This window comes from Ruegeria sp. CDSC081, assembly GCF_059610485.1.
This window is the reverse complement of record NZ_JBXWNS010000012.1, coordinates 1-55,959: the sequence shown is the minus strand read 5'-3', so window position 1 is coordinate 55,959 and position 55,959 is coordinate 1. Positions and strand designations below refer to the sequence as shown.

Sequence of the window (55,959 nt, the reverse complement as noted above, 5' to 3'; positions counted from 1 at the left end):
GCAGCGATACGCTGTGCCTCAGAACGGGCATCGGCCAGCGCCTTGTTATAGGCCTCTTCAGCCTCGACCGCTTTGGCCTTTAGATCTTCGGCCGCAGCCAGGTCATTTGTAATGGTCCCCTGACGTTCCGCCAGGATTGCCGCGATGCGGGGCAAAGCCACGCGGGACAGGACCAGAAAGATGACGACCAGCGTGATGACCAGCCAGAAAATCTGGTTGGGGAACCAATCGAAGCAAAGCTGAGGCATACCAATCGCCGATCCATGAGAGTCAACGCAGGTGCCAGCCACCTCTTCGTATACGGGTTCTGTCGCCATGATGTCCTCCGTCGGAACGTTGTCTTTACAACAGGCGGGCCGCTATGGCTTGGGCCCACCTGCGCGTAAGGATCAGGTTCCGCAGATTAGACGGCGAACATCAGCAGCAGCGAAACTAGGAATGCAAAGATCCCCAGGGCTTCTGCAAATGCGATACCGATGAACAGGGTTGCGGTCTGCGAAGCAGCCGCCGAAGGGTTGCGCAGAGCGCCAGCCAGGAAGTTGCCTGCTACGTTGCCCACCCCGATTGCGGCTGCGCCGGAACCGATTGCTGCCAGGCCTGCGCCGATGTGTGCGAGATCGCCTTCCATGATGTTTCTCCTTACGAATTGGAAGTTTCGATGTTTGGGTATCGGACCTTAGTGCGACGGATGCAGTGCATCCTTCAGATATACACAGGTCAGAATGGTGAATACGTAGGCCTGGATAAAGGCCACCAGGACCTCAAGACCGTACATTGCGGTGATCGCCAGAACGGACACAGGCGAGATCACGGCAATCGCGGCGAAGCCTGCGAAAACCTTGATAACCGCGTGGCCTGCCATGACGTTACCGGCAAGACGAATAGAGTGGCTGACCGGGCGAACGAAATACGAGATCAGCTCGATAATCGCCAGGATCGGGCGCAGCGCCAGCGGCGCGCTTGAGACCCAGAACAGGCCCAGGAACCCGGCGCCGTTCTTGACAAAACCCAGAATAGTCACAGTCAGGAACACGGCCAGCGCCAGTGGGATGGTCACGGCGAAATGCGATGTGGTTGTGAACGAGGTCGGGATCAGACCCAGGAAGTTCGCGGACACGATGAACATGAACAGGGTCATGACATAGGGGAAGTATTTGACGCCATCCTTGCCGCAGATGTCTTCAAGCATCTTGTAGATAAAGCCATAGGCCAGTTCGGCCACCGACTGCATGCGCGTCGGGACAATGGCGCGCTTGGACGTGCTGAGCACCAGCAGGCCGATCACAGCGAGAATTGCGAAAAACAGCCACAGAGTGACGTTAGTGGGCGTGTACCAAGCAATCGCACCGTCGCCAAAAAGCGGTTTGACGATGAACTGATCCATCGGATGGAAAACCAGGCTGCTGCCTTCTGCTGCGGTGGTCTCGGTTGCCACGTTCAGTCCCTCTCGTCTTCGTCGGCCTTGTCGGCCATCTGTTTCTCTTGCGCCTGTTGTGCGCTGCGGAGCATAACCTTTACCCCGGCGACCAGACCCAGCAATGTGAACAGCACCAGGAAGATCGGGATTGTCCCGAACAGGCTGTCCAGCCCGTATCCGATGCCAAATCCGATCCCCAGACCGGATACCATTTCGATGACCATCCGCCAGGCAAGCTCGCCTCCCGAATAATCGGCGTCCGCACGGGCCTCAGGCTTTGACTTGGCCTTTTTCGCCGCCGTGATCTTAGCCTCAAGCTGCGCCATACGCTGCTTTTGGTCATCATCAGTCACGGGCGTTTCCCTCGTACAGTCTTGGGCACGGTGCTAAGGGGCGGAGAGCGCAGAGTCAACGGCGTTGGCAGCCCGAATTGCCGCACTTTACTCTATTGTTTTTAAAGGCATTTTTTCTGAGTCACCATAGGCGTGATCAGCCCGAACCACAGGAAGCGGGTACAAAGGCACGGAATCCGCATATTCAACCTTTTGGTTGATCTTTGCCCGAGACCCCCTGCCAGATACGTCTGATCACGCGCCCGTCGATCAGCAGCAGACCGGCGAAGATCGCTGCCATTCCCAGCAGATGCTCGGGCCGCAGGGTTTCCCCCAGCACCCATGTTCCAAGCACCAGCGCCGAAACAGGCGCAATCAATGTCACTGTCGAGATATTGGTCGGGCCAACCTTGGGCAGCAACCAGTAGAACGCGATAAAGGCGGCGGATGTCAGCACAAACCCGATCATCGCCAGCGAGGCCCAAGTCTCGGCCCGGGTTATATGGGGTAGTCCTTCTTGCCAAAGCGCCAAGGGCGTGATGGCCAGCGTAGCACCCGTCAATGCAAGGGCGGTCAGAACCACAGGTTGCATATCCCGGAAGGCCCGCGCGATGTTGACTGAGAACGCATAGCAGATCGGTGCGCAAAGTGTCAGAAGGATCGCCCAAAATTCGGACGACGCGCCACCGCCCAGTACAGGCAGAGACAGCACAACGATACCGGTGAAGCCGCAAACCACGCCCAGAGACTTTAACAGGGTGGCACGTTCACTTCCGGGCCAGAAATGCGAAACAATGACGGCAAAGGCCGGTGTCGTTGCATTGACGATCCCTGCCACACCCGAAGCGATATGCTGTTGCCCAAGCGCATAGAAGGCAAAGGGCGCGGCATAGCTGAGCGCACCAAATCCCAACAACCCAAACGCACGTGCCAGTGTCAGATTGACTGGCAATCGCGCCCCGATCACATAGACCCAGCACCCGAGCGCCCCAAATGCAACCCGTCCCATCGACACCGAAAGCGGCCCAAGTTCCCGCAGCAAAATGGCATTAAACATGAAGGACATGCCCCAACCGATGCCAAGAATACAAATCACCAGCCAGTATTTTAGTGACATCCCAACCCCCGATACACATGCCGGGGCACAGTGACCTCATACCGAAAATTGTCAAACCGGTTCTTGCGCTTTAGGAAAGGAGTATGTCCAACGATCTCGATACCGTTTTTGCGGCCCTTGCCGACCCCACACGCCGCGCCATCCTTGCGATGCTGCTGGAGGATGACATGGCGGTGACGGATGTCGCCGAACCGTTCGAGATGTCGCTTGCCGCGATTTCAAAACACCTGGTGATCCTGACCAGAGCCGGTTTGATCAGCCAGGAAAAGCGTGGACGGGTGAAGTGGTGCAAGCTGGAGCCTGACGCGCTGCGATCCGCATCCGTCTGGATGCAAGGGTTCGGGCAGTTCGAGCCGGTCAATCTGGACGCGTTCGAACGATTTCTTGAGGTTGAACTGCCCGCAGCCGAGGAATGATCCGCCTACCTGACTACAAAAACAGAGACACTGGCATGTTTCGCCAGATACCCCGCATGGCTCGAGAATATATAGTCGGTAATACGCGGCGCATGGGTGCCGACGACGATAAGGTCAGCTTCGATTTCTTCGGCAGTCCGTGTCAAGTCACCGTCAACTTCGGCAGCGACATCAACCGAATGGATATTACGATACGCCACTTCGGTCCCGCTGCTTTCAGCCAACTGTTTGGCAAAATCACGTAGGTTCTTGTCAACCGCAGCATCTGACTGAACAGGGTCACCCGGTTGGGTGCCGGTGACACTGACCAAAGTAATCTTGGCCCCCTGCCATTCGGCTATAGCTGCTGCAACTTTGGCGGCCTTGCGCACCTCGGGTGGCAGATGAAGATCAACCGGGATCATGATATGACTGTACATGGGACGTTCCTCCTTGGCCTGAAGCATAGAGAAACCAGAGGGTGCCAGGCCTTGATCTGCCTCAACACCCTCGCCCGCTTGGTCAAACTTTGAAACGGGCTAGCCTTCCTGACTGTATTCAACACCGGTCACGACCCCCGAAGGGTCCGCCCGACACAACCACGGGGCCTGGGCCCCGGCAACGGAAACCGTCGTGACCGACCCGCCCAGTTCGGTATCGGTGGACAATGCCCGAACATCTCCGGGCCGCGTTCCGGTTTCGGCTGCGACCAGCGCCTCGCAACTGGCTTGTAAATCCGTTTCAGATGACCCGGCACAGGCGCCGCAAACCACCAATATCATTATGGAAAGAACTGGTTTCATGTCGTCCCCTTGGACGTTTCATATTCTGGTCTAGGGCCAAGCCTGACACAATTTGGTCGTTTCACAAGTTCAATCGGCTTGCGGCAAAGGACGCGCGGGTTTGCCCCCCTCGGATTTCAGCAGCAAAACCAGGGCCAGGATCGTCAGACCGGCACCAAAATAGACGACAGGGCCAACCGCCTGCTGCCCCAGAGAGATTTCCCACAGAATGACCCAACTGGGAACCAGATAAGTATAAGCCATCACCTTTGCCGATGGCAGGCGCAGCGTTGAATATTGAACCAGCACGAAACTTGCCGCGGTTGCAAAGACCGAAACATAAATCAAACCCACCCAGACTATCGCTGGCAGGTTCGCCCAGTCGGTGGCACGGATCTCGGACCACCCGTAGATCGTCAGCATCAGGCATCCCGCCAGAAGCGTACCAAAAGTAAACACCACTGCAGGCTCTCCACGGTTCAGCTTGCGTACAAGGGGGGTATACAAAGCATGCGCGACACAGCCCCAGAAATAGATGATTTCCCCCTGCCCGATATCGAAGGCGCGCACGGCTTGCCAATCAGCGCGAAAGATCACCCACAGCGCCCCGACTGCCCCAAGGGTCAGTGCAAGCGCCATCCTTGGTGTGGTGATCTGGCGCAACAAGATCCAACCGGCGAATGCGGCCATAACCGGAGTCAGCGTAAAGACCGCTGCCGCGTTGACAGGCGGTGCGGTTTTCAACCCGTAGAACATCAACACGAAATAGGCCGCGAATACTCCGCCCAGAACCAAATAGCGCCACGGGGCTTGTGCCGCGCTGCGCGGCAGGCCGGTGGTCATAAGCGCGGCACCCCCAATCACCACGGATGCGATGCCGAACCGGGCCGCGGTAATGGCTTCGGGCGCGATCTGATTGGCGATCAGTGACCCCAGCGAGAAACTCCCTGCAACCAGGGCCGAAAAAATCAGCATGGCCAGATGGCCACGCGCCTGTTGACTCATTTTGCCCAGCTCTTGGATTGCTCTTTCAGATAGGTCAGAAAGGCCTGCACCTTGGTCGTGCGATGCAGATCCACATGGGTAACAAGCCACAGATCACCAAACCATTCCGGCATCGGGTCGATCACTTCGACCAGGTTCGGATCTCCTGCAGCTGACCAACGTGGCATGAAACCGATACCCGCGCCGGACAGGACCGCCTCGCGGATACAGAAGTTGTTGGTACAACGGAAGGTGATGCGCTCGGCTGGCACGGTCTGGCGCAACCAGCGGGAAAACGGCGCTCGGCTGTTTTCGTCATCGGTACTGATGAAAGAATGATCTGCAAAGTCATCGAGGCTGCCAGGCTTGCCGTGCAGCGCGACATAATCGGTGCTGGCGTATAACCCGACCTCTTGCTTCATAAAGGACTGAACCACGTTGTCGGGCTGATCAGGCGCTGACCCGGCACGGATCGCCACGTGCGCTTCGCCATATTCCAGACGAAACAGCCGATCACCGGTCAGATACCGGACGATCAGTTCCGGGTGCCGTCGCTGAAACTCGGCAAGAACCGGCACCACCAGAGATGCCAGAGAGGACAGCGACGTCACGACCAACTCGCCCGACACGTCATCACCCCGACCCTTCATACGGCCGATCAGTTGATTGAACTGATCCTCAGTCGCCTGTGCCACACGCAACAGGTCCTCTCCGGCTTCGGTCGGGGTATAGCCGCGCGCATGGCGCTGGAACAGCTTGACCGCCAGCCGGGCCTCAATCGCATCAATGTGGCGAATGACGGTGGCATGATGCACACCCAGCACCTCGGCCGCGCCACTGACCGTTCCCATACGCGCCACCTGATAGGCGGTTCTTACCTCGTCCCAGTTGTCCACTGCGGTTTTCCATTGTGCAAATTCTAACAGACCCTGTTGACTTACCAGAGTTTTGTTCGCTCGCGCAACGCTCATATCGGGCCAAGACACATCCTGCACACCAAAGGAAATTGAACCATGACCAAAACTATCCTGCATATCGACGCATCGGCCCGCCGCGAAGGTTCGACCACTCGTGACCTTTCGGCACGCATCGTCAATCACCTGGGCGCTGACCGCATAATTCGCCGTGACCTTGCCACACCTCTGCCGCTGCTGACCGAAGCCTGGGTCAGCGCAAATTTCACCCCTGCCGATCAGCGCAGTGCCATGCAACAGGACCAGTTATCCCTGTCTGACGAGCTGGTTACTGAACTGCAGCAGGCCGATACGCTTGTCATAGGCCTGCCGATCTACAATTTCTCGGTGCCCGCGGCGTACAAAGCCTGGATCGACCTGATTGCCCGCGTCGGAGTGACCTTTTCGTATTCCGAAAGCGGTCCAAAAGGCCTGTTAGATGGAAAGCGCGCGGTTTTGGCCGTTGCGTCGGGTGGCACAGCTGTCGGGTCTGATGTCGATTTTGCCACCACCTATGCCAAGCATGTACTTGGCTTTATCGGTATCCATGACGTCGAAATCGTCGCCGCCGACCAGTTGGCGCTGGATGCCGAAGGTTCTCTCAGCAATGCACGAAATGCGGTTTCGCAACTGGCAGCCTGATTGACCTTCACCTCAGAAAACGTCCAGTCTGTCCTGGATACCAAATGGGCAGACTGGACGCACGCAATGAAAAAGATCGGCATTCTGGGCGGCGTGGGCTGGGCCTCGACCGTTGATTATTACCGGGCGATTGCCGAAGGCGCGGGGCGGTTTTTCGCCCAGCGCGGACATGGATCCCCTCTGCCCATCCCACCCATGACCATCGAGTCCGTGACCCAGGCTAAAACCCGTGCCCTGCGTGGCGTCGCGGGCGATGAGGCCAGTTGGGCCGGATTTGATGCTGTATTTCGGGAAGCTTTGTTAACTCTTGAAGCCTCTGGCTGTGACTTTGGGATTATCGCCTCGAACACACCCCACGCGCGGCTGCATGCAATCCGACAGGGCGTTACGATGCCCATTCTCAGCATCTTCGATGCAACCGCCGAGGTTACGGCCTCGACAGACGCCACGCGCGCGCTGGTTCTGGGCACCACGGTAACGATGCAGGCGACGCACTATGCCAACAAGCTGGGCGAGATTGGCATCAGCGCAAACGCCCGCCTGCCCGAAAGCGAAATTGCAAAGATGCAAGCGATAATCGACGGTGATTTCTACGGCGGCGCGTCAGAAAGCGCCCGTGCGCGCCTGCTGGCCTTTTGTAACCGGCATGCCGAACCCGGAACCGCAATCCTTCTGGCCTGCACGGAACTGCCGCTGGCCTTTCCCGATCATCTGGACGACCCTGTGTTCGAGGCTGACGGGCATCTGTTCATCAACCCGTCCGCTGCACATGTGGCCGCGGCCCTGGACGAAGCGTTAGTGCCCTGATCAGGGCAGCCAGTTCACCGCGCATGTAATCCGATCGAAGAAGGCCATCAAATCAGCGCGCGATATGGCAACTGTGCGGTCGTTGACCAAGGGATGCATGTTGATCACATCGACCTGTTGTGCGGCAGCATCCATGTAAAAGCGTACATCATTCTGCACCCCGTTGATCATCGCCAACGGGCTGACAGCCCCAGGGCGGATGCCGAGGTTTTGCAACAGCCGATCCGCCGAGCCAAAGGACAGGCTGCCGACACCCAGCTCGGCGCCCAGCGCCTTGAGGTCGATGTCGCGGCTCTGTTCCAGCGTCACCAGATAGTTCCGCTTTTTCTTATCGCGCAGATACAGGTTCTTGAGGCGCAACGCATTCTCACCCGGCACCATGAATTGGTCTTCGACCCCTTTGGCATCCTCGACCGTGCGCAGCGGGATATGTGTGTGCAACCGATAGGACAGCCCCCAGACGTCCAGTTGCGCCAACAGCGCATCCGAGCTGAGCGGCAGTGTATCCTGAAAAGCTGATGATGCGTCCATGGGACCCTCCTAATTTGCTGCGCTCATCGCGCAACGCGCGGGCGAATTCAAGCCACGACAGGTGCTGCCTTCGGTGTTAGCGTGCCGCCATGAAAATTACACGCAACACTCCGAACCAACTGATCCTGTCCGATACGCCATGGTTCATCGGCATCATGCTGGTCTTCTTCATTCTGGCTTTTGTCGGCGCAGGCCTGTTTCTGGCCAGCGAAGGCGGTGAGGGCATCTTGTTCGGCATCTTCTTTGCACTGTTCGGCGGTGGAATGGGCTTTGGAGCATTCTGCGCCTTTGTCCGTCGTGTTCAGGTCATCCTGGACCGAAAGGAAGACCGCATAATGATCCGCAGGCAGTCGGTTTTTGGCTATGATACTGTCGAGCATGTGCTTTCAAACCTATCCCATGCAGAGATTGAAAGCACGACATCGAGAAGCGACAAGGGGTCATCCACCCTCTATCGCCCTGTGCTAATATTGGACAAGGGGATGAGCGCGGGACGTCATCCCATCGTCGAAGCGTTCTCGAACGGTCGTGGTGCGCATCGGCTGGTTGATGCGGTCAATAACTGGCTTCCCGCGCGCAAGGTTGACACCGCTAGCCGTTCAGCTTAAATCCCTGCCCAACATCCGGAAGCCTCAGATCTTCCGGTCCCTTGAGTCGTTCAGGGATCGCCCCCCACCAGCGTGTTACGCCCGTGGGGGCAATTGTGCATTTAACCGGTGTTTCTTATCTAAGAGGCGCCACCAGATAACCGGCATAGGAGGCCGCAGGCATGTTTGAAAATCTATCCGAACGCCTCTCTGGCGTCTTTGACCGGCTGACCAAACAGGGTGCGCTGTCTGAAGAGGACGTCAAGACCGCCCTGCGCGAAGTACGGGTTGCCTTGCTTGAGGCTGACGTCTCGCTGCCGGTCGCGCGGGAGTTCGTCAAGAAGGTACAGGATCAGGCCACCGGACAAGCGGTGACCAAGTCGATCACCCCCGGCCAGCAGGTCGTCAAGATCGTGCATGACACGCTCGTTGACGTGCTGCGCGGTGAGGATGATCCCGGTGCGTTGAAAATCGACAACCCGCCTGCCCCGATCTTGATGGTCGGTCTGCAAGGTTCGGGTAAGACTACGACAACCGGTAAGCTTGCCAAACGGTTGAAAGAGAAAGAGGGCAAGAAGGTCCTGATGGCCTCGCTGGATGTTTATCGCCCGGCGGCGATGGATCAGCTGGCCGTTCTGGGCACACAGGTCGGCGTCGATACGCTGCCGATTGTTCCCGGCCAGAAGCCCGTCGACATCGCCAAACGCGCCAAGCAGCAAGCGACGCTGGGTGGCTATGACGTCTATATGCTCGATACCGCGGGCCGTCTGCACATCGACGAAGTGCTGATGAACGAGGTCGAGCAGGTTCGCAACGCGGTCGACCCGCGCGAAACCCTGCTGGTCGTCGACGGTCTGACCGGTCAGGTCGCCGTTGAGGTCGCCGAGGAATTCGAAGCCAAGGTCGGTATCTCGGGCGTGGTTCTGACCCGGATGGATGGCGACGGGCGCGGTGGCGCGGCGTTGTCGATGCGCGCGGTCACCGGCAAACCGATCCGCTTTGTGGGCTTGGGCGAAAAGATGGACGCGCTTGAGACGTTCGAGCCGGACCGGATTGCAGGACGTATTCTGGGAATGGGCGACATCGTTGCCCTGGTCGAAAAGGCCCAGGAAACGATGGAGATCGAACAGACCGAGCGCATGATGAAGCGCATGGTCAAAGGTCAGTTCAACATGAACGACCTGAAGATGCAGCTGGAACAGATGATCCAGATGGGCGGCATGCAAGGCATGATGGGCATGATGCCCGGCATGGGCAAGATGGCCAAACAGGTCGAAGAATCGGGCATGGATGACAAGGTGCTCAAGCGCCAGATCGCCTTGATCCAATCCATGACCAAGCGTGAACGCGCCAACCCGCAACTGCTGCAAGCCAGCCGCAAGAAACGTATCGCGGCGGGTTCGGGTATGGAGGTCAGCGACCTCAACAAGCTGCTGAAAATGCACCGGCAGATGTCGGACATGATGAAGAAGATGGGCAAGATGGGCAAAGGCAAGATGCTGAAACAGGCCATGAAGGGCATGTTCGGCAAAGGCGGCCCCTCGCCCGAGGATATGGCCGGCGGTATGGACCCCAAGGCGCTGGAGGCTGCGGCCAAGGCAATGGGTGGTCGCGGTGGCCTGCCCGGCATGGGCGGCGGCATGGCCCTGCCCCCGGGCCTCAGCGGATTTGGCAAAAAGAAGTAAATGACCGCCGCTGCACCTCATATCCCTCGGCTTGAGACTGACCGCCTGATCCTGCGTGCCCCGTGCGAGGACGATTTCAGCGCGCTGGAAGCATTCTTTGCCAGCGACGCATCGAAATTCGTCGGCGGTCCCAAGCGTGCGGATGAGACATGGCGGACACTTGCCCTACTGCTGGGTCACTGGACCCTTCGCGGCTATGGGTATTGGGCGGTAGAGGAAAAAGGCGCCGGCAAATACATCGGTCATGTAGGGCTGTGGTTTCCGCATAGCTGGCCTGAGCCGGAAATCGGCTGGACACTGATGAGCAGCGCAACAGGCAAAGGATACGCGACCGAGGCGGCGCTCGCCGCACGGACATATGCCTATGACGTACTGGGCTGGGATACTGCTATTTCTCTGATCGACCCCGACAATCTGGTGAGCAGAGCCGTGGCCGATAGATTGGGTGCGCGGTTTGACAGCATCTATAAACACCCGGCCTATGGCGAGATGCAGGTTTGGCGGCACCCGGCTCCATCAGACCTTGAGAACGGTGGAGTGGAGGCATACGCATGACGACATTCTCCATCCCGATCATCGAAACTGAACGCCTTGTTCTGCGGGCCCCGCATGTGGATGACCTGCCTGAGTTGACTGCCTTCTATGCATCCGAGCGCAGCCATATGGTTGGCGGTCCGCGGGATCATGTGGGCAGCTGGAGCTCTCTGGCAACACGTCTGGGTCACTGGGCGCTGAAAGGCTACGGCCTTTGGCATCTGACCGAGAAATCCAGCGGTCGCTTTGTTGGCGGGGTTGGCATCATTGATGTACCTGGCTGGGACGAACCCGAACTCGGTTGGACCCTGATGGAACGGGCGGAAGGCAAAGGTCTGGCTTTCGAGGCAGCCCTTGCAGCTCGCGACTATGCTGCGCGCCAACAGGGTTTGAATAGCGTCATCAGCTATATCGCGCATGAAAACACGCGCTCTCGTGCCTTGGCCGAGCGTATGGGGGCTAGCTTCGAGCGCGAAGGCGAAGTGATGGGCAAGCCCTGCCAGGTCTGGCGCCATCCCACGCTCGATTTATCCGAACCTGCTTTGACCACCGAAAGGACCGGCCAATGACCAATCCCGTGACTCAGGCTGCCGCGTTGCTCAAGGACCACCGCGAAAGCATCGATCGCTTGGACGCGATTCTGGTTTACACACTGGGCGAGCGGTTCAAGCACACACAAGCCGTTGGCAAACTGAAAGCGGCACACGACCTTCCCCCGTCCGATCCCACGCGCGAAGCTGCGCAGATCGCACGGTTAGAAGACCTGGCGAAAGAGGCCGATCTTGACCCCGATTTCGCCAAGGCTTTTCTGAATTTCATCATTCAGGAAGTCATCCGACACCATAAGAAACACCAGAATTGACCGGGCCGTTCCCGGCACACGCCATCTAAAGGAGATACCACCATGGCAATGAAAATTCGTCTCGCCCGCGGCGGCTCGAAAAAGCGTCCCTTCTACCGCATCGTGGCTGCCGACAGCCGCATGCCGCGCGACGGCCGTTTCATCGAAAAGCTGGGCACCTACAACCCGCTGCTGCCGAAAGACAACGAAGAGCGCGTTAAAATGGACATGGAGCGCATCCAGTACTGGCTGGACCAGGGCGCCCAGCCCACCGACCGGATCGCCCGCATGCTGGAAGCAGCCGGCGCCAAGGAAAAAGCTGAGCGTAGCAACCCCAACAAGGGTACCCCGGGCAAGAAAGCTCAGGAGCGCGCGGAAGAAAAAGCTGCAAAGGCCGCTGAAGCTGCCGAAGCTGCTGCTGCGCCTGCTGAAGAAGCAGCAGCAGAAGAGTAAGCAGGGCGGCGCGTGCGGCATCAGACCTTTACCGACGATTTTCGCGCGCAGTTCGATCTGTTGTTGCGGCTCCGGCGCGACGTGCGCCGGTTTCGCGACGAAGCTGTGAACGAGGCAGTGCTGACGCGCTGCCTCGACGCGTTTCGACTGGCGCCTTCTGTGGGGCTCAGCGAGCCTTGGCGTGTGGTCCGAGTCGAAAGTACCGCCGCGCGTGAGGCTGCGCTTAAGAACTTTCAGGCGGCGAATGCCCAGGCCCTAAAGGGATACTCGGGCGACAATGCGCAGCTCTACAGTCAGCTGAAACTGACGGGAATGCAGGAAGCACCGGTGCAGCTGGCCGTGTTCTGCGACGATTCCACCGACAAGGGACGCGGTTTGGGTGCAGGTTCGATGCCCGAGATGCGGCGCTATTCCGTGGTCTCGGCTGTCACGTTGTTCTGGCTTGCGTTGCGGGCCGAAGGGATGGGTTTGGGATGGGTGTCTATTCTGGATCCCGAACAAATGGCGCGTGATCTGAATGTGTCGGATAGCTGGCGGTTGATCGGTTACTTCTGTGTCGGATGGCCCGAAGAGCACTCGGAAACCCCCGAGTTGCAGCAATCTGGCTGGGAAATCCGCGACGACAACCTGCTTGTGGAGGTACGATAGACGTATGTTCGGACTATTACGGCTTCCTATCCTGTTGATGATCGCCTTTATTGTGGGCGTGTTTTTCGAACGCTCGAACCAGCGCGAAGCGTGTGAGGCACGCGGGTTATGGCAAGACGGGCTATGTGTGACGGTGGATGGACCAAATGAATGACCTGATCTGCGTAGGAAGTGTTGCGGGCTCATACGGGGTGCGCGGCGAAGTGCGCCTGAAAAGCTATTGCGCGATCCCCGAGGATATCGAAGCCTATTCGCCGCTGACGGATGAACAGGGCGCGGAACGCTATCCGCTGGTCCTGACTCGTTCGATCAAGAATGGCTTTGCCGCCAGATTGGGCGGAGTTGAAACCAAGGAACAGGCAGATGACCTGAAGGGGCTGCGCCTGTTTGCGCGGCGCGATCAGTTGCCTTCGCTACCTGATGACGAGTTCTACCACACAGATCTGATCGGGCTTGCGGTCTATGACACAGGGGGCGCGTTGCTGGGTCAGGTTAAATCTGTCCAGAACCACGGTGCGGCGGACCTGTTGGAATTGCACGGGCCGGGCCTGAATTCCACTGTTTTGCTACCGTTCACACTCGAGTCGGTTCCTACAGTTGATCTGGAACAGGGCCGCATCGTCGCCGACCCGCCCGAAGGGCTGATCTGATGCGTCGGGTCCTGCTGCATCTGGGCCTGCACAAAACTGGCACAACAGCAGCGCAATCCTTCCTCTATGAAAATCGCGAGCTGATTTGGCCGCATTTTGCGCTGGTCCTACCGTATCGAACCCGCAATTCCGGCCTTTCCCGCGCGGCCACCAACCATTCCGTCTATGGAACAGTGGGAACCCTCTCCGAGTTTGGCAGTCAGCTGCGCGAATTTCTGGACAGCCTGGATTTCGGCGACAAGCGGGGACTGATCCTGAGCGAAGAAAACTTCGCCGGCCTCAGGCCCAGCCGCAATATCGACCAAGGCTATGCTGCGGCCCCCGATCTGGCTGCCTGTCTGGTGGATTCAATTCGCCAGCGATTTTCAGGGCAAGAGGTTGAGATCACGATATACCTGTCTCTGCGCCAGCGCGGAGGCTGGTTGCGCAGCCTGTGGGCACATGATCTGGAACGGATGCGACAGGTTTTTGACTTTGAAACCTTTCGCGACAACCTGGACCACCTGCCCCCGCTGCAAGACACCGTCAGCCGCATCAAGGAAAAGCTGCCTTCCGTCTCTGTTACGACTGAATGGCTGGAAGATTTGCAACTGCGACGGCTTGGACCTGGCGACCCCTTTGCCGAATTTATGGACCTGTCGCGTGACAAGGCCAACCTTCTGGTGCCTCCGACTCAGGTCAATACCCGGCTCCCCGCAGACGTCCTGTCCGAGTTGCTGGACCTGAACCGTTCGCGCCTGGACGAGGCGGCTCTGGTGGCGCAAAAGACTGCCGTGATTGAACGCGCGCAGACAGACCTGATTGGTACATCATGACTGATACGTCCCCGAAATCTCATGGTCGCAAGGCGATCCGTCCTACGCTGAAACCGCGCGAACTGCTTACGCCCACGCCCGATTTGCATGGGGTGTGGAAGGCCAAGATCATCACCTTGTTTCCGTCGGCCTTTCCCGGAGTTCTTGGCGAAAGCCTGACTGGAAAAGCCCTGCAAGAAGGGTTGTGGCAGCTGGAAACCGTTGACCTGCGTCAGTTCGGTGTCGGCAAGCATCGCAATGTGGACGACACCCCGGCCGGCGGCGGAGCGGGGATGGTGTTGCGCTCTGATGTATTGGGCGAAGCAATCGAGCACACGATGACCGAGGCGCAAGGAAACTGGCCTCTGATCTACCTTAGCCCGCGCGGTCGCCGCATGGACCAGCGCATGATGCAGAACCTCGCGCGCTGTGATGGCATGACCCTGCTATGTGGGCGGTTTGAAGGTGTTGATGAACGGGTGCTGGAGCATTACGGCGTCCAAGAGGTCTCGCTGGGGGATTTCGTGATGACCGGAGGCGAGATTGCCGCGCAAGCGCTGATCGACGCCACGGTGCGTCTGATCCCCGGCGTTCTGGGCAATCAGGCTTCTGCCGAAGAAGAGAGTTTTTCGTCGGGCCTGCTGGAGCACCCCCAGTACACCCGCCCGGCCGAATGGAAAGGCCGCCCAATCCCCGAGATTTTGATGTCAGGCCATCATGGTCGCATCGCCGAATGGCGTCACGATATGTCCGAACAGATCACCCGCGAACGGCGACCCGATCTGTGGGAGACCTATCTGGGTGAACGGGAAGAGACGTCTGACTGACATCCACCGTGTGACATGAGCCCCGCAGCTGAGCGGTCCCGGTTGCAGAATTATTCGGGGGGGAAAGCGCGAATGCACGCTTGGTCACTTCGTCGCGGGCGACACCTTCAAAACCTATGGGGTGCCCAAAGTCTAAGGGCTACCAGATTTCCAGCGCGCCCAGATTTCCGGTGGCCCGTTGAAGACATTGATATCAACCCTCCCCTGAACACCGGGCACCAGCCCGGTGCCGGTGTATTGCCAGAGCCGCCACACCGCTTTGGGATACACATTTCGCGGGTGACCGGCGACCGAACGTAACCAGAACTCGGTCTTGGGCAGCCGCCCGATATTCGTATCACCATAGAAATCCACCGTCGTATAGACGATCGGACGGCGCCCATAGTGGCGTTCGAGGATATCTAGGAACCGTTGAGCCTCGGCCCGAACCGTCGCACCATCGGGGCGCAGGGTGCAGGTCTTAGAATGCGGGGTCCACTCCATGTCCAGCACATGTGGCAGATCCGATCCCTTGGGTACGTTTTGGATGAACCAGCTGGCCTGTTCCCGCGCCGACCGGCAGAAATAGTAGTAATGATATGCCCCCCACGGCACACCCGCTGCCCGCGCACCTTGCCGATGAGCGGCAAACATGGGGTCGGCCACATCGCCCCCTTCGGTCGCTTTGATAAAGACGAAACTAACGCCGGACTGCTTGGCGGTGCGCCAGTCTATCGCTCCTTGCCAGCGCGATACGTCCAGCCCGTGCACCGGGTAATGCCCCGGATGTCGCCCTTCCCATTCGTGGGGGTCTGCATCTGCAAAGGCTGGGAAGATCACAGAGGGCGGCGTAGCATCTGGAAACGACTGGGCCTCGACCAGTTGCGGCGGCGGGCTGCTGCGACCGCAGGACAGGGTCGCAAAGGCCATGACGGCGAGCATCAATGCGGTGCGCATGATCTAATCCTGTATCAAATGACTGCTCTTATAATTACGTCCAGTTTGCCTGATCAGCCCCGCAAGGCAATGGTTCTGTTTGCGTGCGGCGGAAACCCACCGTTTTCCCCGCCTTGCATGGCGATTTAGGCTTGATCCCTGCCCCCGATGCCCGTAAATGACCGCAATCCGGTGCCGCAACTTCGCGACTCCGGTGTTTTGGTTTGCATCATGTCGTGACGCCCGGCTTTCTTCAGCCACGGCGCGGCGGGCAGGCCAGAGACCAAGTGAACATTCGATCTGACCTCTGGCGGGCTGTACGCAGGACCCGGTGAAGACCAAGAGCTCTCAGGCCGTGCCCAAACTTCGTGGACCAACCACGAGCAGATAGGAGAACCTGCGATGGACCTGATCGCACAGCTTGAGGCGGAACAGATTGCCGCCCTGGGGAAAGACATCCCTGATTTCAAAGCCGGTGACACCATTCGTGTCGGCTTTAAAGTGACCGAAGGGTCGCGCACCCGTGTTCAGAACTACGAAGGCGTCTGCATCGCCCGTAAAGGTGGCAACACCATCGCCGGTGCGTTCACCGTGCGTAAGATTTCCTTTGGTGAAGGCGTGGAGCGTGTGTTCCCGCTGTATTCAACCAATATCGACAGCATCACCGTTGTCCGCCGTGGCCGCGTTCGTCGCGCCAAACTGTATTATCTGCGCACTCGTCGCGGTAAATCCGCACGTATCGCAGAGGTCACCAACTACAAGCCCAAAGCTGGCGCCGAAGCGTAAGGAACGGAAAGATGAAAAAAGACATCCATCCCGATTATCACGTCATCGACGTCAAAATGACCGATGGCACCATAGTTCAGATGAAATCCACCTGGGGCTCCGAAGGCGATCAGCTGGCTCTGGAAATCGACCCCTCCGTGCACCCCGCATGGACCGGTGGCGGCGCGCGTCTGATGGACGCCGGTGGCCGTGTGTCGAAGTTCAAAAAGAAATACGAAGGTCTGGGCTTCTAAGCCTGACCCGTTTCGAATGCGAAAGGCCGCCCCTCTGGGCGGCCTTTTTCGTATTACCCGAAACCTCTGACACCGCCCTGACAAGAAACGCGTCAGGATCAATCCCTCAGGGTTTCGTCGCGCGTGTCAGATCCGCCGCGCTGTGCACCGGGGGCACAGGGCCGCGCAGCAACATCAACCCCAGCGTCACGCCGATCAGCGCCGCAATCGCCGTCACCATCATGGCGCTGTCAAAAGCGTTGTCTTGCAGGTCGCGCAGAGCCCTTGCCAGAGCACTTCCCGAAGTCGGATCCATGCCGGCAATCAGTTGCTGGATTTGACTGGGCGTTCCGTGGGTCAGCGCATGAGCCAGATCATCACGGGGGGCCGAGCCGGCCGGTAACGCGTCGATCACTTCGGCAAGACCCCGACGAGAGGTGATGGCTTCGGCAAGCCCGCAGACCACAGCCCCCAACGTAGCCCCGAAATAGAGGCAGGCATTGATTACACCTGAGCCTTGCCCCACATGCTCATCAGGCAAAAGCCGCAACCCAAGACGCGGTAGCAGCGAGAAACAGATACCAAGACCAATGCCGACGATCATCAACTTCCACCAGATCTGCGCATATTGAGTGGGAACTGTAATCGTGGTCAGCAACAAAAACCCAGCGGCCATTGCACCCAGCCCGATCACAACAGGCCATTGAAAGCTGTAGGGCGCAAGAAATCGGGGCGCAATGACCGAGATCGCGAACATGCTAAGGCTGAGTGGCATAATCGCAAGTCCAGCCCCGATAGGCGTGTATCCGAATGTATCAGGCGATTGGACGAATGTGTTAAAGTAGACGAAAAAGCCAAACAGCGTAAAGCCGGTAAGGAACATCCCCGCTGCCGCCATGAAATAGCGCGGATGAAGGAAATAGCGCAGCTCGACCAACGGATCTTCACTGCGGCGCGAAGCCAGCACAAGGCCGACCATGGCCAGCATGGCCACACCCAACGGCACCAGCGTCAACGGTGCCCGCCATCCACCACTTTCCCCATTGCTCAGGGCAAATGACAACGGCCCCAGAAACAGCACAAGAGCCACAGCGCCGAGATAATCGAACCGGGCACCGGCCAGTCGCGTGTTCGGTACATAGTTCCGTTTTCTCACGGTCAAGCCAATGATAAACGCGGTGGTCAGCAAGATCAGATCGGTGGCGAAAACGGCTCTCCAACTGATGTAATGGGCGAATGCACCGCCCAGGATTGGGCCGATCCCGATCGCCAGTCCGACAATGGCGCCCCATGCTCCGGTAACGCTGGCGCGTTTTTCCTCCGGGGTCGCTGCAGTCAACAAGGGCAACGACGTGCCAAACAGCGCTGCGGCCCCTGCCCCCTGCGCCCCACGGCCAAACAGCATCATCGCCCCGTCCTGCGCGAACAAGGCCGAGGCAGAGCCTATGGCAAAAACGATCATGCCAACCAGAAACACGCCCAGCTTGCCCGTGATATCACCCAGCCGACTGATAATCGTCACCAGCGTGGCACTGACCACGGTATAGATGGCCATGACCCATTGCAGGTCCGAAGGCGACAGATCGAACTCATTCTTAAGATCAGGCAGGATGGTCGCAACCGCCGTGGAATTGAAGCCAACAACAACCATGCAAATCGCCGTCATGACCAATACAACGCGTGCGCCGACATCAGATGAATTCGTTTGTAACATCAAATACGTCCTAAAATACGGGCGGCGACTATGGAGCGCCACACCGACAGCTTAGCAGGAATGTGCAAACCGCCTAGCCTTAGATCCAGTAGGACAGCGCCAGCGGCAAAGCGATGATCGTTGTCAGGGTCGAAACCAGTATGAACCCGGCAACATCGGGGCCGTATTCCGGCACATGCTGGTCTATGAACAAATAGGTCGCCACCGATGACGGCATCAAACAGCACAGGATCACCGCGCCGCGCTCAGCGCCTGTAAAGCCGAAGGCCCAGACCAACCCGCTGGCGATTGCAACTGCCATCACCAGGTGCAAAGCGGTCAGTATCACCGCACGCCCAAGGCGGTTGACCCGAAGGCTGGCCAATGTGTGGCCCAATGTCAGCAGCATCAGCGGGATGGAAAGCCCACCCAGGATATCGAATGACTTCGCAACAGGCTGAGGCAGGCTATAGCCGCTGGCCATCAGCACCAGCGATAGGACCACCGCATATATGATCGGCGAGGTGGCGAGCTTTCTGGGCGAAAACTCTTTGGCTGGTATCCACATCCCTACAGTGAAGATGCTGACAAGAACGACCACTACAAATGCCATCGTATAGGCCATCCCCGCATCGCCTAACGCAAGCAAAGTGATTGGCAATCCGATATTGCCCACATTCCCATGCATCAGAGGCGTCAGAAAGGCCCGCGCCGGTAGGCGCATAACCTTCAGCGCCGCAAATCCCAGAACACCAAACCCGGCAATCGCCAAAACCGCAGCGGCCATCACGTCCAGAAACGTTCCAACAGCGATCTTTGTGGCCGACAGATGCGAGATGATCAGTGTGGGATATCCAACCCGCGAAACGATCGCGCCAATGACCTTGTTGTCAAAGGGCGTTTTGGTCAACGCCAGTACATACCCAGCCCCGGCACAGATCAGCACCGGCAGCACCACATTCAGTACGTTCAGAAACAGATGCTCCAAGCCATGTCTTTCTCACAGTCCTTAAGCCTGGAGATTGAAACATAGTCCCGGCTTTCGCAAGTCAGCGGCCTAAGGGCAGGCTGAGATTTCCGCAACAGGGGCTTTTTATGCAGCCCTACCTTGTTTCGGGTTCTTCCCTTCCCGCTTTCCACAACATATAGTGGCCTGCAACAACGTGTACGCAAACACGGTGAGACTTGGGAATACAGGCATGGCACATATTATCGTAGTGGGGAACGAGAAGGGCGGCGCGGGCAAATCGACTGTGTCCATGCATGTGGCCACCGCACTCGCCCGCCTGGGTCACAAGGTCAGCACCCTAGATCTGGACCTGCGGCAACGCAGCTTGGGACGGTATTTCGAGAACCGGAACAGCTTTCTGCAAAGCGCGGACCTGACCCTTCCCAGCCCCCGCCACCATGACCTGCCCGAGATCGACGCAAGCACGCTGAAACCCGGCGAGAACATCTATGACCACCGCCTGTCAGCGGCCGTGTCCGAGCTGGAAAGCGACAGCGATTTCATCCTGATCGACTGCCCCGGCTCTCATACCCGTCTCAGCCAGGTGGCGCATTCGCTGGCTGATACGCTGATCACTCCGCTGAACGACAGTTTTATCGATTTTGACCTGCTGGCACGCATCGATTCAAAGGGTGAGAAAATTCTGGGTCCGTCGGTCTATTCCGAGATGGTCTGGAACGCACGCCAGCTGCGCGCGCAAGCCGGCCTGAAGCCCATCGACTGGGTCGTTGTGCGCAACCGCGTCGGTACCCAACGCATGGTCAACAAGGAAAAGATGCAGCGCGCGATCGAGATGCTGTCGCAGCGGATCGGCTTCCGGGTTGCTTCGGGCTTTTCCGAACGCGTTATTTTCCGAGAGCTGTTCCCGCGCGGGCTGACCCTATTGGACCTCAAGGATATCGGGATCAAACAGCTGAACATTTCGAACATCGCAGCACGTCAGGAATTGCGCGACATGATGAAAGAGCTGAACCTGCCGGGTGTTGAGATCGATTTTTAGAGGCTTTTTACGACGGGTAGACGGACTATACTGCCGCTCACCTGGAAAAACGAAGTCCGTTTCTGGCAATCGTTTTAGCTTTAGAACGCTTGTTGGGCCTAAGCTATCACTGCTTTCCAAAACTCAGGGTAAACTCGAACGAAACCAAATCCATCGACAGTCAAATTTGCTTCGTATCCACTATTGATCGAAGTGTACCTATAGGTATTCTCGTTCAGCCGCTCATATCGTTGCTTCAGCGGTTTGAATGTCCAGGTTTCATCATCCAACCAAACAGCAGTGAACTCTGCCTGATCTCCAATCCCAAGCTGGAGTCGCTTGATCGCATTCGTGTTCGTGGCCGGTGTAAACCCAAGATCGATGTCGAGCAATTCATCAACAGCATCCACAACTTTGTCATTCGAGGTCCATGTACCATCGTCTTGCTTCACTAAAACAAGATCAACCCTATCTGCCCCAATCCAACGCTGTACGGTGGCGGCGCTACACTCCCATTCGTCATTACAGGTCACGGAATAAGCTATTCTGACAGGAGAATTTTCAACTACGTAGACAGCCATGCCCGAGATTACGCGAGACGTTCCGTTACGGTTAACCGAACAGGCTTCTGTGCCCACGACATCAATCCGTCGCCACATTGTACTTCGCATCATCGCCTCAACCATCGCTATTGCTTTGCTTGCCCCATAGCGGACATTCATGCGTGTTTCAGCATAGGTCAATCAGGGCTCTCTCCAGCCGTTCTCGGCGGCGTGCATGAACGGCTGGGTCAGTGTTGTCAGATGTCGAACGACTAACCGCTGTTCCTTGCGATGATGAAAGCAGTCGAACCCGTTTCGGGACGCCACTTTTGTTCAATTTCGAACCCATGAGCTTGCATACTCTCTACAAGGATTTCTTGCGTCAGGGCGCGGATCTTGGGCAATAGGCCGATGGTCCCGAGAGCTGGTATGACGAACTTCTCGAGACCTTCCAGGCAGACCGTCGAGCTGAAGAACAGGCCACCTTCCTTCAAGGAACTACGAACACGGTCCAGTGTCGCGTCAAGATCCAGTACCAAGTGCAGGATCGACATAGCCAGTACGGCATCATACTGTTGACCCTTCGCCGGAATAGGCCAGCACTCGAACGCGCTAACTTCAAAGTTGATGTTCTTGCTACCCTGCGCGTCGGCTTTTTCCCGGGCGATTGAGATCATTTCGGATGAATAGTCGATGGCGTCGATATGGGCGACTTTTGGGGCGTGAATGAGCGCCGTCGTACCTGTGCCACAGCCAAATTCCAGGATGCGGTCTTGGGGGGACAGGTGTCTTGCAGTTATGTCCAGTTTGTATTCATAGGCGGCTTGGTTTTGGACCGGACGGCGGGCATAGGATCTCGCCATCAGATTCCAGAACCGGGTGGGTTTGATGAACATATCTAATCCTTTGGTAGGGTGCAGCAGACGCGATGATTTAGCTGGCGTCTTGGATGTCGAAGACTTTTTCGAGGGGCTTGTCGAATACACGAGAAATCAAGATCGCCAGTTCGAGCGTTGGTGAATATTTGGCGTTTTCAATGGCAACGATGGTTTGTCGGGTGACTCCAACCTTTTCGGCGAGTTCTTTTTGCGTCATTTCATCTGCGTCAAAGCGTAGACGTCTAATATTGTTGGTGATCCTGAGCTTGCCCATGGATCAGTACCCCCGCCGATAGCTAGCAAATCTGACAATATCTGCTGACAGGGATCCGAAGGCCATTCCGAAATAGATGATGTTGAAGCCAGTGAGCGCTGATGCGTTGAGAGCCATGGCGACGACAGCTGAGATAAAACCCGCACCGGCGAAGATAATGATGGCGTAGCTGCCACGGCGCTCGAACATCTTGTCACGTTCATCAACGACGAAGCTGGGTTTGGGTTCGTGTGTAACAATCGCAAACCCAATGTTGAACAGCATGGTGCCGATGATGGTGGCCACGACGCCCAAGGGGATCAGCCAGATCACCATGCGGGCCCAGTTGTTTACAGCGTCTGGGCCATCAAACAATCCAGAGGCATTCATATCCAGAAGCCGTGAAACAACAAATGCACTAACGGCGAGGTTCACGAAGATCGAGACGACCGTATTGCGATCTTGGTAGGTCATTTCTGAAATCCCTTTTGGACAGAACACTTCTAATGAGTCGATTATTGCTTACTAATTGTATGAAATATTATACACAATGTCAAAAATAATGTACTTCACTATCGAAGCGTATTTGTAGCTTGTGCTCGATGATGGGAATCTACGCCTTCAACTGGAGTGCTGCGCGTTTGCGACTGGCCCAAAGGTTGTGTCGCCAACTTTTCGAAGACTAGAACCAGCGTTATGCTAGACCCAATTATCCTGCGATCTCAGCAAACATCCGAAAGCCAGAGGTTGTATTACTAGAGAATTGTTTCTTCCGGATCATGTTGACTACCTCAATGCCATCCAGTGTGGCTGAAGCTGATCTAAATGGCTTGAACCCACACATGTGCCGTACGCGTCATTTAAAGTTTGCGACACAACCCCTTCGCTTCTGCAGCGGCAACTTTGGACGATATCGAAGTCCCTCACATAATCCGCAAGGGGCAATTCACACCCGGATTCTGTCCGTTTCGGCAGTTCGCCGAGCTCGCGTCCTAACTCACGAGTGATTGCTGAAACCGCTCGGCAGGTTCAGAACTTTGTAACAGAACCGTTCGAGTGCTCGAAATAGTTAAGAATCACCTAGGTCAAAGGCTGCGAATGCGTGGCAAGAAAGGTATGAGGTTCGTTCTGGGAAATCTCAGGGAAAACCTGAGCCCCTAAAATCACGACTCAATTCGACGTTGAATCGCGTCAGCTTCGGATACAAGCTAAGAAAGAGCGCCAACTGTGGTCAGAATCTGCCTCAAACGTGTCCATAAGTGGGGGGAAGCAAGGCAATTTTATGTATCCCCGCTGCAGCCTTGACTAAACTTCCCGCGTACCGCTACGTCATTAAGAAATTATGAAGGTTGTATCAGTTTTTGCGAAACAACCTTGAGTAAAACGAGAATCAATAATCAGAAGTTTGAGGTTAGGAAAATGTTAAATCGGGTCCTGAAAACTACCTCTGGTGCGTTGATGTTGTCCGTCGCGACCATGGCAAACGCTGAAACTGTTCAATTGAACAGTTTAGACGGCGGAATGACTCTGACCGGAGAGCTAATAGATTTTGATGGCGCCAATTACGAACTCCGGACGGTGGTTGGTACAATCACGGTTGACGCTTTCAAAGTTGAATGCATTGGCGAAGCCTGCCCCAGTCGGAACGAAGGTCCGGTCGAATATGGCATTTCTGGTTCTTCTCGCCTGGTCGATGTCTTATTCGCTGATCTTACGACGCAATTCGGTGAGGAGATTGGCGGCACTGCTTTGCGCTCTGAGGAAGAAGGTGTCGATAAGCTACTGCTCCGTAACGAACTAGGCGAGTTTTTGGCCGAAGTCTCCTTGATGGGTGGTGACTCCGCAGACGGGATCAAACAACTGGTCGATGGAAACTCAGCACTGGCAGTGACCACACGCCCTGTTCAACCCGACGAGCTGGCGAGCGCATCGCAGGCTGGACTCGGGGATATCACCACGAGTGAAAACGAGAAAATTTTTGCGCTGGACGGTCTAGTTGTTATTACATCGCAAAGTAACCAACTGCGGGCAGTCGCCGAACAGGATCTAGCGCGGATATTTTCTGGAGCCATTTCCAACTGGAGCCAGATTGGTGGGCCCGATGCCCCGATCCAGCTTTACATGCGAGCGCCTGAAAGCGGAACTGCGTTGGTTTTCAATGACCTGATCATGAACCCCGTGGGCGCAACATACGCGAGCGATACAAGCTTTTTCGAAACAGACACGGAATTGGCTGCAGCAGTTGCTTCTGATCCGCTTGGCATCGGAATTACCAGCCTCGCAAGTGCTGATGAGGCCAAGGTTCTTGCAATTCGCGGTGTTTGTGGAATTCAGGTTCCAGCGACACCTTTCACCATCAAGACAGAAGAATACCCGCTTAGCCGACGCTTGTATGCATATACCGGCAAAACTGCGCCAGCACAGTTGAACCGCTTCATGCAATTCCTCGAAAGCGAAAAGGCGCAAGAGACAATTGATGCTTCGGGCTTTGTGTCACTTGGGGAATCCCTGCAAGGCCCCAATGAGCAGGGACTACGCTATCTTGGCGCAGTTATGCCAACCGATGCAGAGGTTACTCTGAAACAGTTGCAGGAAATGTCGGCTGAGCTGTCCGGTGCCGACCGTAGTTCTATAACCTTTCGGTTTGCATTCGGATCCTCTCGCCTGGATACGCGGGCACAGGACGACATAAGGCGCCTTGCTTCATTGCTTGCCAAGGAAGAAACCACAAACAAAGAACTTCTTTTGATCGGATACACAGACTCTGTCGGTGCTGGCGGATCCAACCGGTCACTCAGTCAGCAGCGTGCCAAACAAGTTAGCAATGCGTTGCTACAAGCAGCGCCTACCAACAGCCTGGACAGGTTAACCATCCGAACTCTGGGTTATGGTGAGATCTCGCCGCTAAGTTGCAACGACACTGAGAATGGTCGCCGTATCAACCGCCGAGTGGAAGTCTGGTTGCGAGACGTTGTCACCACATCCCAGTAGCGAAGCGCCAACTCAGCTTCGGAACGGGAATACAACGGTCAGTGACCAAGACGATAATTCAATGGAGTAACGTCGTATGAGAATGCTCGCAGTATTGGCCAATGTTTTCCTACTGCAATTGTCAGGGGCGGCTGTCGCGCAGGAAGACCCATACAAAACCGCAGTAGACACCTGGCTCAATGGTAGCGAGGCCGAAGGCCTGCAAGGTTTGTCGGAAGCGGCCAGTCAGGGGAACACGTCGGCGCAAATGATCCTTGGTCAGATCGATCGCGATACTGTACCTGGAGGATTTTCCGATTACTTGATCAATCATCAGGCACGAGACCAGCTTCTTCGTGCACCGGATCCCGATAAGGGAACCGTAAACTGGTTGCTTGCTCTGAGCAATCCTGCCCTACAAAAACACGGCGAGGCCATCTTTGGATATCGGGTTGGTCGTCAGCCAATCAGCAATGCGATAGCACTGCAAACTCATGGTGAGATTGAAGGCGCCGAGTATGTATTGTGGAATACACTGAATAACGGCCGCTTTGATCTGATCAATTCCATGCCGTCAGAAAACTACGGCCTGTCCGAAGCCGGTTTTCTCAAGTGGATCGAAGCTTATATGGCGCGGGAAAACAAGGCGATCACGATGCGGGCCTTTGTGGAAGAATCCAATCCCAAACGTGTTTCGGGGTTGTTGGGTCTCAAACGACTGGCACGGCTGTTGAACCTCAATCAGCATTTTTCCGACGAAGCCAACCAGTTCACGACAGTGATGCTGGGCCGGGGCTCGGACTTACCTGAAAGTGTCGATTTGGTTCGCTTGAACGAAAGCATTTCCCGCATCAGTGAAACCGATAAATACTTGAACATCGTAAAACGCTACTGCGACTCATGCGAAGGTGAAACAGTAGACTACGATTGCGTGGTTCAGGCTCTGGAAATCATAGGTGGCTACAAGACGCTGATGTCCATCCGCACCCCAGTTGAGGGGTCAATTGACCAGGCTACATTCATGAATTCTAATCGTTCGGTCGAAATCTTCGCGCAGTTGGTAAACAACATGCGCCGCCACTACTCTCGTGGCATTCGATCGTCTTGCATTGCCGCTAATCTGAAAGCCAAGATCTAACATATAGCTAAAACAAGGTTTGATTGAGATTATCACATGTTTGAAGGCGTCGTGAACCTTTGCAAAATAGCTTAACCGTTCAATGGTTCCGGTTCCGATAAAGCAAAAGTAAAACGTTTGTATGTACTGACTTCCTACGCTGACCAACTTGGATCGAACAGTGTGCATACTGGAAATCACGAAACAAACGGACTCGCGTAAAGAGTGTGTATAACTGAGAAACGTTTTGTGATTGGAAATTGAATAATTCCTGATGTGCAAGGGACGATAACGGACGGGACGAGGCATGGGCAACGTAATGAAACTAGTAACGACTGGTGATGAAGATACGGGTCAGATGATCGGAGCCTCTTCCGCAGATGATCTCCCTGCCGGCGCCCGGTTGTTGCATGGTCAGTACAAAATTGACCACTACCTGAACAGCGGCGGCTTCGGCATTACCTATCTGGCCAATGACAGTCTCAACCGCAAGGTGGTCATCAAAGAGTGTTTTCCAGCCATGTTCGCGCGCCGACAGAATCTGCTGGTGAAGGCTCGTGTGCAAAAACACAAAGAAGATCTTCGCCAGATTGTGCGGCACTTCATCAACGAAGCCCAGCGCCTGGCAACTATGGATCACCCCAATATCGTTGGTGTGCACCAAGTCTTTGAGGACAACGACACCGCCTATATGGCACTGGACTTCGTTGAAGGCCCGGACCTTTTGGACGCAATCGACGACGCTGAAACCCAGCTGGACGAAGCCGATGTCATGTCGATCCTGCGGCAGATTCTGGATGCGGTCGCATTTATGCACAAGCAAGGGATGTTGCATCGGGACATATCGCCTGACAACATTCTGGTCGGACCCAACAAGATACCTGTATTGATTGATTTTGGTGCTGCGCGCGAGCAAAATAGGAAAACAAACCGTGTTTTGTCTGCCTTACGCGCAGTCAAGGATGGCTATTCCCCACAGGAATTTTATGTCACTGACGGCGTGCAAGGGCCGTTTAGCGACCTCTATTCCTTGGCGGCAACATTCTATCATGTGATCACCGGAGAGCGCGCGCCAGACAGCCAGACTCGGGTCTCTGCGATTGCCGAGCAAAAGCCCGATCCATGCAAACCTTTGCAGGGGCGCTTTGATAAGTATGATGACGTCTTTCTCGAAGCGCTCGACAAGGCTATGTCGGCGATGCCAAAGGATCGCTTTCAAACCGCTGATGAGTGGCTCGAGGTGATAGATCACTTGACCGAACCGACCGCCGTTGAACAGGATGTTAGAGTTGCGGTCTCTTCATCCGGCGGAATCAACCGTGTCGCAATAACCGGCGGGCTGCTGGCATTTGGAGTTGTAGGTGCCGTAGTCGGCGTGCTGGCCATCGGAGCATTTTCACCATCCTCCGAGCCACAAGCAACGCAAGAGGACGTTTTGGCTGCCGAAGCTGAAGCCCGCGCCCAAGCTGAGATCGAAGCAGCGGCGACGGCAGAAGCAATCGCAGATGCCACCGCACGGGTCGCAGAAGCCGAGGCACGATTGGCCCAAGCCGAAGCCCGCGCGCAGGCAGAGACCATAGCGCGTGCTGAGGCCGAAGCCGCAGCTCAGGCAGCGGCTCAGGCCGAAGCCGAAGCCCGCGCCAAAGCGGCAACCGAATCGGAAGCTCGTGCACAGGCTGAGGCCGAAGCGGCTGCTCAGGCGGCGGCCCAAGCCGAAGCCGAAGCACGTGCCAAAGCCGCTGTCGAGGCAGAAGCACGCGCGCAAGCCGAGGTTGAAGCGGCCGCCAAAGCCGCGGCAGAGGCAGAAGCTCGCGCGCAGGCCGAAGTCGAAGCGGCAGCCAAAGCCGCAGCAGAAGCGCAAGCCCGAGCACAGGCTGAAATCGAAGCAGTCGCAATGGCGATGGCTGAGGCAGAATCGCGCGCGCAGGCTAACGATGAAGTTGCTGCTAAAGTGAGCACTGGCGATACAGATCAGGCGAATGTCGAAGCTGATACTACCACTCAAATCGTTCAGGATTTAGGGCCGACTTCAGTGAAGTCTGAATGGAAGGTTCTTTTGCCTTTTGTAGCGTCGGCGGATAGTCCCGATACTGTGGAATACGTCGCTAGCGAGGCCCCGGTTTGGGTTCACGCGGGGCTGCGTATTGACTCTGTCAATGGGATTGAAATCAATGATCTGAACTCCATCGCTGCCGTTCTACTTCAATCTGGGGCTACTCCTTCGCAAGAGGGAACCATGGATGTGACCATCGGGCTTTCAAACCCAAGAGACGGTGTAGAAGTGCGGGACGTTTCACTGGGTGTCGTACAAGACACGACCTTGTCGAATGGCGTCGTTTTTCAAACTCAATATGCAGAGAATGGAAAATGGGTTACGAGCGTGGTTCATGTCCCAGAAGATGTAGGCCCAGGCACAACTCTGAAACCGAACGACCAGCTGACAGCATATTTTCCGACAGATGAAAATATCGATGGGCAAGATACGATTGCCGATCTTCTGCGTGCAGGTTTGAATGACGGCCAGACTGACTTCAAGTTCACGGTCAGAAGAGGCACTTCTTTGTGGCTGGCGGACTTGCACTACGTGGGCAAGTAATAGAGAGATCATGGCTGAACGCAGTGTGCGAGTTGACCACGCCACATTGAATAGGTGGGTTGTGAAAAAGCATAACACTGGTTCTAGTCTTTCGAAAAGTTTGCGACACAACTGTCTGGGCGTGCGTAACAGACAAAGATAACGAAACCGGTATGTTTCATTTCACCGTATATGGTGAGAGTGAGCCAAAGTTCTCTGAACAAGTCGGTGTTCTGAGCAGCGGAATGCTTACCAGCCTTGCAATGAGCAAGCTATGCGGTTCCATTCGCGATTGGCGCGAAGTCCTAGCCTGTTGTCGGCACATTCATTCACTGAGATTGTGACTTTGCTAACGCAGCATGAAGGCTGCGCCACGGACGCGGCTTCGAGCCGAGACTACTGTCATTCGATTTGTGACCAAGTATTTACGCCGAGTGTGAATGCTTGGAATTTTGCGGATTATGGTCGTCGAATTGTGGTTTCTCTTTTGAATTTCGAAGTGCGCGGTACTCGATAGGCGATCGTCCGTAGACCCGTTGGAATGCACGATAGAAGTTGGAGCGTGCCAAAAACCCTGATTGAGTAGCGATGTTGGCAACGCTTTCATTAGTTTCTGCAAGCAACCGGGCCGCATGCGTCAAACGGAACTCGTTCACGTATTGCGACATGTTGGTTCCTTGAGTTCTGTTGACAGCAGACGACACAGTGCGGGCCGGAAGGCTTAAGCGCTTGGCAAGTCGTTGGACAGTTATGTTGGGGTCCAAAAAAAGCTGTTGTTCATCCATCAATGCCTGCAGTCGTTCTACGACTTTCGCATCTTCAGTATTGGCTACTGGCGCTGCGTATAACACCGCGTTGGCTTTGGAAAACATCACTGGGAGCGCGATTGACGTCGCAAGAAGAAGAAAGATCAACGGAACAGTTCCGTAAGAAATCAGCATTGAGGCATTGGCGCCCTTGTTGAATGCAAAGTCGATTGCGATCGCGCTATCCAAAACCAGTACAAAGACGAGAAATCCAATGCCGCGTAAAAGCCAGTTGGAAAGCGACTGAGTGACATCGACCCGTGCTTGACTCAGTGCGTCGGGCCCCTTCCGCCAAAGTAAGAAGAGAGCGACGCAATAATACGAATAGCTGGCACTGATTACCCAATCCATACTTCTCAAGTCGCTGGCCAAGAGCAGATACAACCCAATCAAAATGAAAGGCGCACCTAGGTGCATCATGACGATCTTGGCGACGTCGTGCCTTTCGACAGCCATCGATGCAAAGCTCAGATACAGGAGCGGTCCGAGGAACAAGGGCAAACTGCGTTGCAGCGGGATCAACTCCTCGACTCCATAGCCAAATCGCAGGCCGACCAACAGGGATGAGAAGGCGCCCAACCCAAAGAAGGCTGAAAACAACATGTTGGCCAGACGAAAGCCCAGATCCAGCCGCCAAGCCAGCATGGTAAGCACACCGCAAAGAAACGCTGTCGCCAGCGGCAGGGGGAAACTGATCAACCCGGGGCTGTCCATTTGTCCTCTTTCTATCGAGACCTGTCCTCAATCAGGATCAAGGACAGGTATAGGCAGTGCAAAGCATTGTTTCAAATAAACCTACGGCTCAGCTTTGACTTATCTTGAATGATGATCGGAGCTTTCGATGAGACAATCTTCTCACCTTCTTGCAGGATTCTTAGCTATGTTCGCTGCCACGGCATTTGCTCAGCCCTATCGGGCTGCAATGACAGAACTGAAAGTCGCCGACGTTGAGGGAGAACGCGATCTGTCTGGATTTATTTGGTATCCAACAGATGCAACTGGACCAGAGACTTACGACTTCGAAAGTGAAGTGTGGGTGGGGACAAAAGTCGTGAAAGATGCTGCGCCAGTGACCAGCCGGTTCCCACTTGTTGTCTTATCTCATGGTATGTTTGGCAACGCTTACAATCAGGCGTGGCTTGCCGGTGCGTTGGCACGACACGGTTACATTGTGGCCGCCATCAGCCATCCTGGTACATCAACCTGGTCTCGCGACCCCGAGCTGACTCGGCAATTATGGGAGCGGCCAAAGGACATTTCCCGTGTCATTGACCATGCAACCGGTTCGTCTGATTTTGCGAGGTATGTCGATACAGACAGAATCTATATGGCGGGACACTCACTGGGTGGCTTTACGGCTGTTGCCCTTGCCGGCGCGCGGTACGACGCGGCTGGGTTAAATCTGTTTTGCGACACTCAGCCAAACGAACTGGCTTGTGGCATCCTTTCGGGTTGGAAAATCGCGCAAACACCTGAAGATCGCGCTCAGATGGAAGCTGACCTGTCTGATGCTCGGATCAAGGCATTTGCAGTTTTTGATCTTGGCGGAACACAGAGCTTTTCCGAAGCGAGCCTTCGGAAAATTGACCGACCGATGTTGGTCCTTGGGGCGCCGATCATGAATTCTGGTCTGACCCTCGACATTGAATCCCGTGCCCTGATTGCCGCGCTACCCACGCAGAATGCACGCTATATCGAGCCCGAGACGCTATCGCATTTTGACTTCCTGGGTCGCTGCAAGCCCGGAGGCTACGAACTGCTCGCAAGAGAAGAACCGGGAGACGAAATCATCTGCTCAAATGGCGGCACAGCACGTGCTGCCAAGCATGAGATGATCATCGACGCTGTTACGGATTTCTTTTCGAATTCATAACCGTGCGGAGGCGGAATGGTATGGTGAATCCTGCCTTCCGCCTTCGCCTCCTGTCATGATCGCATAAACCAGTTTAGGCGACACCACCGTCGACAACTTGCTCGGGATATAGCTCCGCCCAATCTGACAAAAACTCGGCTACGGCATCTTGGCTTGCCAGTTCTATGGCACGGCGCGGAAGAGCGACGCCTTCCCGCAATGCTAGACTCAGGCACCGAGTATAGTCGCGGTCTAAACGCTGCGGGCAGTTCTCCGACCCATGAATAACTGTAGACAGAAGTGTTCCTCCATAGCCGTTCACATGTGTCAGGTCTGGCTTTAACGACAGAAGGTACTCCATGACGTCTGGCAAGCCCTCCCATCCGGCAACCTGCACCGGTGTCAATCCTTCGGTATCTGGACGGTCATATTCAACTCCTACGGCGACCAGTCGTCGAACGTGATCCAGTTTTCCCGGGATGTGCAATATCATTCGAATGATATTGCGGTAAGCGTCAGGTATCTTGTCTGGGTCAAGGTTGCATGGCGGCTGAACGCCATCGGCAACGGCACTCAATGTAGTTTCGATTTCACTCAAGGTCGTATCTGCGCCGCGCTCTTCGAGCATCCTCGCCAAACTGACATTTCCAAATACCCGCGCATAAGCATAGGGCGTAGTGTTTTCAAAGGGCCGATTCAGATCGGCTCCATTTTCAAGAAGAAGCTCGACCATATCTGGCGTGGCCATCCTTCGCGCCGCCTGGTGTAGCGCAGGGACGACCCACGGTGCCTCGCCGCCAACATGCGTCCCGTCAAATTCATCTACTTTAGCCCCGTGGTCGAGAAGCATCTGAACCGCCGTTGTGTCATGGAAGTCCATCGCGCGCAGCAATGCGTTTGTCCCCTTCGGGTCGGCGCCATGATCCAGAAGCAGTTGCAATCCCTTATGATGACCCAGCTCGGTTGAGTGATAAAGGCTCTCGCCGTCGTTCGGATTTGCGCCGTTCTCCAACAGCCATTGCCCAAGAACCATATTGTCCGAATGGCCTATGGCGAAGTAGAGCGGTGATAGCTTGTAGTCGTTGCCATGGAAGACCGGCGCACCAAGATCAACATCAGCACCGGATTCCAAAAGGGCATTTGCGATATCAAGCATGTCATTGGCCAGCCCGGATGCGCGATGAATCCACTTGGACCGGGCGAGGATCGTCAAAGGCGGCGCCAGATCGCCAATAAGCTGGGTCGCCAGTTTCGGCGTTTGGTTGAGAAATTCCAACACATCCGACTTGCGATAAAGGGCCAGACACAGCCCGAAATCTCCGTCAGCCAGATCGGGCGCGTCAGCCAGAAGTTGATCAACAGCCGTAAAATGACCCTGAGCGAGAGCCAGTTTCAGGCGCTGCCGTTTGGCGGCTCTGTCCATGCCTAGTAGTTCGGCTGCGAACTTTAAGGCAGGCCAGGTCGGAAAACTGTTCTCGCACGCAATTACGTGCAAATAGTCCGAGTGCCTGAGTGCTGTTGCCTCCGGTCGAGGTGGATAGTTTGCGATGCGTTGACGGGCGCGTAATTCGCCTGCTTCATAGTCTTTGCGAAGTGCTTTGGCATCGCGGCGCAATTGGTCCAGGGATTTTGTCATCGGTGTCCTCACTTTTGGCTCGATGGTCCGCTGAATCCGAGCATGAGACATACCGAAATAAGGCTGTCGTATTGTTGATAGAGATGCCGATGACAGCTTTCCGCGGACCTGGAGGCTTTCCCTAGAAGCATTCTTATCATAACCATCCGAAGCAGCACCCGCAAGATCGGCTTGAGTGGATGACACTGATGCGAATGACCGCAAAACGAAGGCCGCGGCGCAGCGACTGACCAGATCGTCGATGTCGGCTCTGGGCCGTAAGATAGGTCGTGGAATCTGGGCAGGGGCTTACGCTGCGCCTGCTCCGAGGTCTGTAACGAGCCCAAAGTTGCAAATGCTGCTCAATACACAAATGTCGGTTCAGCGGATCTTGCGTTTAGCAAATACCCGACAACACCTCTCGAATTCTTACGGTCGCAAACTCGAAGAAAGCGTGAACTCGGGCGCTCCTGCGGATATCAGGATGAGCCAGCATCCAGAGGTTGGAATCAAACTTTTCCTCAGGATCGTGGACGCGAACAAGATCAGGGTAAGCTTCGCCCAAATAGCATGGCAGTGCTCCAAATCCGAGGCCGCCGCGAACCAGATCGAAGACACCCATCAGAGAACTGGATACAGTTACCGGCGCTCCCTCGGTTTTGTGCCGCAAGGTGATCTGGCTCATCGGCGATTGGTTGAGACTGTCATTCAGCCTGATCCAACGGTGCTCGTTTGCAGGCTGATCTCGCATTGCATCGAGGTAATTTTTGCGCGCATAAACAGCATAGGCGAGATGGGTCAGATCGCGACCGATCCAGTGTTCCGGCGGGGCGCCTGTCGGGCGCAGTGCAATATCTGCGTCACGCTGCATCAGATCGAGAGGGCGCGTGCCAGATAAGAGCCGCAATTCTATGTCTGGATATTTCCGTTGAAACTCTGAAAACACCGGGGTCAGACAGTGGAGCAGTGAATCCGTTGTCGTCACCGTCAACGCGCCTGCCAATCGCAGGTCCTGGCCACCCAACTCCCGTTCGATACTGTTCATACCATCGCGCAGCTGAAGCCCGTTTCGGAAGAAATGTTCCCCAGCCGCTGTCATGACGTAACCGTGACTCAAACGTTCAAACAGGGTGACACCTAACCGGGCTTCAACTCCTTCAATCCTGCGAAAGACGGTCGAATGGTTGACCCCCAACTGGCGCGCGGCTCCAGACAGGCTACCAGCCTCGCAGACAGCAAGTACAAAAGGGATGTCGCTCCACTCCAGTTTCTGTGCATTCATGCAAGCTCTCCTTGTCTAAACTGTGAATTATTTTGCGCATTGTAACAAGCTATCTGTTGTTCAAGCGAACAATGGAGACACGAGATGCATACTTCCCTGAACCTGCCTGAGCGTGTTGGTCCCAAGCCGGAATCCACACATGGCCTGCCGCATGCCCAGGTCACCCAACACGGTCCTGACGACATCGTTGACCAGATGCGCGACTGGGCGTTTTCCCTGGCAGGTGTTGATGAGGCGCACAGCCTTGTGTCGGTTCCCGGCGCTCGCGCGATGGTCATGCATGACGGCGCTGTCTGCAATCATGATGCCTTCATGATCGGGCTCGAGATCGCCCACATTCACCCCAAACCCGACAATGGCAGCATGCATGTGCAACTGCCCCAAGCTGCCGCGCTGGAAGTAGTCAAGAAAGGTTGGGGTGAACATCACACTCTGGTCGATCTGGGCCGCCGTCCCGTTGGGCTGGTCATGGTCTATTCGCCACGTGACGAGACCGAACTTGCCATCATCAAATCCATCCTTGGCCGGTCCTACCAGTATGCCACCGGCAAAGAAGTCGCAGCATAACCACCCATCCATCTATCGAAAGGATATCCTTATGAAGCATGTGCTCATGAGTGCTGTTGTAGGATTGCTTTTTGCAAGCCCTGCGCTTGCAACAGAGATTGAAACCAAGTCGCTTGACGAGCTTTATGCCGAAGCCGTTGCCGAAGGCGGCGAGCTCGTCATCCGGGCGGGAGGCGATAAGGACGATCAGGCCGATTACTATCTGAATATGTTCAAAGAACGTTTTCCAAAGGTCAATGTCACACACAGCGTTGATCTGAGCTTTTATCATGCATCGCGTTACGACAACGCCCGCAATGATGCGGACAAGTCTGAAGTGCCAGACATCATCCAACTGCAAACGCTGCATGACTACGACTATTATGCTGAGCGCGGGTTGCTGGAGCGATACAAACCCAGGAACTGGGAGAAGGTTTACCCGGACTACAAGGACCCGCACGGAAACTGGGTTGGTCTGTTCGGCGTGGCCTTCACCAATGTGTTCAACTCCAGCTTGATCAATGAAGATGACGCTCCGCGCGATGCGCTGGACTATCTGGACCCGGCGTTAAAAGGCAAAGTCATCCTGACCTACCCGCACACCGATGACGCCGTTCTGTACCAGTTCTGGAACCTGAAAGAGAAATACGGTTGGGAGTATCTGGAAAAACTCGTAGCGACCGAGCCGGTCTGGGTGCGCGGCACGTCAATGCCATATGTCGCGATTGACAAAGGCTGGTATGGCGCAAGTTTCACAACATCCTGGGCATTTGTGCCATTTGAAGGCAGCGACACCCGCCTCGTGCTGCCCGAAGAAGATTATTTCCTAACTTGGTTCCAGACTGCGGCCATCCCGACCGATGCCAAGAACAAGGCGGCTGCCAAGCTCTACCTGAACTGGATGCTCTCGGAGGAATTCCAGGGCAAGTGGCTGCAGTTCCCAGTGCGCATGGATGTTGAATCGCCCGATGGCTACAAATCTCACCTGCATTACAACACCTCACCTGCAGACTTCCACCGGTTCATGCTGAAGCGCGATCAGGTCGAGCGTTTCCGCCTGCAGATCGAACAGCTCGTCGGTCCGGCTGAAGGCCCAGCCCCTCTAGAACTGGACTACAGCGTCAAACCTTAACCCCGCTCACGGCTTCGCGTTGCGACTAAAACGCGGCAACGCGAGGCCCTTCACTATCGGAGAATACCCATGAAAATCCTTATCGTAGGCGCAACCGGCCTCATCGGCGGTGCAGTCGCAAAAGCTCTGTCTGCAAACCATGAAATCATCAGCGCCGGATACAGCGACGGCGATGTGAAAGTCGATCTCGGTTCTAAAAAGTCCATTGAGGCGATGTTCAAGGATATCAGCACCGTTGACGCCGTGATCAGCACCGCTGGGCTTGCCGGTTTTGCGCCCTTCAACGAGCTGGACGACACGGCTTACGATCTTGCGCTTGGCAACAAGCTGATGGGCCAGATCAACCTTGTCCGCGTTGGACAGAGACATATCAGCGATGGTGGATCGTTCACGCTTACTGCTGGCATACTGTCACGAGAACCGTTGCCGGGCTCGGTGGTGATCAGCATCGCCAATGGCGCGCTGGAATCCTTCGCCAAGGCTGCAGCACTCGAACTTGATCGCGACCTGCGGATAAACACCGTCAGCCCTGTCTTCGTCAAAGAAACGATGGAGATGATGGGTATGGATTCAAGCACGGGCTTATCGGCGGCAGACACTGCAAAGGCCTACGTTGCTGCCATCGAAGGCAATATGAACGGCGAAACGTTGGATGCGGCTGATTACGTATAACGCTATGAGCTAAGCAAACTTGCTTGGAATACAAACCTGCCGTTCGGACCGCGAGGCCGAATGGCAGAATTGTCCTGCATTGCGTAAATTCAGCCCCTGATCCTTGCTGCACTCTGTACGAATGGCGGCTTTTCCCGCTGCCCGACAGCACCATACTTTACGCTACCGCAGCATTTCCCACACCGCGAGCGCACGCAGCATGAAAACCGGACTCACAAAATGGGCTGTTACCACCAGTTGAAGCGCTCCGCAGAGAGTGGCGACAGGAGAGCCCATAGATACAGACGCAGCAACTTGAACCAATGTCTGCTGTTGCTATGCTATAGCCACAATCGGAGGGATTTTACGACCATGGGACAATTCGCCAGCTGATTGGATCAACGCGTTGGCGTCAATGCGGAAATGACGGTACAAATCCGCAATAGACCCGGTCTGGCCGAAATGCTCCACACCGTGCGGAATCGTTTTGTGGCCATGAACGGCACCCAACCAGGACAACGTTGCCGGGTGTCCGTCGATAACTGTGATCAATGCGCAGTCGCGCGGCACATCTGCCAGCAGCGTTTCGATATGTGCCTCAGCGCCCCGAATGCCATTTGTGCGCGCCCGTTGCGCTGCAGTCCAGCCGGCGTTCAACCGGTCGGCAGAGGTCACTGCCAGAACGCCAACATCCCGCCGCCCCTGGGCGATATGGCCCGCTGCCCTGATGGCCTCCTGGGCAACCGCGCCCTGATAAGCAATGACAACTTCGCAGTTCGGTCCCGGTTTGCGTAGCCAATAGGCACCGTCGATGGCCCCCTGACGGAAATCGTCATCCACGCGTTTACCGGGCTGCTCAATCGGGTTGGTCGTCAGACGTAAATAGACCGAACCGCCGGTCTCGTCGCGCAACCACGTGCGTTCATCGGGATCTCCCTCGCCATCTTTTTGCATATAGGCAAAGGCCCATTCCATGATGACCGCCAATTCATCCGCAAAGGCGGGCTCAAATGCGGCCAACCCGTCTTGCGACATGCCAATCAGCGGCGAAGCGATTGATTGATGCGCCCCGCCTTCCGGCGCCAAAGTGACGCCAGAGGGCGTGCCCACGATCATGAAACGGGCATCCTGATAACAGGCGTAATTCAACGCATCCAAGCCACGGGACACAAAAGGATCATAGACCGTTCCAATGGGAATAAGCCTTTTGCCAAAAACCGAGTGCGAAAGCCCTGCCGCCGCCAGAAGCAAAAACAGGTTCATTTCAGCAATGCCAAGTTCGATATGCTGACCATCTGGCGTAAACTCCCACTTCGCGGTGGAGGGAATATTTTCAGCCTTGAAAGTGTCGGATTGATGGGTGCGCGCAAACAGTTTCCTGCGATTGACCCAAGGGCCAAGATTGGTTGTACCGGTCACATCCGGAGAGGTCGTCACGATCCGCTCGGCCAGCGCGCTGTTGCCTTTGGACAGGTCATCCAGAATCTTGCCGAATGCCATTTGAGTCGAGATTTCACGACCCGGATCCAACTCAACTGAGGGGACGTCGATAACGTCATCTGAGTATCGGCGCGGCCCGCTGGCGAAGAAGGGCGTCTTTGCCAGCATTTTCTCAAACGCTGCCGGGTCTGCGATGGTGGCAAAGCGCTCCCATTCATCACCCTCAGTAACACCCATGAATTTCTTCCATTCGGCCATCTGAGTCTTGTTCATCAACCCACCATGGTTGTCCTTGTGGCCAGCAATCGGCGTCCCCCAGCCCTTGATCGTATAGGCAAGGAAACAGACCGGGCGGTCCTGATCTATTGCGGCGAAGGTATCTGCCATGGTGGTGACGCAGTTCCCACCCAGATTTTCCATCAGAGCGGCCAGTTGGTCATCGCTGCGCGCATCAAGCAACGCGCTTACGTCGCCTTGATCGCCGAGGGTTTCCATCAGTCGCTCGCGCCACACCGCGCCCCCCATGAAGGTCAGTGCCGAGTAGAGCTGGTTGGGGCACTGATCAATCCATTGACGCAGCTTCTCTCCTCCCGGCTCTTTAAACGCAGCGCGTTGCAAAGCGCCGTATTTGACCCGCACAACATCCCATCCGAAGGCGTCGAAGATTTGCTCAATCCGTTGGAACAGTCCTTCACGCACGACGCCGTCCAATGACTGGCGGTTATAATCAATGATCCACCAGCAATTACGCAGATCGTTCTTCCATCCCTCTTGCAGGGCCTCATAGATATTCCCTTCGTCCAGCTCAGCATCGCCAACCAATGCGATCATGCGCCCAAGCTTTTGCGTATCGCCCCAGGATTTGGCCTTTACATAATCCTGCACAAGTGACGCAAACGAGGTGATAGCAACGCCAAGGCCCACCGACCCGGTTGAAAAATCCACGTCATCGATATCTTTCGTGCGGGAAGGATAGCTTTGCGCGCCACCAAATCCGCGAAAGTTCTCCAAATTCTCACGGGTCTGGTTGCCCATCAGATACTGAATCGCGTGAAAGACCGGCGAGGCATGCGGTTTGACTGCTACGCGATCTTCCGGGCGCAGGGTCTGAAAATATAACGCGGTCATGATCGATACCATCGACGCCGAAGACGCCTGATGCCCGCCAACCTTGATCCCGTCAGCCTTGGGCCGAATGTGGTTCGCATGGTGGATCATCCAGTGGGACAGCCACAGCAGACGTTGTTCAATTGTCTTGAGATCAATGGACATGGTCAATTTCCTTAAGCTGCGCTGCGGACAGGGGGTCTTGGCAAGGCTTGTTCGAGATCGTGGATCACGTCGTCGATCCCCTCCAGGCCAATGGACAATCGCACCAGCCCATCGCTGATGCCGTGTGCGGTGCGTTCTTCAGGCGTATAGGTCGAATGGGTCATGCTGGCCGGGTGCTGCACCAGTGTTTCAGCATCTCCCAATGATACGGCGCGGGTGATCATTTGCAGTCTGTTCATCATCGCGCGCCCTGCTTCCAGCCCGCCATCCAGTTCAAATGCAATCATGCCGCCGAATTTGGACATCTGCCGCTGCGCGACATCATGCTGCTCGAAACTGCTCAGTCCCGGATACCAGACCTTTCGCACACCGGCGGATTGCTCCAGATATTCGGCGATGGTCGCAGCGCTGCTGCAATGCCGATCCATGCGCAATTCCAGTGTCTTGAGGCCGCGCAGTATGAGCATCGCGTTAAACGGGGCCATGACCGCGCCGGTCATATCTTTCATCCCATAGAGGCGGATTTCAGTCACCAGCTCGGCCGATCCGGCCAGCAACCCTGCAACAACATCTCCGTGACCGCCTAGATATTTCGTCGCCGAGTGCAGAACGATATCTGCGCCATGTTTGATTGGCTGGGTCAGATAGGGCGTGGCATAGGTATTATCCACCACCACGTAGGCGCCGTTGGCATGGGCAATGGCTGATACAGACTGGATATCTACAAGGCGCATATTCGGATTGGCGGGTGTTTCAAAATAGACCACCTTGGTTTTTCCGCTGATCGCCTCTGTCAGGTTTTCCGGCTCCGTCAGATCCACATGGGTCACTGTCACACCGAATTTTGCCAGCCCGTGCCGCATGAAGGAAAATGTGCAGCCATAGAGCGTCTTGTCGAGAATGACCTCATCCCCCGGGGCAAGAAGAGTCCACATCGTTGCAGTGATCGCCCCCATCCCCGAGGCCAGGGCCAATCCTGCCTCGGCCCCCTCAAGCACCGCGATGCGTTGCTCCAGCAAATCGCAAGTCGGGTTCGAGATGCGCGAATAAACATGCCCTGCCTGCTCGCCCGCGAACATCGCACCGCCTGCTTCCGCGGTTTCGAAAGCGAATGTCGAGGTCAGATGCAGCGGAGGCGTCAACGCTCCTTCGTTTTCCATCGGGTTATAGCCATGGTGAATGGCAAGAGTGGAGAAGCTGTCGGGGCGGTTGCGCATTGGGTGACTCCTTGATTTTCAAGAAGCAGAGTATGACGACACGAGTGGCAAAATATTCCAAAAATGTCTTATACTACCTCGTTTGTAGCAGTATATGCTAATCTATGAAAAAAATAGACCGTAAAGACCAACAGATCATTCGAGCGTTGCAGCGCAATGGCCGAATGACGAATCAAGACCTGGCAGCAGAGGTGAACTTGTCACCTTCGCCCTGTCTGAGGCGGCTGAAGCTGCTCGAGCAAAATGGAATCATCACCGGCTATAGCGCCAACATAGACGCCGAGGCTTACGGGTTGCCGGTAACGGTATTCGTTCACGTCAAACTGGAAAGCCATACTGAAGCGACAGTAAAGAAATTCGAAGCAGCCATTGCGCGGATTGACCAGGTACTGGAGTGTTTCGTTATGACCGGCTCATCGGATTACCTGCTTCGTGTGGTCGTGGCTGATCTTTCAGATTACGAAAAATTCGTTCGCAGAAAGCTGCATCCTCTTGGAGGTATTGCCTCCATGGACAGCAGCTTTGTCTACGGAGTTGTCAAGAAGACAAATGTATTTCCAGTGACAGAGTAACGTTGCTTGATGAACTGAGATGAAATGATTGCGGACATTAGCGCAGATGCAGCGAAAGCTCGCTTTATGCGTCATTCCAACAAATGCTGCACATCGAGCGAATGAGTGGATTAGGTCATTCTATGGGGAGTACTTGAATTTATCCCTAACTAGGGATACGTGCGCAACATGAGACATAAAAATCAAGCCCGAGAAAACCAAACCCTGGTGCTGGCCCTGCTACGCAGTCAGCAATTATTCATGCGCGCTATGGTGTCTGCGTTTCGTTCGGCGGGCCTTACAGCGCCACAATGGGACGCGCTGGAAACGCTTAGCAACAAGGGTCCGCTGTCAATCAACGATCTGATGCGGCTGACACTGTCTACATCCGGCAACCTGGATGTGGTTGTCAAAAACCTGGTTCAAGCCGGATGGGTGGAAAAGAGTGTCGATGAAACCGACAGACGGGGGCGTGTTCTGTTACTGACCGCAGCCGGGCGCCAAAAAGTGGCCGAATTCCTGCCACTCCACAATCAAGCTCTGGAACAGATTTTTGGTGGTCTCAGCGTGCAGGACAAACGCCAGACGATCAAGACACTCAACCAACTCCGAAAAAAACTGCCTCAACCTTAGAAAGTCGTAACATGCCTAACAAAACACTCCTGACCGCGCATGGCGTGATTTACATGTTGTTCGCACTCGCGCTGTTCTTTGCCCCGGCCATCCTCTGGCCGAACTACGGCCTGCAATTAAACGACCAATACGCTGTGTTCCTGTCACAGCATAACTCGATATTTCTGGGCGGCATCGGGATCATCAGCTTTCTGTTTCGGGACATTGAACATGGCAGTGAAGCTGCAATCGCCATTCTCACTGGATTGATGTGGACCAATCTACTTGGCGTCATCATCACGCTTTACGCCTGCCTGACAGGGGTTTTCACCGGGTTTGGCTGGTCTGACCCCATCTTCTTCGCCTTGCTTGCGGTCCTATGCTTCTTCCAACTCGGGAAAAACCGCTGAACTTTCCCAAACTCACAAAGGAAACTAAACATGAGTACACTGAAAGTCTGGGATCTGCATATGACCTATGAAGGTCCGATCACAGAAGAATTTCTCGCCGGCACCGAGCAACTTGCAAAGAGTATCGCGGAGGAGCCGGGAATAATCTGGAAGATTTGGACTGTCGAAAATGGAACCAATCACTATGGGTCCACATACCTGTTTCGGAACCGCGAATATCTGGAAAGCTATAAAAGTATGCATCTGAAGCGCCTGGAAGCGATAGGGATCACAGTGACCGCCGACCATGTTTTCGACATTATGGAGGAGGTCAGTCGCATCAACAGAGCCCCACTTGAAGGCTGACGAGCAATAACGGACATTGGCACGCTCAACGTTGATGTCCGGTTCGGTCCGCTATCCGGAATTGCAAAGTTTGGTCTTGATTGTCCGCTTTGGGCTGGGTCTGTCATTTGTAGCGTTTGGTATCACCGCTTCTTCACTAAGATACTCGTGATTTTGCTTGAGCTGGCGTCAACACGACCACCTTGCTTTATGACAGATCAGACACATTGATAAGGTAGACGAAAACCATGGCAGAACGATTTGAGCGTCACCGTCAAGCTTGGACACAAGAGGAAATTCAAAAATTGCACCTACTGGTGTCAAAGGGGATGGGCTTGAAGGCCATTGCCAAAGCTCTCACGCGCTCTGAGGAATCGACCAAGAGCAGAGCGAAGCTTGACAAAATAAAGATCAAGAAAGCACGCTGATTTTGGTGCCTTTAGTGTACTCCTGTCGTTCTTTACTGCCACGACCAATGTCCGATTTGGGCTGATTGAGCTAAAAAACCCAGATTTTAGTGAAGATGGGCGAAAAACTTGCCCGCAGAAGGCCTTTCCGAATATTCGTCGGGGGTCGGCCCAATACTCTCGTCGGCAATGTCCGAAGCTTTCAGTGGCCCTACCAGGCACTGGGTTGCAATTAAGGCGCCACAACGGGTTCTGGCAGAATGGAATTCAGTTGCTCGGTTTGTTAGGGTTCTGCACCCAAACACCCAGTTTAAAAAGCTGCCTTACGGATTAGCGTAGTAAAAAGAAGGAAAGCTATGCCTTGCAACGATCCTAACTTCTGCTGATACAGTGGCGAATTGACCGACAACTTGGCATTCAAAAATTCCGCCCGGTGCTTCGATTGTCACGGACCTGCCGGGAGATATTGACCCGTTGCCCTCGCACGCCACCACAACTGACAATGCGCCTGTCCCCCCAGCCGAATTTGCCAGTTCTCCCTTTTCAGAGGCCCAGACAGTTTTAATATGGTTCTTCCCTGATTTCGAACTGAACATGACCAAGTATTTACCGTAGCTGCCGCCAATACCAAAATTGGACATCGGAAATTGTTTACTAGCCGCCCCGCTTAACTCAATTGCAGCGTTGGTCAATTTTTGGCGCTCACTAAGCGAAATACCTAGATAGTCTGCATCGACAACCAAATACGGCAACCCGGCATCGACTAGAGAAACTGGAATGTTTCCACTTAGAGGAAGATTCAATATTTGATTATTAATCAATAGCTTGGGCTTGACAGTAAACCACTTGGCATGTGTCATAACGCTATCTGTTCGGGTTACTTGTACTTCCATGACACCATTTGCTGTTTCCAAAGCAACAACTTGTTGATCTTTGGCTAATGCTTGACGCTTCGCGCTCGCAATTATGGTGGCTGCAGCCATGAGTGCGGTTCCGGCATATGGTGCGTATGCAAACTGAGAGGCTAGAAAAAGTGCCCCATCGGCACCTTGCTCAAAGGGCGGATAGAGTAGGCAAGAGTTGATGAGGTGGTTTCCATTTGGTGGGAGGTTCAAAAAACCCCGAAACTGTTCGTGATCCGAACGAAGCTCCAGCAAGGCGCCAGCCACGTTCCTAGAAACTAGTTTAGGAAGACCAGAAACTGCCACTCGAAGAATATCTCCAGCGAGATCAACATCTATCGCATCCGTTTGTCCCTGGTGTTTATTAGGCATTGTTCGGCGTCCTGGATATCGTGTGCTACCTTGTAGCTTCTGGCTGCAAACATCCATGCTTGCTTTCAGCTGATGGTGTATTGGACTGAGTCTGTGTGAATACTCTGTTTGATGTATGCTTTTCGGCAAAGGCTGGAGGCATGAATGTCGAGATTTCTCGTAAGCGCCAAACGAAGTCAGTCGTTGCTATTCCCGACCGGCTTGAAGATTGGACCGACGGGTGCTTAGCCACACCACGACGTCTATCATGCTGAAAAACCTCACTTTGTTGCGCATCTCGGACTACAAAGTTTAATTGTGAAAGTCCGCTAATAGCGCACAGCGGACGTCGAGATTTTTCAATAGCTAGGTGGATGCTACTTTGACGCTAGAGGCCTCACCAATACCAGTAGTTGCTTTCCAGGAAGAGGCATTGTTTCCATCTCAAACCTGAGCGTCGTGAAGGCTCACAACTTGAATTTTCCTGGAAAAAGTCCGCCTAAAAATCTTCGAATAAGTTCAGCAGAGCGTCGTCGCGAAAAAACCTGCATATCGGTAAGGTAATTTACCCACATACCTTCCAGTAAGGCCAACGTTCCGCTAGTGGCATCATTCACCAAGTTCGGATCATGTCCGTTTTGTTGGGCTATCTCCGTGAACGCACGCCGCAAAGTCTCGACAAGTTTGGGATCCTGAGTGCTGCTGTATCGGGCAATACCTGGGTGTGAGCTCGCGATGCCTCGGAATGCATGCCAGATTTTCGTACTTCGTGGATTGAGCAAAGCTTCGGACAGATCCGCCTCGATCACAGCCATCACTCGCTCTTCGGGCGATGCATCCGAGCCCAGATCGGTCATTCTGTCCATCTCGGCATAATACTCGGTACTGAAATGCTGGGCCGCTGCGGTCAGCAAATTGTCCTTCCCCCCGAAATGCAAGTGGATCATTCCGCGCGACAGACCTGAGCGCTCGCAAATGCGACTGACCGAGGTATCGGTGACTCCGATATCAGCAATAGTATCCAGTGTCGCCTTTATCAGAAGCTGCCTGTTGGCCTCTGGATCGCGCTTCGAGCTACGCTTTCTTCCTTTAGGATCTGTCACTCTATTCAATGATTCCATCAGCTTAGGGTCTTCTCATATGGGTGGCTCACAGGAAGATTGACACGAAAGGCCTTTCTGGCGCAACATTAAATGGACGATCGTCCATTAGAGACTCGTAAGTACCGAGATGGGAGATAGGGTGATTTTTCGTAGCGAAGCGTCCCGGGGTTATACCCTCAGCGCACCAGCCACGGCTTACGTGGGCTTTCTGGTGGCGGCGCCTTTGGTGATCCTGATCGCCTATTCATTCTGGACCCAAACCTACGTAACGCTCGACAAGACGCCGACGCTGAAAAACTATAGCGACGCGTTTGCTGATCCGCTGGTTCGACACTTAATGCTAAGGTCGATCTGGATTGCCGGAGCAGTTACGGTAGTCACTGTCGCACTGGCCTATCCGATCGCGTACTTCATCGCGATGAAGGCCCGGAAAAAGACCATCTGGCTTCTACTCATCACCATTCCGTTCTGGTCCAGCTATCTGCTGCGCGTATTTGCCTGGAAACTCATCCTTGGGTTCAACGGGGTGATGAATTCTGCACTGCTGATGCTTGGTCTGATCGACGAACCGCTCGACTTCTTGCTCTATAATGAATTCGCCGTCGTGCTGACACTTGCGCACGCCTGGGCACCTTTTGCGATCCTGCCAATCTATGTCTCGTTACAGAAGATCGATCCAAGTCTGTTGGAGGCCGCCACCGACCTCGGCAACAGTCCTTTGCAACGCTTCATGCGGGTGACACTGCCGTTGACCATCCCAGGGATCATTGCTGCTTGCCTGATCATCTTCATTCCGACTGTCGGTGACTACGTGACTCCAGCGCTGGTCGGCGGATCGGACGGGAAGATGATCGCCAATCTTATTCAGGTGCAGTTCGGGGCCGCCAACAACTGGCCTCTCGGCGCCACACTTTCGCTGATTGCGATGCTGTCGGTCGGCTTCGTCGCCATCGTGTTTGTCATTACCGCCACCCAGCTTGGGAGGAGGATCAGATGAAGCGCCCCTCGACCCTGACAGCCTATGCTTTCCTGTATTTGGTTTTTCTGTACCTGCCGGTTCTGTTCCTACCTTTGTTCTCGTTCAACAGCGGTACTATCGTTGCCTTTCCGATCAAGGGCTGGACGCTGGACTGGTATCGGAAGTTGGGCGAACAGGATACATTGATCCAGGCCCTTTGGAATTCGCTTGGTGTTGGCACGGTCGTCGCACTTCTATCCACCGCCATGGGGCTGTTCGCTGCGCGTGCCTTTGTTCGATACCGTTTTCGGGGCCAGCGCGCCGCTGAAGGACTGGTAATGCTGCCTCTGGTCATACCTGGCATTATCGTGGCCTCGTCAATGCTGGTCCTGTTTCTGTTTCTCGGTCTCAAGCCATCTCTGCTGACCGTTGTTCTGGGCCATACGTTCCTTGCCTTGCCATTTTCCGTTTCGATCCTGAAGTCTGCCTTTGATGACTTCGACGCGTCGCTGGAAGAGGCATCTTACGATCTGGGCGTCGGCGTGTTCGAAACCTTCCGCCGCGTGACGCTGCCGGTCGTTTCCCCCGGTATCGTAGCCAGCATGCTGGTCACTTTTACGGTTAGCTTCGATGAGTTCGTCCTGGCCTTTTTCCTGTCAGGCAACCAGCCAACCCTGCCGGTCTATATCTGGAGCCAGATCCGTTTCCCCGCCAAGCTTCCAAACGTTTTGGCTTTGGGTTCTATCCTGCTGCTAACCTCGGTTCTGCTTTTGGTGCTGGCCGAGTACTTCCGCCGCCGCTCATCCGCATCAGAGGTCCGATGACAGACAGAAACATCATAGAACTCAGGGGCGTCGAAAAGCGCTATGGCACATTCCTGGCGGCCAGCGGGATTGATCTCGATCTCAAAGAGGGCGAGTTTTTTTCACTCCTCGGCCCCTCGGGATGCGGCAAGACTACGGTATTGCGGATGATCGCGGGCTTCCAGGAACCGACCGAGGGTACCGTGCTGATCGACGGCCAGGATATGGAGGGTGTCCCGGCCAACAACCGTCCAACGAACATGGTATTTCAGAGCTACGCCATCTTCCCGCACCTGAACGTCGGGAACAACGTGGCCTATGGCTTGCGGGGCAAGGCGCCCAAGGCCGAGATCGAACAGCGCGTAGCCGAGGCCCTGGAAATGGTCGAGCTGGGCGGTCTTCAGGATCGCGGCGCAAGTGAATTGTCGGGTGGGCAGCGGCAAAGGGTGGCGCTTGCCCGCGCGCTTATCATGCGGCCCAAAGTGTTATTGTTGGATGAGCCCTTGTCAGCACTCGACAAGAAGTTGCGCGAGCAGATGCAGTTTGAAATGCGCAATCTGCAGCAGTCGCTTGGCATCACCTTTGTGATGGTCACCCACGACCAATATGAGGCAATGACGATGTCCGACCGTATTGGTGTGATGTTCGACGGACGGCTCAAGCAGGTGGATACACCAACCACGCTTTATGCCCGTCCCTGTGATCAGCAAGTCGCCAGTTTCATTGGTGAGATGAACATACTGCCTGCCCAGATGTTGGGAGAAACCGGCGATATATTGTCGATCGATGCGGCTGCTTTCGGGCGGATTGAGATTGAGAGAAACCCCAACGTTGCGACCAGTGCAAAAGATATGAACATCGGTATTCGGCCGGAACAATTGGAAATCGCTGCTGAAAAGCCAGAAGACTATCCATCAACGGTTCAAGGCACTGTCAGCAACGTCGCCTTCTATGGCGAGAACATTCACTATCACATTCAGGTTGCGGGAGCCGAAAAGCCAATCTCGGTCTCGGTTCCCAACTACTTTCACACGGTCGATTTCAAACGCGGCGACGCAGTTTGGCTGGGGCTTCAGGGGGCAAGCGTGATCGATCTAGGTACAGACACAAAGTAAAATAGTGGGAGGAAAAAATGAGAGTTCAGGGAATTGCGGCCTTCGCATGTGCGACGGCGATAAGTACGGGAAGTGCCATAGCAGGTGGCGCTGATCTAACGGTTTTTGACTGGTCGGGATATGAAGACCCCGGGTTCTTTGCCAGCTACATGGAAAAATACGGGGATGAGGCGCCAAGCTATTCCTATTTCGGAAGTCAGGAGGAAGCCTTTACGAAACTGAGTTCGGGTTTCACGGCTGATCTGGCGCATCCTTGTTCTGACGCGGTCCGGAAATGGGTCGCAGCCGACCTGATCCAGCCGCTCGATAAAAGCAAGCTGACCAATTGGGCCGATGTTTTACCTGAGATTAAGGAAGTCGACGCCATCGTCCTAGACGGCAAGCTTTACATGTTGCCGTTCGAGTGGGGGAACACGGGCCTTATCTATCGCACCGACAAAATCTCAGGCGATGATATCTCGCTGCAAATGCTGGCGGACCCGGCCTATGCAGGCAAGATCGCCGTCCCGGATGCCGCGTCATCCGCATATGCCTTGGCAGCGCTGGCCACTGGAAATGCTGACGATTACACCAACCTGAGCGATGAGCAGTTCAAGGAAGCGTCCGATTTCCTGCGCTCAATCCACCCAAACATGCGCTTTTACTGGTCCGATGCAGGTCAGTTTGATCAGGCCATGACCAGCGGTGAGATCGAAATGGGTTGGGCCTGGAACCAGTCCGAACTGAACCTGATCTGGAACGAAGTGCCTGCCGCCATGATGCGTGACGTCGACAAAGGTATCGCGACTTGGGCGTGTGGCTACGTGCATCTGAAGTCTTCCACGACACCGGTCGATCAGGTCTATGATCTGTTGAACGCGCTCACTGATCCTGCAAGCGGCCAATACATCATCGACAACTGGGGCTACCCGCATTCCAACGCAAAAGCCTTCGAAGTTGCCGATCAAGCCAATATCGAAGCCTATGGTTTTGCCGATCCGAAAAGCTTCTTCGAAAGCAGTTTGTTCTTTGACGCGGTGAACCCCGAGTTGGAGGCAAAAATGCTGGCAGAATTTGAACGGATCAAAGCCGGATTCTAACACAACCATATTTCCGGGGCCTTCGGGCTCCGGAACCCAAATATAGGAAAAACGCGTGATTATGTCGGACGCGAACCCATACGCTCTGCTCTTCGAACCTGTCCAGATCGGGCCCGTCACAGCCAGAAACCGCTTTTATCAGGTGCCGCATTGCACCGGGCTGGGGCACCTTAGGCCACGGGCGGATGCTGCCGTCCGCGGAATGAAGGCTGAAGGTGGTTGGGCAGTGGTCTCCAATCAGGAGACCGAGATACACCCGACCTCGGACTTGTCCCCCTATGCCGAGGGGCGATTGTGGGATGGGCGCGATGTGCCTGCGTTGCGGCTGATGACAGATGCAGTACATGCACATGGTGCGCTGGCGGCCATCCAGCTGGTACATAATGGCAATCATGCGCAAAACCTGCTGACCCGCGCTCCGGTTCTTGCTCCGTCCGAGATGTCCGTTGATATGACGCATCCCAAGCAGGCGCAGGCCATGGATAAGGCCGATATCCGGGAATTCCGCCGCTGGCATCGCGAGGCCGCCCTGCGCGCGAAAGATGCCGGATTTGACATCATTTACGTCTATGCCGGACACAACATGACTTTGGCGCAACATTTCATGCTGCCTCATATGAACCAGCGTAGTGATGAATATGGCGGGTCGCTTGAAAATCGCGTGCGCCTGACGCGCGAATTGCTGGAAGATACCCACGAAGCTGTAGGTGACAGCTGCGCTGTGGCGCTCCGCTTTGCGATTGATGAAATGGTGGGCGCCGACGGCATGCAGGCCGCAGAAGAAGGCCGTGCCGTGGTCGAGCTTTTGGCCGATCTTCCTGACCTATGGGATGTGAATGTGGCCGACTGGTCCAATGACAGTGCCACAACCAGATTCCAGCCGGAAGATGGTTATCAGAACGCGTTTCTGTCCCACGTCAAACAGATCACACGGAAACCCGTGGTAGGTGTCGGTCGCCTGACCTCCCCCGATATGATGCTGTCGATGGTCAAGAAAGGTATTGTCGACCTTATCGGAGCGGCGCGACCTTCCATTGCGGACCCGTTCATACCGAATAAGATTGAAGAAGGCAGGATCGACGAAATTCGCGAATGCATCGGCTGCAACATCTGCGTGTCTTCGGACAATCTGGGTATTCCGATCCGCTGTACCCAAAACCCGACCATGGGCGAGGAATGGCGTCGCGGCTGGCACCCTGAGATCATTGCACCGAAAAAAAGCGAGGCGGAAGCACTGGTAATCGGTGGCGGACCCGCGGGTCTTGAGTGTGCCATGCAAATCGCACGGCGCGGCTATCAGGTGACCTTGGCCGAAGCCTCAGCTGAATTTGGTGGACGTGTTGCAAAGGAAAGCAGGCTTCCCGGCCTAGCGGCCTGGTCGCGCGTCGTCGACTATCGCCTGAATGATCTGAAACAGCGCGGCAACGTTCAGTTGTTCACCGACAGCAGACTTGACGGCGATCAGGTGGCAGAGCTTGGCGTCGAACACGTCTTTGTCGCCACCGGCAGCCGTTGGCGTACGGATGGCATGGGGCGAAACACCCAGCGCCGTATGCCTCATATCGAGCAAAGCGCCAGAGTGCTGACACCTGATGATATCATGAACGGCATATTGCCTCCGAATGGCCCGGTGTTGATCTATGATGATGACCATATCTATTTGGCAGGTGTGATTGCAGAAAAACTGGCAGCTGCCGGATATCCGGTGGTCTTTGTCACGCCGGAGAGTTTGGTCTCTGCTTACGCCGTACATACTTTGGAGCAGCCCCGTATTCAGGCTCGTCTGATCGAACTTGGCATAGACATTTACTGCAATCAGGTGCTGACCGCGGTTGAAGGTGACATGGCCCGCATCGGATGTGCCTTTACCGGTCGCGAAGCGAGTATTCCCTGTGCCTCGACAGTTCTGGTTACCGAGCGCCAGCGAGAGACAGCGCTTTACGACAGCTTGCGCGGGGTTGGGTTGAAGACCCTCGAACTTATAGGCGATGCCGCGTCTCCGGGACTGATCGTCGACGCTGTCTTCGCAGGCCACCGCGCGGCCCGCGATTTTGAACGCCCAAAGGCAGAAGCAGACAAGGATTGGTTTCGCCGCGAGATAGTCGATTTGGAGGAAACGTGATGAACAGCCGACCGTTTGAGTTAGATGTTTTGATGGCCTCGCACCAGCACGGCCACGCTTTGCCGCGCGGATTCTATACCTCGCAAGACATCTATGACTATGACATCGCCCAGGTCTGGAACCGTAACTGGCTTTGGGCAGGGCATGTCAGCCAAATCCCAAACCCCGGAGACTATTTCCTGTTCGACTATGGCCCGGAGAGCATCATTATTGTTCGCGACCGCGAAGGCGAAGTTCGCGCTCATTTGAACGTCTGTCGCCATCGTGGATCTCGCGTCTGCACTGAACAGTCCGGCAACGCCCGTGTTCTTGTTTGCCCCTATCACGCCTGGACATATGAGCTATCGGGAAAACTTCGTGCAGGCCACAATATGGGGGAACACTTTGACCCGTCCAAATTCGGGCTCTTTCCCGTTCAGGTGAGTGTCTTCAAAGGCCTGATCTTTGTCTGTACCGATGTAAACACACCATCGCTTGATCCTGTCCTCAGCCAGCTTTCGCCACTCGTCGAACCCTATGGCTTTGACGATCTGAAAGTTGCGCATACGGCGTCATTTCCCGTTCCAGCGAATTGGAAACTGGCGGTTGAGAACTATCTTGAATGCTACCACTGCGGACCAGCACACAAAGAATACTCTCGCTCTCATAGCCTGAAATCGCCACAAGACATGGCTGGCTTGGTCGAGCCGCTAAATGCAAGGGCTGTAGAAGTCGGGCTGGCACCTGATGAATTGGCGCTTGTTGGCGAGGCTGCGCCCACCCCATTCACCAGCGGGTATTATCGGCGCTACCCGCTTTACCAAGGTTACAAAACCGGCAGCAAATCGGGTGAGGCACTTGCGCCATTGCTTGGAACGCTGAAAGGCTTCGACGGTGGCGCAACTGACTTTGATATTGGCCCATTGAATTGGTTCCTGATCTATTCGGATCACCTGGTGGGCTACCGCTTTATTCCACGTGGTCTACAAGAAACCGACATTCAGGTGGTCTGGTTGGTTAACGCTGATGCCGAAGAAGGCCAAGATTACAACAAGGAAGACCTGACCTGGCTTTGGCATGTCACATCTTTGGATGACGAACGCATCATTCGGCACAACCAGTCCGGCGTTAATTCTCAATACTTCCAACCGGGGCCCTTGGGCGAAATGGAAACCTCGATCCAGGATTTTTACGATTTCTATTTTGCCATGATCCGCTCGGAACCAGAACAAAGGATGGCCGGTAATGGCTGAGGTAAAATCACGCCGTCGCGGAGGTGGTGGGCGCGCCGCGCGCATAAAGGTTCAACAGGCGACCACGGGCAATGAGGCCGTGCGTGGGGGATTAAGTGGCGGCCGCTATAAGCCGCTTACCCCAACAGATATGGAGAACATCCATCAAGCGGCTCTGACCGTTCTGGAAAAAACCGGTATTACCGACCATTTCCCGGAATTACTTGATCTGGTGCTGCCCAAGGGCGCGGTGATGAATGATCTAAATCGGCTGTGCTTCCCCCGCGCACTGATGGAAGACATCCTGGCTGGTGCTGCCAAGGAGTTTTACGTCTATGCCCGCGGAGAGCGTGAAGGCAAAGACGACATGCATTGCTCGGCGGAGAGCGTCTATTTCGCCAACTCCGGCACCGCCGTGACCACCTTCGATTCCGAAACTAAATCTTATCGCCCTTCGATCCTGCGCGATGTCTATGATTTCACCCGTCTGGTGGACCGTTTGGACAACATCCATATGCTGGGCGACACGGTTTTGGCCACCGATGTGACTGATGATTTCGCTCATGACATGAACACCATTTATGCCATGCTCGCAGGCAGCCAAAAACCTGCCTGTCTGACCTTTCGCGACCGCAGCCATATTCCGCATGCCATCCGCATGTTTGATTTTGCTCAAGGTGGCGAAGGGGCTTTCATGAAAAAGCCAAGCGTCATATTTGGCGGCTGCCCTATGGTTTCCCCCTTGCGGGTCGGCAAGGAAAACATGGAAATCCTGATTGATACCGCCAAGCTAGGCCTGACGGTTGATCTGGCGGTGCCTCCTCAGGCCGGGGCGACAGCCCCTGCGACGCTTGCGGGAACATTGGTGCAAACCGTGGCCGAAACGCTGGCCTGCGTTGCCATCGTAAACCTCATCACACCGGGCTGTCCGGTCTGCTTTGCCGCCTGGCCCTTCATCACTGACCTGCGCAGCGGGTCGTTCACCGGCGGCAGTGGCGAACAGGCTCTGATCGGGGCCGCAGCCATTCAGATGGGTAACTTTTATGGCCTTCCAACCTCTGTCGGCGCAGGCATGACCGATGCCAAGATACCCGACGCGCAATACGGGTTGGAAAAGGCACTAACCTTCACGCTTGCCGCTCATGCCGGTGCCAATCGTTTGTGCGAGTTCGGGGGTATGATCGGTAGCCTGATGGGATGCAGTTTTGAAAGCATGGTCATCGATGACGAAGCGGGCGGTATGATCCTGCGGTCGTTGCGCGGGATTGAAGTCACGGATGAAACCATGGCGGTGGATGTGATCCATCAGTGTGCCATCGACCCTGGTCATTTTCTCGGCAACCCGCACACACTGAGCTATATGAACAGCGAATTCGTCTACCCACGGCTCATGGATCGTGAGCGCACGGACACATGGGAAAACGAAGGCAAAACTGATCTTCTGGACCGCGCCCGTGACAAGGCCAATTCCATTCTCGACAGCCATTTCCCCAACTACTTCGGCGCCTCAGACGCTCAGGTTCGCGAAGAATTCCCAATTGTGATGAGCACAGAAAGCATGGCCCGCCGTGGATAACTCTAACGTCAAGCAATGGGATAACGATCACTTCCTGCACCCGTGGGAAGGGATGGCAACATTGGGCGAAAACGACCGCACTTTTATCGAAGGTGCCAGCGGCATTCATGTGGTGAACGAAAAAGGCGAACGCTTGATCGACGGACCGGGAGGCATGTGGTGCACTCAGATCGGTTATGGTCGAGGGGAGATGGCCGAGGCCATGGCTGAGCAAGCTCGGAACCTTGCCTATTTCTCGCCCTTTAACAATTCCAACTCGACTGCCGCGCGGTTCGCGTGCGAAATCGCCAAACGTGCGCCAGGCGATTTGAATAATGTCTTTTTTACCACCGGCGGTTCCACTGCAGTTGATACGGCCATCCGGTTTGTCCATTTCCGCAACAACCTCTTGGGACGCCCCGAGAAAAAGAAAATCATTTCACGGCAAAAAGCTTATCATGGAAGTACTTATCTGGCGGCCAGCATCAGTGGAAAAGAGCGTGACAGACTTTGGCTCGACAAGGCGGATGACCTCGCACATTTCCTGCCAGACGTGAATCCGCTTTACCGTAAGTCGGGTCAAAGCGATGAGAGCTTTCTGAAAGAGAAAGTTTCGGACCTGGAAAACGCCATTGTGACGCTGGGCCCAGAAAATGTTGCCGCGTTTATCGCCGAACCGGTTCTGGCATCTGGCGGCGTGATCGTGCCGCCAAAGGGATATCACGAAAGCTGCATAAACATCTGCAGGAAGTATGATGTTCTATACATTTCCGACGAAGTAGTGACGGCTTTCGGGCGATTGGGCCATTGGTTCGCGTCTGAGGCAGTTTTTGGCATTCTGCCAGACATAATCACCTGTGCCAAAGGAATGACATCTGGGTATGCACCGATGGGCGCCGCGATTATCTCGGATAGATTGATCGCCGATGTTGCAGGGAAAGATGCTACCTTCTCAAATGGCTACACCTATTCTGGCCACCCGGTCAGCGCGGCCGCTGGTCTGAAAAGTATGGAAATTATTGAACGGGAAAAGCTTCTCGAACACGTTCGAAGGGTCACTCCGATTTTTCAGGATCAGCTACAGCAGTTGGGTCAGATTGACATCGTTACCGATGTGCGCGGCATGGGGTTGATGGGATGCGTTCAGTGCTCAGTCGATGGTGATCCCCAGAGCGATCTGGGGTGCGACTACGAGATTGGTAGCCAGATCGATATCGAATGCCAGAAACGTGGGTTATTGGTTCGACCTGTGATCAACATGTGTGTTCTTTCACCGCCCCTAATCATTAGCGAAAGTGAAATTGAGCAAATGTTTGCTGTCTTGCGAAAAGGGCTTGAAGCGACAAGTGCGTGGCTCAGCGGGATTAGAGGCCAATGAATTGCTTGCGCTATTGTTGCGAAAGCCCGGAGGCCGCCATTTCAGCGTATTGTCGTATGCTCCACGATCTCCGCCAAAACCGTTCGGCCTTGGCGGTTTTGAAGAAGGTTTTGACAGCGACGGTTTCCTACGGGTTGGCATTATCTATTACGGGTCTGTCACAGTGTTTTTCTCGTACTGCTTGCTTCCACGGTGCTTCCAGTTGTGATGGCGCAACGCAAAAGCCCGCTCGGGCACGGTGTGTAATATATTGATATTGTGTAGTGATTTTGGTTGCGGAAGTAGGATTTGAACCTTTGGCCTTCAGGTTATGAGCCTGACGAGGTGAAGACGTTAAGCAATTGATCCAGTGGATCA

The 55,959-nt window shown here is 55.1% G+C and carries 61 protein-coding genes (1 of these 61 only partly in view); 37 read left to right on the top strand and 24 right to left on the bottom strand.

Annotation, left to right across the window (positions count from 1 at the left end; genetic code table 11):
* From AC2FH9_RS18600 to AC2FH9_RS18580, 5 genes are all read right to left on the bottom strand, one after another.
* Positions 1-317 carry the 5' portion of a F0F1 ATP synthase subunit B' gene (locus AC2FH9_RS18600; protein WP_271951428.1) on the bottom strand. 235 nt of this gene lie to the left of the window's left edge, so 317 of the gene's 552 nt are visible here — the first part of the coding sequence; its start codon is at positions 315-317; its stop codon lies beyond the left edge, outside the window.
* An 86-nt stretch (positions 318-403) separates the two neighbouring features.
* Entirely contained in the window at positions 404-628 is a 225-nt protein-coding gene (locus AC2FH9_RS18595) for a F0F1 ATP synthase subunit C (RefSeq protein WP_005981269.1), read from the bottom strand.
* 48 nt (positions 629-676) lie between these two features.
* Positions 677-1,435 (bottom strand): F0F1 ATP synthase subunit A, encoded by a 759-nt coding sequence (locus AC2FH9_RS18590; protein WP_496698470.1) that lies wholly within the window; start codon positions 1,433-1,435, stop codon positions 677-679.
* 2 nt (positions 1,436-1,437) lie between these two features.
* Positions 1,438-1,770 (bottom strand): AtpZ/AtpI family protein, encoded by a 333-nt coding sequence (locus AC2FH9_RS18585; RefSeq protein ID WP_142639174.1) that lies wholly within the window; start codon positions 1,768-1,770, stop codon positions 1,438-1,440.
* A 184-nt stretch (positions 1,771-1,954) separates the two neighbouring features.
* Positions 1,955-2,866, bottom strand: coding sequence for a DMT family transporter (locus AC2FH9_RS18580; protein ID WP_496692180.1), 912 nt, complete (start codon positions 2,864-2,866; stop codon positions 1,955-1,957).
* An 83-nt stretch (positions 2,867-2,949) separates the two neighbouring features.
* Between AC2FH9_RS18580 and AC2FH9_RS18575 the strand changes: the two genes are divergently transcribed.
* Positions 2,950-3,282 carry an ArsR/SmtB family transcription factor gene (locus AC2FH9_RS18575; protein WP_142639170.1) on the top strand — a complete coding sequence of 111 codons (333 nt, stop codon included), beginning with the start codon at positions 2,950-2,952 and terminating at the stop codon, positions 3,280-3,282.
* Between the two features lie 5 nt (positions 3,283-3,287).
* Here the strand turns inward: AC2FH9_RS18575 and AC2FH9_RS18570 are convergent, their stop codons facing one another.
* From AC2FH9_RS18570 to AC2FH9_RS18555, 4 genes are all read right to left on the bottom strand, one after another.
* Positions 3,288-3,701 carry a universal stress protein gene (locus AC2FH9_RS18570; protein WP_496750820.1) on the bottom strand — a complete coding sequence of 138 codons (414 nt, stop codon included), beginning with the start codon at positions 3,699-3,701 and terminating at the stop codon, positions 3,288-3,290.
* A 99-nt stretch (positions 3,702-3,800) separates the two neighbouring features.
* Positions 3,801-4,064, bottom strand: a complete 264-nt coding sequence (locus AC2FH9_RS18565; protein WP_496872554.1) for a hypothetical protein — start codon at positions 4,062-4,064, stop codon at positions 3,801-3,803.
* Positions 4,065-4,133: 69 nt separating this feature from the next.
* The gene (locus AC2FH9_RS18560; RefSeq protein ID WP_496750821.1) at positions 4,134-5,048 is read right to left on the bottom strand and encodes a DMT family transporter; all 915 of its coding nucleotides are present in this window, start codon (positions 5,046-5,048) and stop codon (positions 4,134-4,136) included.
* Positions 5,045-5,923 carry a LysR family transcriptional regulator gene (locus AC2FH9_RS18555; protein ID WP_142639300.1) on the bottom strand — a complete coding sequence of 293 codons (879 nt, stop codon included), beginning with the start codon at positions 5,921-5,923 and terminating at the stop codon, positions 5,045-5,047. Before AC2FH9_RS18555 ends, AC2FH9_RS18560 begins: the two co-directional genes overlap by 4 nt.
* Before the next feature lie 117 nt (positions 5,924-6,040).
* Between AC2FH9_RS18555 and AC2FH9_RS18550 the strand changes: the two genes are divergently transcribed.
* Both AC2FH9_RS18550 and AC2FH9_RS18545 read left to right on the top strand, forming a co-directional pair.
* Positions 6,041-6,622, top strand: coding sequence for an FMN-dependent NADH-azoreductase (locus AC2FH9_RS18550; RefSeq protein WP_496750822.1), 582 nt, complete (start codon positions 6,041-6,043; stop codon positions 6,620-6,622).
* A gap of 66 nt (positions 6,623-6,688) precedes the next feature.
* Complete coding sequence (locus tag AC2FH9_RS18545) at positions 6,689-7,429, top strand: aspartate/glutamate racemase family protein (protein ID WP_496872591.1); 741 nt, start codon at positions 6,689-6,691, stop codon at positions 7,427-7,429.
* On the opposite strand, the gene AC2FH9_RS18540 is transcribed toward AC2FH9_RS18545, so the two are convergent.
* On the bottom strand, positions 7,430-7,960 hold the full coding sequence (locus AC2FH9_RS18540; RefSeq protein WP_496872551.1) for a prolyl-tRNA synthetase associated domain-containing protein: 531 nt from the start codon (positions 7,958-7,960) through the stop codon (positions 7,430-7,432).
* 89 nt (positions 7,961-8,049) lie between these two features.
* Here AC2FH9_RS18540 and AC2FH9_RS18535 point away from each other — a divergent pair, with 89 nt between their 5' ends.
* The 11 genes from AC2FH9_RS18535 (at position 8,050) to trmD (ending at position 14,979) form a co-directional block, all read left to right on the top strand.
* A complete protein-coding gene (locus AC2FH9_RS18535) occupies positions 8,050-8,568 on the top strand; it encodes a hypothetical protein (RefSeq protein ID WP_496872550.1) in 519 nt (172 codons plus the stop codon).
* 161 nt (positions 8,569-8,729) lie between these two features.
* A complete protein-coding gene (ffh, locus tag AC2FH9_RS18530; RefSeq protein ID WP_496872548.1) occupies positions 8,730-10,232 on the top strand; it encodes a signal recognition particle protein in 1,503 nt (500 codons plus the stop codon).
* Positions 10,233-10,787, top strand: a complete 555-nt coding sequence (locus AC2FH9_RS18525; RefSeq protein WP_496872547.1) for a GNAT family N-acetyltransferase — start codon at positions 10,233-10,235, stop codon at positions 10,785-10,787.
* Positions 10,784-11,335, top strand: coding sequence for a GNAT family N-acetyltransferase (locus AC2FH9_RS18520; RefSeq protein ID WP_496872544.1), 552 nt, complete (start codon positions 10,784-10,786; stop codon positions 11,333-11,335). Before AC2FH9_RS18525 ends, AC2FH9_RS18520 begins: the two co-directional genes overlap by 4 nt.
* Positions 11,332-11,628, top strand: coding sequence for a chorismate mutase (locus tag AC2FH9_RS18515; protein ID WP_142639150.1), 297 nt, complete (start codon positions 11,332-11,334; stop codon positions 11,626-11,628). The genes AC2FH9_RS18520 and AC2FH9_RS18515 overlap by 4 nt, the downstream gene beginning before the upstream one ends.
* 42 nt (positions 11,629-11,670) lie before the next feature.
* Complete coding sequence (gene rpsP, locus AC2FH9_RS18510) at positions 11,671-12,060, top strand: 30S ribosomal protein S16 (RefSeq protein ID WP_142639148.1); 390 nt, start codon at positions 11,671-11,673, stop codon at positions 12,058-12,060.
* A gap of 12 nt (positions 12,061-12,072) precedes the next feature.
* The gene (gene bluB, locus AC2FH9_RS18505) at positions 12,073-12,708 is read left to right on the top strand and encodes a 5,6-dimethylbenzimidazole synthase (protein WP_496698487.1); all 636 of its coding nucleotides are present in this window, start codon (positions 12,073-12,075) and stop codon (positions 12,706-12,708) included.
* A 4-nt stretch (positions 12,709-12,712) separates the two neighbouring features.
* Positions 12,713-12,862, top strand: coding sequence for a hypothetical protein (locus tag AC2FH9_RS18500; RefSeq protein ID WP_185956731.1), 150 nt, complete (start codon positions 12,713-12,715; stop codon positions 12,860-12,862).
* A complete protein-coding gene (gene rimM / locus AC2FH9_RS18495) occupies positions 12,855-13,358 on the top strand; it encodes a ribosome maturation factor RimM (RefSeq protein WP_496787690.1) in 504 nt (167 codons plus the stop codon). The genes AC2FH9_RS18500 and rimM overlap by 8 nt, the downstream gene beginning before the upstream one ends.
* On the top strand, positions 13,358-14,173 hold the full coding sequence (locus AC2FH9_RS18490) for a hypothetical protein (protein WP_496698489.1): 816 nt from the start codon (positions 13,358-13,360) through the stop codon (positions 14,171-14,173). The genes rimM and AC2FH9_RS18490 overlap by 1 nt, the downstream gene beginning before the upstream one ends.
* Positions 14,170-14,979, top strand: a complete 810-nt coding sequence (gene trmD / locus AC2FH9_RS18485; protein ID WP_496872541.1) for a tRNA (guanosine(37)-N1)-methyltransferase TrmD — start codon at positions 14,170-14,172, stop codon at positions 14,977-14,979. The genes AC2FH9_RS18490 and trmD overlap by 4 nt, the downstream gene beginning before the upstream one ends.
* A gap of 132 nt (positions 14,980-15,111) precedes the next feature.
* Here trmD and AC2FH9_RS18480 read toward each other — a convergent pair whose 3' ends face one another.
* Positions 15,112-15,915, bottom strand: a complete 804-nt coding sequence (locus AC2FH9_RS18480) for a glycoside hydrolase family 25 protein (protein ID WP_496872540.1) — start codon at positions 15,913-15,915, stop codon at positions 15,112-15,114.
* Between the two features lie 381 nt (positions 15,916-16,296).
* On the opposite strand from AC2FH9_RS18480, the gene rplS reads away from it, so the two are divergent.
* A complete protein-coding gene (rplS, locus tag AC2FH9_RS18475) occupies positions 16,297-16,680 on the top strand; it encodes a 50S ribosomal protein L19 (RefSeq protein ID WP_142639138.1) in 384 nt (127 codons plus the stop codon).
* An 11-nt stretch (positions 16,681-16,691) separates the two neighbouring features.
* On the top strand, positions 16,692-16,913 hold the full coding sequence (gene rpmE, locus AC2FH9_RS18470) for a 50S ribosomal protein L31 (RefSeq protein WP_142639136.1): 222 nt from the start codon (positions 16,692-16,694) through the stop codon (positions 16,911-16,913).
* A gap of 106 nt (positions 16,914-17,019) precedes the next feature.
* Here the strand turns inward: rpmE and AC2FH9_RS18465 are convergent, their stop codons facing one another.
* Complete coding sequence (locus AC2FH9_RS18465) at positions 17,020-18,606, bottom strand: MFS transporter (RefSeq protein WP_496872537.1); 1,587 nt, start codon at positions 18,604-18,606, stop codon at positions 17,020-17,022.
* 79 nt (positions 18,607-18,685) lie between these two features.
* The gene (locus AC2FH9_RS18460; protein ID WP_496872536.1) at positions 18,686-19,573 is read right to left on the bottom strand and encodes an AEC family transporter; all 888 of its coding nucleotides are present in this window, start codon (positions 19,571-19,573) and stop codon (positions 18,686-18,688) included.
* Positions 19,574-19,784: 211 nt separating this feature from the next.
* Between AC2FH9_RS18460 and AC2FH9_RS18455 the strand changes: the two genes are divergently transcribed.
* Positions 19,785-20,594, top strand: a complete 810-nt coding sequence (locus tag AC2FH9_RS18455) for a division plane positioning ATPase MipZ (RefSeq protein ID WP_496872534.1) — start codon at positions 19,785-19,787, stop codon at positions 20,592-20,594.
* Between the two features lie 98 nt (positions 20,595-20,692).
* On the opposite strand, the gene AC2FH9_RS18450 is transcribed toward AC2FH9_RS18455, so the two are convergent.
* The 4 genes from AC2FH9_RS18450 to AC2FH9_RS18435 form a co-directional block, all read right to left on the bottom strand.
* Positions 20,693-21,316, bottom strand: a complete 624-nt coding sequence (locus tag AC2FH9_RS18450; protein WP_496872532.1) for a putative glycolipid-binding domain-containing protein — start codon at positions 21,314-21,316, stop codon at positions 20,693-20,695.
* 71 nt (positions 21,317-21,387) lie between these two features.
* Positions 21,388-22,011 (bottom strand): class I SAM-dependent methyltransferase, encoded by a 624-nt coding sequence (locus tag AC2FH9_RS18445; RefSeq protein ID WP_496872530.1) that lies wholly within the window; start codon positions 22,009-22,011, stop codon positions 21,388-21,390.
* Positions 22,012-22,048: 37 nt separating this feature from the next.
* Complete coding sequence (locus tag AC2FH9_RS18440) at positions 22,049-22,267, bottom strand: helix-turn-helix transcriptional regulator (RefSeq protein WP_142639124.1); 219 nt, start codon at positions 22,265-22,267, stop codon at positions 22,049-22,051.
* Positions 22,268-22,270: 3 nt separating this feature from the next.
* Entirely contained in the window at positions 22,271-22,720 is a 450-nt protein-coding gene (locus AC2FH9_RS18435; protein ID WP_496872528.1) for a hypothetical protein, read from the bottom strand.
* Positions 22,721-23,620: 900 nt separating this feature from the next.
* Between AC2FH9_RS18435 and AC2FH9_RS18430 the strand changes: the two genes are divergently transcribed.
* From AC2FH9_RS18430 to AC2FH9_RS18420, 3 genes are all read left to right on the top strand, one after another.
* A complete protein-coding gene (locus AC2FH9_RS18430; RefSeq protein ID WP_496872526.1) occupies positions 23,621-25,237 on the top strand; it encodes a phosphate ABC transporter substrate-binding/OmpA family protein in 1,617 nt (538 codons plus the stop codon).
* Between the two features lie 94 nt (positions 25,238-25,331).
* The gene (locus AC2FH9_RS18425) at positions 25,332-26,354 is read left to right on the top strand and encodes a hypothetical protein (protein ID WP_496872524.1); all 1,023 of its coding nucleotides are present in this window, start codon (positions 25,332-25,334) and stop codon (positions 26,352-26,354) included.
* 298 nt (positions 26,355-26,652) lie between these two features.
* A complete protein-coding gene (locus AC2FH9_RS18420) occupies positions 26,653-28,929 on the top strand; it encodes a serine/threonine protein kinase (RefSeq protein WP_496872523.1) in 2,277 nt (758 codons plus the stop codon).
* A gap of 404 nt (positions 28,930-29,333) precedes the next feature.
* Here the strand turns inward: AC2FH9_RS18420 and AC2FH9_RS18415 are convergent, their stop codons facing one another.
* Positions 29,334-30,428: a helix-turn-helix transcriptional regulator gene (locus AC2FH9_RS18415; protein ID WP_496872521.1), complete on the bottom strand. Its 1,095-nt coding sequence runs from the start codon at positions 30,426-30,428 to the stop codon at positions 29,334-29,336.
* A 208-nt stretch (positions 30,429-30,636) separates the two neighbouring features.
* On the opposite strand from AC2FH9_RS18415, the gene AC2FH9_RS18410 reads away from it, so the two are divergent.
* Entirely contained in the window at positions 30,637-31,587 is a 951-nt protein-coding gene (locus AC2FH9_RS18410; RefSeq protein WP_496750852.1) for an alpha/beta hydrolase family protein, read from the top strand.
* Between the two features lie 73 nt (positions 31,588-31,660).
* On the opposite strand, the gene AC2FH9_RS18405 is transcribed toward AC2FH9_RS18410, so the two are convergent.
* The gene (locus AC2FH9_RS18405; RefSeq protein ID WP_496872518.1) at positions 31,661-32,989 is read right to left on the bottom strand and encodes an ankyrin repeat domain-containing protein; all 1,329 of its coding nucleotides are present in this window, start codon (positions 32,987-32,989) and stop codon (positions 31,661-31,663) included.
* 589 nt (positions 32,990-33,578) lie between these two features.
* Complete coding sequence (locus tag AC2FH9_RS18400) at positions 33,579-34,463, bottom strand: LysR family transcriptional regulator (protein WP_496750855.1); 885 nt, start codon at positions 34,461-34,463, stop codon at positions 33,579-33,581.
* 84 nt (positions 34,464-34,547) lie between these two features.
* Here AC2FH9_RS18400 and AC2FH9_RS18395 point away from each other — a divergent pair, with 84 nt between their 5' ends.
* The 3 genes from AC2FH9_RS18395 (at position 34,548) to AC2FH9_RS18385 (ending at position 36,813) form a co-directional block, all read left to right on the top strand.
* Complete coding sequence (locus tag AC2FH9_RS18395) at positions 34,548-35,030, top strand: luciferase domain-containing protein (RefSeq protein ID WP_496750857.1); 483 nt, start codon at positions 34,548-34,550, stop codon at positions 35,028-35,030.
* A gap of 31 nt (positions 35,031-35,061) precedes the next feature.
* The gene (locus AC2FH9_RS18390; RefSeq protein ID WP_496872515.1) at positions 35,062-36,141 is read left to right on the top strand and encodes an ABC transporter substrate-binding protein; all 1,080 of its coding nucleotides are present in this window, start codon (positions 35,062-35,064) and stop codon (positions 36,139-36,141) included.
* Between the two features lie 69 nt (positions 36,142-36,210).
* Positions 36,211-36,813, top strand: coding sequence for a short chain dehydrogenase (locus AC2FH9_RS18385; RefSeq protein ID WP_496872514.1), 603 nt, complete (start codon positions 36,211-36,213; stop codon positions 36,811-36,813).
* Positions 36,814-37,128: 315 nt separating this feature from the next.
* Here the strand turns inward: AC2FH9_RS18385 and AC2FH9_RS18380 are convergent, their stop codons facing one another.
* Both AC2FH9_RS18380 and AC2FH9_RS18375 read right to left on the bottom strand, forming a co-directional pair.
* Entirely contained in the window at positions 37,129-39,504 is a 2,376-nt protein-coding gene (locus tag AC2FH9_RS18380) for a thiamine pyrophosphate-binding protein (protein WP_496750864.1), read from the bottom strand.
* A gap of 11 nt (positions 39,505-39,515) precedes the next feature.
* Entirely contained in the window at positions 39,516-40,721 is a 1,206-nt protein-coding gene (locus AC2FH9_RS18375; protein WP_496750866.1) for a methionine gamma-lyase, read from the bottom strand.
* A 113-nt stretch (positions 40,722-40,834) separates the two neighbouring features.
* On the opposite strand from AC2FH9_RS18375, the gene AC2FH9_RS18370 reads away from it, so the two are divergent.
* From AC2FH9_RS18370 to AC2FH9_RS18350, 5 genes are all read left to right on the top strand, one after another.
* On the top strand, positions 40,835-41,293 hold the full coding sequence (locus tag AC2FH9_RS18370; RefSeq protein WP_281973936.1) for an Lrp/AsnC family transcriptional regulator: 459 nt from the start codon (positions 40,835-40,837) through the stop codon (positions 41,291-41,293).
* A 168-nt stretch (positions 41,294-41,461) separates the two neighbouring features.
* Positions 41,462-41,905 (top strand): MarR family winged helix-turn-helix transcriptional regulator, encoded by a 444-nt coding sequence (locus AC2FH9_RS18365; RefSeq protein WP_496750868.1) that lies wholly within the window; start codon positions 41,462-41,464, stop codon positions 41,903-41,905.
* 11 nt (positions 41,906-41,916) lie between these two features.
* Positions 41,917-42,294: a hypothetical protein gene (locus AC2FH9_RS18360; RefSeq protein WP_496872512.1), complete on the top strand. Its 378-nt coding sequence runs from the start codon at positions 41,917-41,919 to the stop codon at positions 42,292-42,294.
* 30 nt (positions 42,295-42,324) lie between these two features.
* On the top strand, positions 42,325-42,639 hold the full coding sequence (locus AC2FH9_RS18355; RefSeq protein ID WP_496794399.1) for a monooxygenase: 315 nt from the start codon (positions 42,325-42,327) through the stop codon (positions 42,637-42,639).
* Between the two features lie 227 nt (positions 42,640-42,866).
* The gene (locus AC2FH9_RS18350; RefSeq protein ID WP_058275054.1) at positions 42,867-43,046 is read left to right on the top strand and encodes a hypothetical protein; all 180 of its coding nucleotides are present in this window, start codon (positions 42,867-42,869) and stop codon (positions 43,044-43,046) included.
* 302 nt (positions 43,047-43,348) lie between these two features.
* Here the strand turns inward: AC2FH9_RS18350 and AC2FH9_RS18345 are convergent, their stop codons facing one another.
* Positions 43,349-44,299: a proline racemase family protein gene (locus tag AC2FH9_RS18345; RefSeq protein ID WP_496872510.1), complete on the bottom strand. Its 951-nt coding sequence runs from the start codon at positions 44,297-44,299 to the stop codon at positions 43,349-43,351.
* A 446-nt stretch (positions 44,300-44,745) separates the two neighbouring features.
* Positions 44,746-45,399 (bottom strand): TetR family transcriptional regulator C-terminal domain-containing protein, encoded by a 654-nt coding sequence (locus AC2FH9_RS18340; RefSeq protein WP_496872507.1) that lies wholly within the window; start codon positions 45,397-45,399, stop codon positions 44,746-44,748.
* Between the two features lie 109 nt (positions 45,400-45,508).
* Here AC2FH9_RS18340 and AC2FH9_RS18335 point away from each other — a divergent pair, with 109 nt between their 5' ends.
* The 8 genes from AC2FH9_RS18335 (at position 45,509) to AC2FH9_RS18300 (ending at position 55,602) form a co-directional block, all read left to right on the top strand.
* On the top strand, positions 45,509-46,378 hold the full coding sequence (locus tag AC2FH9_RS18335) for an ABC transporter permease (RefSeq protein WP_496692079.1): 870 nt from the start codon (positions 45,509-45,511) through the stop codon (positions 46,376-46,378).
* Positions 46,375-47,163 (top strand): ABC transporter permease, encoded by a 789-nt coding sequence (locus AC2FH9_RS18330; protein WP_496690593.1) that lies wholly within the window; start codon positions 46,375-46,377, stop codon positions 47,161-47,163. Before AC2FH9_RS18335 ends, AC2FH9_RS18330 begins: the two co-directional genes overlap by 4 nt.
* Complete coding sequence (locus AC2FH9_RS18325; RefSeq protein WP_496750876.1) at positions 47,160-48,257, top strand: ABC transporter ATP-binding protein; 1,098 nt, start codon at positions 47,160-47,162, stop codon at positions 48,255-48,257. Before AC2FH9_RS18330 ends, AC2FH9_RS18325 begins: the two co-directional genes overlap by 4 nt.
* 17 nt (positions 48,258-48,274) lie before the next feature.
* On the top strand, positions 48,275-49,336 hold the full coding sequence (locus AC2FH9_RS18320) for an ABC transporter substrate-binding protein (protein WP_496750878.1): 1,062 nt from the start codon (positions 48,275-48,277) through the stop codon (positions 49,334-49,336).
* A 61-nt stretch (positions 49,337-49,397) separates the two neighbouring features.
* A complete protein-coding gene (locus AC2FH9_RS18315; RefSeq protein ID WP_496872589.1) occupies positions 49,398-51,458 on the top strand; it encodes an oxidoreductase in 2,061 nt (686 codons plus the stop codon).
* Positions 51,458-52,690 carry an aromatic ring-hydroxylating oxygenase subunit alpha gene (locus AC2FH9_RS18310; RefSeq protein ID WP_496698525.1) on the top strand — a complete coding sequence of 411 codons (1,233 nt, stop codon included), beginning with the start codon at positions 51,458-51,460 and terminating at the stop codon, positions 52,688-52,690. Before AC2FH9_RS18315 ends, AC2FH9_RS18310 begins: the two co-directional genes overlap by 1 nt.
* Positions 52,683-54,245 (top strand): trimethylamine methyltransferase family protein, encoded by a 1,563-nt coding sequence (locus AC2FH9_RS18305; protein WP_271952679.1) that lies wholly within the window; start codon positions 52,683-52,685, stop codon positions 54,243-54,245. The genes AC2FH9_RS18310 and AC2FH9_RS18305 overlap by 8 nt, the downstream gene beginning before the upstream one ends.
* Positions 54,238-55,602 carry an aminotransferase gene (locus AC2FH9_RS18300; RefSeq protein ID WP_496872504.1) on the top strand — a complete coding sequence of 455 codons (1,365 nt, stop codon included), beginning with the start codon at positions 54,238-54,240 and terminating at the stop codon, positions 55,600-55,602. Before AC2FH9_RS18305 ends, AC2FH9_RS18300 begins: the two co-directional genes overlap by 8 nt.
* Positions 55,603-55,959 lie beyond the last annotated feature (357 nt).

Coding starts and splice junctions, on each gene's coding strand:
- AC2FH9_RS18595 (WP_005981269.1), bottom strand. CDS start 628: ATGGAAGGCGATCTCGCACACATCGGCGCAGGCCTGGCAGCAATCGGT.
- AC2FH9_RS18580 (WP_496692180.1), bottom strand. CDS start 2,866: ATGTCACTAAAATACTGGCTGGTGATTTGTATTCTTGGCATCGGTTGG.
- AC2FH9_RS18575 (WP_142639170.1), top strand. CDS start 2,950: ATGTCCAACGATCTCGATACCGTTTTTGCGGCCCTTGCCGACCCCACA.
- AC2FH9_RS18570 (WP_496750820.1), bottom strand. CDS start 3,701: ATGTACAGTCATATCATGATCCCGGTTGATCTTCATCTGCCACCCGAG.
- AC2FH9_RS18565 (WP_496872554.1), bottom strand. CDS start 4,064: ATGAAACCAGTTCTTTCCATAATGATATTGGTGGTTTGCGGCGCCTGT.
- AC2FH9_RS18560 (WP_496750821.1), bottom strand. CDS start 5,048: ATGAGTCAACAGGCGCGTGGCCATCTGGCCATGCTGATTTTTTCGGCC.
- AC2FH9_RS18550 (WP_496750822.1), top strand. CDS start 6,041: ATGACCAAAACTATCCTGCATATCGACGCATCGGCCCGCCGCGAAGGT.
- AC2FH9_RS18545 (WP_496872591.1), top strand. CDS start 6,689: ATGAAAAAGATCGGCATTCTGGGCGGCGTGGGCTGGGCCTCGACCGTT.
- AC2FH9_RS18540 (WP_496872551.1), bottom strand. CDS start 7,960: ATGGACGCATCATCAGCTTTTCAGGATACACTGCCGCTCAGCTCGGAT.
- AC2FH9_RS18535 (WP_496872550.1), top strand. CDS start 8,050: ATGAAAATTACACGCAACACTCCGAACCAACTGATCCTGTCCGATACG.
- ffh (WP_496872548.1), top strand. CDS start 8,730: ATGTTTGAAAATCTATCCGAACGCCTCTCTGGCGTCTTTGACCGGCTG.
- AC2FH9_RS18525 (WP_496872547.1), top strand. CDS start 10,233: ATGACCGCCGCTGCACCTCATATCCCTCGGCTTGAGACTGACCGCCTG.
- AC2FH9_RS18520 (WP_496872544.1), top strand. CDS start 10,784: ATGACGACATTCTCCATCCCGATCATCGAAACTGAACGCCTTGTTCTG.
- AC2FH9_RS18515 (WP_142639150.1), top strand. CDS start 11,332: ATGACCAATCCCGTGACTCAGGCTGCCGCGTTGCTCAAGGACCACCGC.
- rpsP (WP_142639148.1), top strand. CDS start 11,671: ATGGCAATGAAAATTCGTCTCGCCCGCGGCGGCTCGAAAAAGCGTCCC.
- AC2FH9_RS18500 (WP_185956731.1), top strand. CDS start 12,713: ATGTTCGGACTATTACGGCTTCCTATCCTGTTGATGATCGCCTTTATT.
- rimM (WP_496787690.1), top strand. CDS start 12,855: ATGAATGACCTGATCTGCGTAGGAAGTGTTGCGGGCTCATACGGGGTG.
- AC2FH9_RS18490 (WP_496698489.1), top strand. CDS start 13,358: ATGCGTCGGGTCCTGCTGCATCTGGGCCTGCACAAAACTGGCACAACA.
- trmD (WP_496872541.1), top strand. CDS start 14,170: ATGACTGATACGTCCCCGAAATCTCATGGTCGCAAGGCGATCCGTCCT.
- AC2FH9_RS18480 (WP_496872540.1), bottom strand. CDS start 15,915: ATGCGCACCGCATTGATGCTCGCCGTCATGGCCTTTGCGACCCTGTCC.
- rplS (WP_142639138.1), top strand. CDS start 16,297: ATGGACCTGATCGCACAGCTTGAGGCGGAACAGATTGCCGCCCTGGGG.
- rpmE (WP_142639136.1), top strand. CDS start 16,692: ATGAAAAAAGACATCCATCCCGATTATCACGTCATCGACGTCAAAATG.
- AC2FH9_RS18465 (WP_496872537.1), bottom strand. CDS start 18,606: ATGTTACAAACGAATTCATCTGATGTCGGCGCACGCGTTGTATTGGTC.
- AC2FH9_RS18455 (WP_496872534.1), top strand. CDS start 19,785: ATGGCACATATTATCGTAGTGGGGAACGAGAAGGGCGGCGCGGGCAAA.
- AC2FH9_RS18445 (WP_496872530.1), bottom strand. CDS start 22,011: ATGTTCATCAAACCCACCCGGTTCTGGAATCTGATGGCGAGATCCTAT.
- AC2FH9_RS18440 (WP_142639124.1), bottom strand. CDS start 22,267: ATGGGCAAGCTCAGGATCACCAACAATATTAGACGTCTACGCTTTGAC.
- AC2FH9_RS18435 (WP_496872528.1), bottom strand. CDS start 22,720: ATGACCTACCAAGATCGCAATACGGTCGTCTCGATCTTCGTGAACCTC.
- AC2FH9_RS18420 (WP_496872523.1), top strand. CDS start 26,653: ATGAAACTAGTAACGACTGGTGATGAAGATACGGGTCAGATGATCGGA.
- AC2FH9_RS18415 (WP_496872521.1), bottom strand. CDS start 30,428: ATGGACAGCCCCGGGTTGATCAGTTTCCCCCTGCCGCTGGCGACAGCG.
- AC2FH9_RS18410 (WP_496750852.1), top strand. CDS start 30,637: ATGACAGAACTGAAAGTCGCCGACGTTGAGGGAGAACGCGATCTGTCT.
- AC2FH9_RS18405 (WP_496872518.1), bottom strand. CDS start 32,989: ATGGACAGAGCCGCCAAACGGCAGCGCCTGAAACTGGCTCTCGCTCAG.
- AC2FH9_RS18400 (WP_496750855.1), bottom strand. CDS start 34,463: ATGAATGCACAGAAACTGGAGTGGAGCGACATCCCTTTTGTACTTGCT.
- AC2FH9_RS18395 (WP_496750857.1), top strand. CDS start 34,548: ATGCATACTTCCCTGAACCTGCCTGAGCGTGTTGGTCCCAAGCCGGAA.
- AC2FH9_RS18390 (WP_496872515.1), top strand. CDS start 35,062: ATGAAGCATGTGCTCATGAGTGCTGTTGTAGGATTGCTTTTTGCAAGC.
- AC2FH9_RS18385 (WP_496872514.1), top strand. CDS start 36,211: ATGAAAATCCTTATCGTAGGCGCAACCGGCCTCATCGGCGGTGCAGTC.
- AC2FH9_RS18380 (WP_496750864.1), bottom strand. CDS start 39,504: ATGTCCATTGATCTCAAGACAATTGAACAACGTCTGCTGTGGCTGTCC.
- AC2FH9_RS18375 (WP_496750866.1), bottom strand. CDS start 40,721: ATGCGCAACCGCCCCGACAGCTTCTCCACTCTTGCCATTCACCATGGC.
- AC2FH9_RS18365 (WP_496750868.1), top strand. CDS start 41,462: ATGAGACATAAAAATCAAGCCCGAGAAAACCAAACCCTGGTGCTGGCC.
- AC2FH9_RS18360 (WP_496872512.1), top strand. CDS start 41,917: ATGCCTAACAAAACACTCCTGACCGCGCATGGCGTGATTTACATGTTG.
- AC2FH9_RS18355 (WP_496794399.1), top strand. CDS start 42,325: ATGAGTACACTGAAAGTCTGGGATCTGCATATGACCTATGAAGGTCCG.
- AC2FH9_RS18350 (WP_058275054.1), top strand. CDS start 42,867: ATGGCAGAACGATTTGAGCGTCACCGTCAAGCTTGGACACAAGAGGAA.
- AC2FH9_RS18345 (WP_496872510.1), bottom strand. CDS start 44,299: ATGCCTAATAAACACCAGGGACAAACGGATGCGATAGATGTTGATCTC.
- AC2FH9_RS18340 (WP_496872507.1), bottom strand. CDS start 45,399: ATGGAATCATTGAATAGAGTGACAGATCCTAAAGGAAGAAAGCGTAGC.
- AC2FH9_RS18335 (WP_496692079.1), top strand. CDS start 45,509: ATGGGAGATAGGGTGATTTTTCGTAGCGAAGCGTCCCGGGGTTATACC.
- AC2FH9_RS18330 (WP_496690593.1), top strand. CDS start 46,375: ATGAAGCGCCCCTCGACCCTGACAGCCTATGCTTTCCTGTATTTGGTT.
- AC2FH9_RS18325 (WP_496750876.1), top strand. CDS start 47,160: ATGACAGACAGAAACATCATAGAACTCAGGGGCGTCGAAAAGCGCTAT.
- AC2FH9_RS18320 (WP_496750878.1), top strand. CDS start 48,275: ATGAGAGTTCAGGGAATTGCGGCCTTCGCATGTGCGACGGCGATAAGT.
- AC2FH9_RS18315 (WP_496872589.1), top strand. CDS start 49,398: ATGTCGGACGCGAACCCATACGCTCTGCTCTTCGAACCTGTCCAGATC.
- AC2FH9_RS18310 (WP_496698525.1), top strand. CDS start 51,458: ATGAACAGCCGACCGTTTGAGTTAGATGTTTTGATGGCCTCGCACCAG.
- AC2FH9_RS18305 (WP_271952679.1), top strand. CDS start 52,683: ATGGCTGAGGTAAAATCACGCCGTCGCGGAGGTGGTGGGCGCGCCGCG.